Source organism: Paraburkholderia sp. UYCP14C, from assembly GCF_004197395.1.
Lineage (GTDB): Bacteria > Pseudomonadota > Gammaproteobacteria > Burkholderiales > Burkholderiaceae > Paraburkholderia.
In genome coordinates this window covers 1-45,875 of sequence record NZ_SELS01000060.1, presented here as the reverse complement: position 1 = coordinate 45,875, position 45,875 = coordinate 1, and the positions used below count along the sequence as shown (strand labels likewise).

The 45,875-nt window shown below is 63.8% G+C and carries 45 protein-coding genes and 4 pseudogenes; 18 read left to right on the top strand and 31 right to left on the bottom strand.

The annotated features are described in order from the left end of the window. Both EVC45_RS47125 and EVC45_RS48035 read right to left on the bottom strand, forming a co-directional pair. Nucleotides 1–509 (bottom strand): annotated as a pseudogene (locus EVC45_RS47125) (hemagglutinin); the annotation flags it as partial. Nucleotides 510–536: 27 nt separating this feature from the next. Beyond that, a pseudogene (locus tag EVC45_RS48035) lies at nucleotides 537–1,328 on the bottom strand (ESPR-type extended signal peptide-containing protein); the annotation flags it as partial. Nucleotides 1,329–2,139: 811 nt separating this feature from the next. Between EVC45_RS48035 and EVC45_RS48030 the strand changes: the two are divergent. From EVC45_RS48030 to EVC45_RS35655, 5 genes and pseudogenes are all read left to right on the top strand, one after another. After that, a complete protein-coding gene (locus tag EVC45_RS48030; protein WP_373683109.1) occupies nucleotides 2,140–2,499 on the top strand; it encodes a M23 family metallopeptidase in 360 nt (119 codons plus the stop codon). Next, nucleotides 2,447–3,071 (top strand): annotated as a pseudogene (locus EVC45_RS35670) (GNAT family N-acetyltransferase). The gene EVC45_RS48030 and the pseudogene EVC45_RS35670 overlap by 53 nt, the downstream one beginning before the upstream one ends. A gap of 40 nt (nucleotides 3,072–3,111) precedes the next feature. Next, complete coding sequence (locus EVC45_RS35665; protein ID WP_129962842.1) at nucleotides 3,112–3,567, top strand: MarR family winged helix-turn-helix transcriptional regulator; 456 nt, start codon at nucleotides 3,112–3,114, stop codon at nucleotides 3,565–3,567. Nucleotides 3,568–3,625: 58 nt separating this feature from the next. Beyond that, entirely contained in the window at nucleotides 3,626–4,894 is a 1,269-nt protein-coding gene (locus EVC45_RS35660; RefSeq protein WP_129962841.1) for a M20 family metallopeptidase, read from the top strand. After that, on the top strand, nucleotides 4,891–5,535 hold the full coding sequence (locus EVC45_RS35655; protein WP_129962840.1) for a trimeric intracellular cation channel family protein: 645 nt from the start codon (nucleotides 4,891–4,893) through the stop codon (nucleotides 5,533–5,535). The genes EVC45_RS35660 and EVC45_RS35655 overlap by 4 nt, the downstream gene beginning before the upstream one ends. Before the next feature lie 15 nt (nucleotides 5,536–5,550). On the opposite strand, the gene EVC45_RS35650 is transcribed toward EVC45_RS35655, so the two are convergent. From EVC45_RS35650 to EVC45_RS35585, 14 genes are all read right to left on the bottom strand, one after another. Next, nucleotides 5,551–6,870: a pilus assembly protein TadG-related protein gene (locus tag EVC45_RS35650; protein ID WP_168991594.1), complete on the bottom strand. Its 1,320-nt coding sequence runs from the start codon at nucleotides 6,868–6,870 to the stop codon at nucleotides 5,551–5,553. A 50-nt stretch (nucleotides 6,871–6,920) separates the two neighbouring features. Beyond that, a complete protein-coding gene (locus EVC45_RS35645; RefSeq protein ID WP_129962838.1) occupies nucleotides 6,921–7,415 on the bottom strand; it encodes a TadE/TadG family type IV pilus assembly protein in 495 nt (164 codons plus the stop codon). Beyond that, the gene (locus EVC45_RS35640; RefSeq protein ID WP_248295385.1) at nucleotides 7,412–7,864 is read right to left on the bottom strand and encodes a TadE/TadG family type IV pilus assembly protein; all 453 of its coding nucleotides are present in this window, start codon (nucleotides 7,862–7,864) and stop codon (nucleotides 7,412–7,414) included. Before EVC45_RS35640 ends, EVC45_RS35645 begins: the two co-directional genes overlap by 4 nt. A gap of 52 nt (nucleotides 7,865–7,916) precedes the next feature. Next, nucleotides 7,917–8,885, bottom strand: a complete 969-nt coding sequence (locus EVC45_RS35635; protein WP_129962836.1) for a type II secretion system F family protein — start codon at nucleotides 8,883–8,885, stop codon at nucleotides 7,917–7,919. A 28-nt stretch (nucleotides 8,886–8,913) separates the two neighbouring features. Further along, entirely contained in the window at nucleotides 8,914–9,891 is a 978-nt protein-coding gene (locus EVC45_RS35630) for a type II secretion system F family protein (RefSeq protein WP_129962835.1), read from the bottom strand. 52 nt (nucleotides 9,892–9,943) lie between these two features. Continuing rightward, nucleotides 9,944–11,305 carry a CpaF family protein gene (locus EVC45_RS35625; protein WP_129962834.1) on the bottom strand — a complete coding sequence of 454 codons (1,362 nt, stop codon included), beginning with the start codon at nucleotides 11,303–11,305 and terminating at the stop codon, nucleotides 9,944–9,946. Between the two features lie 36 nt (nucleotides 11,306–11,341). After that, nucleotides 11,342–12,553: an AAA family ATPase gene (locus tag EVC45_RS35620; protein WP_129962833.1), complete on the bottom strand. Its 1,212-nt coding sequence runs from the start codon at nucleotides 12,551–12,553 to the stop codon at nucleotides 11,342–11,344. 69 nt (nucleotides 12,554–12,622) lie between these two features. Next, nucleotides 12,623–12,937, bottom strand: coding sequence for a hypothetical protein (locus EVC45_RS35615; protein WP_129962832.1), 315 nt, complete (start codon nucleotides 12,935–12,937; stop codon nucleotides 12,623–12,625). A 21-nt stretch (nucleotides 12,938–12,958) separates the two neighbouring features. After that, entirely contained in the window at nucleotides 12,959–14,890 is a 1,932-nt protein-coding gene (locus tag EVC45_RS35610; RefSeq protein WP_129962831.1) for a type II and III secretion system protein family protein, read from the bottom strand. 113 nt (nucleotides 14,891–15,003) lie between these two features. Beyond that, complete coding sequence (cpaB, locus tag EVC45_RS35605) at nucleotides 15,004–15,828, bottom strand: Flp pilus assembly protein CpaB (RefSeq protein WP_129962830.1); 825 nt, start codon at nucleotides 15,826–15,828, stop codon at nucleotides 15,004–15,006. A gap of 36 nt (nucleotides 15,829–15,864) precedes the next feature. Further along, nucleotides 15,865–16,407, bottom strand: coding sequence for a prepilin peptidase (locus tag EVC45_RS35600; protein ID WP_129962829.1), 543 nt, complete (start codon nucleotides 16,405–16,407; stop codon nucleotides 15,865–15,867). Between the two features lie 30 nt (nucleotides 16,408–16,437). After that, complete coding sequence (locus EVC45_RS35595) at nucleotides 16,438–16,608, bottom strand: Flp family type IVb pilin (RefSeq protein ID WP_129962828.1); 171 nt, start codon at nucleotides 16,606–16,608, stop codon at nucleotides 16,438–16,440. Between the two features lie 68 nt (nucleotides 16,609–16,676). Then, nucleotides 16,677–16,847, bottom strand: coding sequence for a Flp family type IVb pilin (locus EVC45_RS35590; RefSeq protein WP_129962827.1), 171 nt, complete (start codon nucleotides 16,845–16,847; stop codon nucleotides 16,677–16,679). A 100-nt stretch (nucleotides 16,848–16,947) separates the two neighbouring features. Continuing rightward, nucleotides 16,948–17,160 carry a hypothetical protein gene (locus EVC45_RS35585; RefSeq protein ID WP_129962826.1) on the bottom strand — a complete coding sequence of 71 codons (213 nt, stop codon included), beginning with the start codon at nucleotides 17,158–17,160 and terminating at the stop codon, nucleotides 16,948–16,950. A gap of 675 nt (nucleotides 17,161–17,835) precedes the next feature. On the opposite strand from EVC45_RS35585, the gene EVC45_RS35580 reads away from it, so the two are divergent. The 3 genes from EVC45_RS35580 to EVC45_RS35570 are packed head-to-tail and all read left to right on the top strand — an operon-like array spanning nucleotide 17,836 to nucleotide 20,595. Continuing rightward, nucleotides 17,836–19,122, top strand: coding sequence for a glycosyltransferase family 87 protein (locus EVC45_RS35580; protein ID WP_129962825.1), 1,287 nt, complete (start codon nucleotides 17,836–17,838; stop codon nucleotides 19,120–19,122). A 13-nt stretch (nucleotides 19,123–19,135) separates the two neighbouring features. After that, nucleotides 19,136–20,197, top strand: a complete 1,062-nt coding sequence (locus EVC45_RS35575; protein ID WP_129962824.1) for a glycosyltransferase family 2 protein — start codon at nucleotides 19,136–19,138, stop codon at nucleotides 20,195–20,197. Between the two features lie 23 nt (nucleotides 20,198–20,220). After that, nucleotides 20,221–20,595: a GtrA family protein gene (locus EVC45_RS35570; protein ID WP_129962823.1), complete on the top strand. Its 375-nt coding sequence runs from the start codon at nucleotides 20,221–20,223 to the stop codon at nucleotides 20,593–20,595. 23 nt (nucleotides 20,596–20,618) lie between these two features. Here EVC45_RS35570 and EVC45_RS35565 read toward each other — a convergent pair whose 3' ends face one another. Beyond that, entirely contained in the window at nucleotides 20,619–21,854 is a 1,236-nt protein-coding gene (locus EVC45_RS35565; RefSeq protein WP_129962822.1) for a YbfB/YjiJ family MFS transporter, read from the bottom strand. Between the two features lie 312 nt (nucleotides 21,855–22,166). On the opposite strand from EVC45_RS35565, the gene EVC45_RS35560 reads away from it, so the two are divergent. The 3 genes from EVC45_RS35560 to EVC45_RS35550 all read left to right on the top strand — a co-directional run bounded on the left by EVC45_RS35560 (nucleotide 22,167) and on the right by EVC45_RS35550 (nucleotide 23,459). After that, the gene (locus EVC45_RS35560; RefSeq protein WP_129962821.1) at nucleotides 22,167–22,646 is read left to right on the top strand and encodes a hypothetical protein; all 480 of its coding nucleotides are present in this window, start codon (nucleotides 22,167–22,169) and stop codon (nucleotides 22,644–22,646) included. Nucleotides 22,647–22,927: 281 nt separating this feature from the next. Then, complete coding sequence (locus tag EVC45_RS35555; protein ID WP_129962820.1) at nucleotides 22,928–23,170, top strand: type II toxin-antitoxin system Phd/YefM family antitoxin; 243 nt, start codon at nucleotides 22,928–22,930, stop codon at nucleotides 23,168–23,170. After that, nucleotides 23,160–23,459 (top strand): type II toxin-antitoxin system RelE/ParE family toxin, encoded by a 300-nt coding sequence (locus EVC45_RS35550; RefSeq protein WP_129962819.1) that lies wholly within the window; start codon nucleotides 23,160–23,162, stop codon nucleotides 23,457–23,459. Before EVC45_RS35555 ends, EVC45_RS35550 begins: the two co-directional genes overlap by 11 nt. 72 nt (nucleotides 23,460–23,531) lie before the next feature. On the opposite strand, the gene EVC45_RS35545 is transcribed toward EVC45_RS35550, so the two are convergent. The 3 genes from EVC45_RS35545 to EVC45_RS35535 all read right to left on the bottom strand — a co-directional run bounded on the left by EVC45_RS35545 (nucleotide 23,532) and on the right by EVC45_RS35535 (nucleotide 26,410). After that, nucleotides 23,532–24,395 (bottom strand): MurR/RpiR family transcriptional regulator, encoded by an 864-nt coding sequence (locus tag EVC45_RS35545; RefSeq protein ID WP_129962818.1) that lies wholly within the window; start codon nucleotides 24,393–24,395, stop codon nucleotides 23,532–23,534. A gap of 94 nt (nucleotides 24,396–24,489) precedes the next feature. Beyond that, on the bottom strand, nucleotides 24,490–25,572 hold the full coding sequence (locus EVC45_RS35540) for an ABC transporter ATP-binding protein (protein WP_129962817.1): 1,083 nt from the start codon (nucleotides 25,570–25,572) through the stop codon (nucleotides 24,490–24,492). A 64-nt stretch (nucleotides 25,573–25,636) separates the two neighbouring features. Beyond that, complete coding sequence (locus EVC45_RS35535; protein ID WP_129962816.1) at nucleotides 25,637–26,410, bottom strand: SDR family oxidoreductase; 774 nt, start codon at nucleotides 26,408–26,410, stop codon at nucleotides 25,637–25,639. Between the two features lie 318 nt (nucleotides 26,411–26,728). Between EVC45_RS35535 and EVC45_RS35530 the strand changes: the two genes are divergently transcribed. The 3 genes from EVC45_RS35530 (at nucleotide 26,729) to EVC45_RS35520 (ending at nucleotide 29,874) form a co-directional block, all read left to right on the top strand. Then, the gene (locus EVC45_RS35530) at nucleotides 26,729–27,961 is read left to right on the top strand and encodes a sugar ABC transporter substrate-binding protein (RefSeq protein ID WP_129962815.1); all 1,233 of its coding nucleotides are present in this window, start codon (nucleotides 26,729–26,731) and stop codon (nucleotides 27,959–27,961) included. Nucleotides 27,962–28,135: 174 nt separating this feature from the next. Next, on the top strand, nucleotides 28,136–29,026 hold the full coding sequence (locus EVC45_RS35525; RefSeq protein ID WP_129962814.1) for a carbohydrate ABC transporter permease: 891 nt from the start codon (nucleotides 28,136–28,138) through the stop codon (nucleotides 29,024–29,026). Beyond that, entirely contained in the window at nucleotides 29,023–29,874 is an 852-nt protein-coding gene (locus tag EVC45_RS35520; RefSeq protein ID WP_129962813.1) for a carbohydrate ABC transporter permease, read from the top strand. The genes EVC45_RS35525 and EVC45_RS35520 overlap by 4 nt, the downstream gene beginning before the upstream one ends. A gap of 47 nt (nucleotides 29,875–29,921) precedes the next feature. On the opposite strand, the gene EVC45_RS35515 is transcribed toward EVC45_RS35520, so the two are convergent. Both EVC45_RS35515 and EVC45_RS35510 read right to left on the bottom strand, forming a co-directional pair. Next, complete coding sequence (locus tag EVC45_RS35515; protein WP_129962812.1) at nucleotides 29,922–30,215, bottom strand: DUF1330 domain-containing protein; 294 nt, start codon at nucleotides 30,213–30,215, stop codon at nucleotides 29,922–29,924. Nucleotides 30,216–30,311: 96 nt separating this feature from the next. Continuing rightward, nucleotides 30,312–31,409: a nitrilase-related carbon-nitrogen hydrolase gene (locus tag EVC45_RS35510; RefSeq protein ID WP_248295384.1), complete on the bottom strand. Its 1,098-nt coding sequence runs from the start codon at nucleotides 31,407–31,409 to the stop codon at nucleotides 30,312–30,314. 61 nt (nucleotides 31,410–31,470) lie between these two features. Between EVC45_RS35510 and EVC45_RS35505 the strand changes: the two genes are divergently transcribed. Together EVC45_RS35505 and EVC45_RS35500 are read left to right on the top strand one after the other, a co-directional pair. Beyond that, on the top strand, nucleotides 31,471–32,367 hold the full coding sequence (locus EVC45_RS35505) for a LysR substrate-binding domain-containing protein (protein ID WP_129962811.1): 897 nt from the start codon (nucleotides 31,471–31,473) through the stop codon (nucleotides 32,365–32,367). Between the two features lie 115 nt (nucleotides 32,368–32,482). Further along, nucleotides 32,483–33,634 (top strand): peptidyl-alpha-hydroxyglycine alpha-amidating lyase family protein, encoded by a 1,152-nt coding sequence (locus EVC45_RS35500; protein ID WP_129962810.1) that lies wholly within the window; start codon nucleotides 32,483–32,485, stop codon nucleotides 33,632–33,634. Nucleotides 33,635–33,700: 66 nt separating this feature from the next. Here the strand turns inward: EVC45_RS35500 and EVC45_RS35495 are convergent, their stop codons facing one another. From EVC45_RS35495 to EVC45_RS35455, 9 genes are all read right to left on the bottom strand, one after another. Further along, nucleotides 33,701–34,141: a hypothetical protein gene (locus EVC45_RS35495; protein ID WP_129962809.1), complete on the bottom strand. Its 441-nt coding sequence runs from the start codon at nucleotides 34,139–34,141 to the stop codon at nucleotides 33,701–33,703. A gap of 202 nt (nucleotides 34,142–34,343) precedes the next feature. Beyond that, entirely contained in the window at nucleotides 34,344–36,050 is a 1,707-nt protein-coding gene (locus EVC45_RS35490; protein ID WP_129962808.1) for a fibronectin type III domain-containing protein, read from the bottom strand. A gap of 234 nt (nucleotides 36,051–36,284) precedes the next feature. Next, entirely contained in the window at nucleotides 36,285–36,509 is a 225-nt protein-coding gene (locus EVC45_RS35485) for a hypothetical protein (protein ID WP_129962807.1), read from the bottom strand. A gap of 115 nt (nucleotides 36,510–36,624) precedes the next feature. Continuing rightward, on the bottom strand, nucleotides 36,625–37,047 hold the full coding sequence (locus EVC45_RS35480) for a hypothetical protein (RefSeq protein WP_129962843.1): 423 nt from the start codon (nucleotides 37,045–37,047) through the stop codon (nucleotides 36,625–36,627). Between the two features lie 53 nt (nucleotides 37,048–37,100). Continuing rightward, on the bottom strand, nucleotides 37,101–39,050 hold the full coding sequence (locus EVC45_RS35475; RefSeq protein ID WP_129962806.1) for a bifunctional diguanylate cyclase/phosphodiesterase: 1,950 nt from the start codon (nucleotides 39,048–39,050) through the stop codon (nucleotides 37,101–37,103). A 336-nt stretch (nucleotides 39,051–39,386) separates the two neighbouring features. Continuing rightward, on the bottom strand, nucleotides 39,387–40,328 hold the full coding sequence (locus EVC45_RS35470) for an ABC transporter substrate-binding protein (RefSeq protein ID WP_129962805.1): 942 nt from the start codon (nucleotides 40,326–40,328) through the stop codon (nucleotides 39,387–39,389). Nucleotides 40,329–40,447: 119 nt separating this feature from the next. Then, nucleotides 40,448–41,476, bottom strand: coding sequence for an ABC transporter permease (locus tag EVC45_RS35465; RefSeq protein ID WP_129962804.1), 1,029 nt, complete (start codon nucleotides 41,474–41,476; stop codon nucleotides 40,448–40,450). Between the two features lie 13 nt (nucleotides 41,477–41,489). Continuing rightward, complete coding sequence (locus EVC45_RS35460; protein WP_129962803.1) at nucleotides 41,490–43,007, bottom strand: sugar ABC transporter ATP-binding protein; 1,518 nt, start codon at nucleotides 43,005–43,007, stop codon at nucleotides 41,490–41,492. 79 nt (nucleotides 43,008–43,086) lie between these two features. Then, a complete protein-coding gene (locus EVC45_RS35455; protein WP_129962802.1) occupies nucleotides 43,087–43,848 on the bottom strand; it encodes a GntR family transcriptional regulator in 762 nt (253 codons plus the stop codon). A gap of 192 nt (nucleotides 43,849–44,040) precedes the next feature. Between EVC45_RS35455 and EVC45_RS35450 the strand changes: the two genes are divergently transcribed. Together EVC45_RS35450 and EVC45_RS47755 are read left to right on the top strand one after the other, a co-directional pair. Continuing rightward, entirely contained in the window at nucleotides 44,041–45,336 is a 1,296-nt protein-coding gene (locus EVC45_RS35450; protein ID WP_129962801.1) for an L-fuconate dehydratase, read from the top strand. A gap of 80 nt (nucleotides 45,337–45,416) precedes the next feature. After that, nucleotides 45,417–45,800, top strand: a pseudogene (locus EVC45_RS47755) (LysR family transcriptional regulator); the annotation flags it as partial. Nucleotides 45,801–45,875: the final 75 nt, after the last annotated feature.

The window sequence follows — 45,875 nt, the reverse complement described above, 5'->3', positions numbered from 1 at the left end:
CTCAGGTCGTTCGCGATGTTCTGCACCGAACCCTCGACGTTCGTCACCCGGTTGTCGATACCCGTGATGTTCGTCTCATTCTGCGTGATGCGTGTATCCATGCCACCGATAGCCGTCGTGTTCTGCGTCACACGGGTGTCCATGCCGCCGATATCCGTCGTGTTCTGCGTGATGCGGGTGTCCAGACCACCGATCGCCGACGTGTTCTGCGTCACACGGCCATCCAGACCCACGATGTTCGAGGCGTTCTGCGCCACACCCTGGTTCGTCGCATACAGCTGCGAGCCGTTCACCGCGTCCGTGCTCGTCGCGCTCAGGCGACCCGCGGCCACGTTCGTGATCGTGCGCTCGTTACCCTCGCTGCCCACGCTCACCGTGCTCGTCGGGTTTGCTCCGGCGAACGCGTACTCCGTCCCGCCGATCGTCGCGCCCGCCGTGCCCACTGCCGCGGCCGTCGTCGAGTCTGTGCCCAGTGCTACCGAATACGCCTCCGTTGCAGAGGCTCCCATACCCACTGCCACCGCGCCTTCCCCTGACGACAGAGCCTCAGTGCCAAGCGCCGTGGCGAGGTCCGCTGACGCAGCAGCGTTACTACCAACCGCAACGGTGAATCTCCCCGTCGCCTTAGCGACCGTACCAAGCCCCGTCGAGGCATACCCGAGCGCCCTGGAGCCCGATCCAAGCGCCGTGGCGTAATCGTCGCCGGAAACGGCATGATAACCAACGGCAGCCGACCCGATACCTGTGCCAGTAGCCATATGACCAAGGACAGCTGCATGGTTACCCGATGCGACCGTCTCTGCGCCGATTGCTGCACCATGAGCACCGCTTGCGCTGCTGGCAGCACCCATTGCAAGTGTATTGCTCCCTTGTGCCTCAGCGTTGTAGCCAAACGCACTGCTGTATACACCGGACGCCTTCGCCTGGACACCTACGGCCGTCGCCACGGTCGAGGCGACGCTGCCAAAGCCCAAAGCCGTGGCCCAGTCCCCAGTCGCGGTCGCATTCGCCCCGTACAACGTTACACCCCCGAGTTTGTTTCCATTGGCCCCACAACCCGCCACAGTCGACCAGCTTGAGTCACCGTCGACCATGGGCGCATATGCGTGGGCCGTGCCGTCAGGTCCAGGGCCAGCAAAACCACACGCCTGCCCGCCCACCGCGATAGTGCTCGCATGGCCGGCCTGTGCCGCCACGATGAACGCAGCCACCGCAACTAACTTGACCACCCTCGCCCGACTCGATTTACCTCGTGCGGGAGCAAGTTCGGAGGCCGCTACCCACGAACCAAGAGCTTCATTCCAGACGCTGGTATACGACTTGTTCATGATGTCACCTTTCCAAAGATAATGAAATTAGATTTACGCCGAGCACACATCCAAAAAATCTCAATGATTAATAAATTTCAGTTAAACGGCTGTTTTGCCACACCACATCCCATCAAATTTCTGCCGCCCACTTAATCATTGAATCTGATTTCATTCTATATTTTCGAGATAGGACAAAAATAGGACCGATCCGAATCGGATTTGAATTTGTCTATGCACATCATTTGAAAAAACAATTGAAATCGGAGCACCAAAATCCGCCCGGCCAGCTGCGCACAGGATTCCTCTGCGGAAACGCCGAAGACGCCGACGAAGAATTTCCGCGACTGGTGCTTTTCCGGTAACGCGCGATAGACACGCGGGCTTAGATGAGCCTGCGCGACCGCGGGTCGGCCGCAGGTCGGCGCAAGGGCCGAAAAGCTCGGCAGGTCCGGCATCGAAGCCAGCGTCGAACGGGCTCGAGTCGCCTGCGTCTCAGAATGGCAGGACCACGTTAGTGCTATTGCCCGGACTGCCCCGGCGAGCCAATCTCAAAAATTAAATTCTCCCGATATTGGCAACAGCCGCGCCCCATAGACTAAAGGCTCCTCCTGCCGGACGACATAGCGCGAACGATAATCCTTCGTCGATTTATTGGATTTTCTCTGCGTTTAAAGCGACCTCATTCAGGCCCATTTTTTCGACTGCGAGGTTTTAAAACGATGCGCTTGCGCTATTTACATCACGCCTGGTCCTGCGCTCAGGCCATTACCACGATGGCGGCTCATTCGGTGTATTGCCGATTTGAATCTTCAGCGGCTGCGGTGTTGCCATGCTGCTGTCCATTCAACGGGCGTGGGCTTGCCGCAAAGCCATTTTTCTTGCCTCTCGAATACGTTCGGCTCAGTTCGCCATTCGATTGCCGACCCTGTCCGGTCAACGGCGAACACCTGACGCACACAGTGGGGACTTTGCCGCATCGAAGGGGACACCTGTCGTCGTGGCCACCTCAGGAACCGTGCGGCTCATTGGCTTCAAATCTGGATACGGCAATATCGTCGTACTCACGCATGACGGGCGCCATGTGCGAACAATTCGCGGCATTGCCCCTCGATACTCCGTGGGCAGCATGGCGTCGAATGCTGAAAGCACTCCGCCTCCCGCTGGAAAGCCGGACAGCTCGTCGACTTGAGGCAGAAGGCAATCGTTGTCTTCATGAACCTTGGGCGAAGATACCGCCGGGAGCCGACGTGCTGATCGATTGCGTGGAAGGTGGAGCATCGGTGAGCTTCATGCTGCCGATCTCGCACAACACGGCGCTCGCGTTCTGGCGCAACCGTCGCTGAGGGCGTCGCGCGCGACGCGCGTGTATTGCTAATCGCAGAAGATCGCGACGGCAGCATCGTCGGCACCGTGCAGTTGATTACCGCGCAGCCCGAAAATCAGCCGCATCGCGCCGACGTCGCGAAGATGCTCGTGCACAGAAAAGTACGTCGGCGCGGCGTCGCGCACGCTCTGATGAGCGAGCTCGATCGCATCGCGCGGGAAGAGAAAAAATCGGTTCTCGTGCTCGACACCGTAACCGGTGGCGATACCGAGCGACTCTATCAGCGCGCCGGCTGGCAACGCGTCGGCAGCGTGCCGAATTACGCGCTGATGACCGACGGAGCGCTCTGCGGCACGACGTTCTATTGCAAACAGCTTGGATCGCGCAGGCAGTCCGCCCACCGCAAGTATTTGAAAATTTCAACTACTTGCCTATAATGCCTGCACTGCATTTGGCGCTCGACGGCGGAGCAAATCCTTGTACTCGGACTTCCTGACTTTCAGGCTCGATCTGACCAGCGCGTTGCTGACCAACCGCGCCAACGTGGTTTACCGCGAGCACTGGGATCTCGACGTGCGCGCGCTGCGCGTGCTGCGCCTCGTTTGCGCGGAGCCCGACATCACGCCCAAAACCGTTTCGCAGCGCGCGCTGATCGAAAAAACGCTGCTGTCCAAGGTTCTTTCCGAGCTTGAAACACGTGGCCTGATTTCGCGCAACATGCATGAGTCGGACCGCCGCAGCATTGCGTTGCGCGCCACCGCGCACGGCCTCGACGTCGCGCAGGCGTCCGAAGCGGTCGGCACCGAGCTCGAGGTCGAACTCGCGAAGGCGCTGAGCGCGAACGAACGCAAAACGCTCGAACGTCTGCTCGGCAAGCTTTCGCACAGCCTGCTCGAAAGCGAATCCGCCAACGCGCCACCTGCGCGATCCTGACACCCGGTCCGCATTGCGCCGCGTTCTTCCCGGCGTTCATGCCAACAAGGAGCCCTCCATGTCGAAGCTGATCCAAACGATGTCGAGCGCGATCGACGCGCTGCTGCCCGAACTCGAAGCGATCTACAAAGACCTGCATGCGCACCCCGAACTGTCGATGCAGGAAGTGCGCACCGCGGGCATCGTCGCGGATTACGTGGAAAAGCTCGGTTACGAGGTGACGCGCAACGTCGGCGTGACGGGCGTGGTCGCGCTGCTGCGCAACGGCGACGGCCCCACCGTGATGCTGCGCGCCGACATGGACGCGCTGCCGATGGCCGAAGCGACCGGCCTGCCCTACGCGAGCACCGTCAGAGCGAAAGACGAAGACGGCTTCGACGTCGGCGTCGCGCATTCATGCGGGCACGATATGCACGTCACGTGGCTGCTCGGCGTCGCGCGTCTGATGGCCGGGCATCGCGACGCATGGCGCGGCACGCTGATGGCCGTGTTCCAGCCCGGCGAGGAAGTCGGCCGCGGCGCGCGCAGCATGCTCGACGACGGCATGACCACGCGCTTTCCGAAGCCCGACGTGATTCTCGGCCAGCACGTGATGGTCGGCGCGGCGGGCACGGTCGGCTATCGCAGCGGCACGATCCTGTCGGCCGGCGACAGCATCAAGGTCAAGCTGTTCGGGCGCGGCGCGCACGGCTCGCAGCCGCAGACCTCGATCGATCCCGTGATCATGGCGGCCTCGACCACCTTGCGTCTGCAAACCATCGTATCGCGCGAAATCGCGCCGAGCGACAGCGCCGTGCTGACCATCGGCTCGCTGCAGGCCGGCACGAAAGAGAACATCATCCCCGACGACGCGACGCTGAAGCTCAACATGCGCACCTACGACGAAGACGTGCGCGAGTACATGCTAGGCGCGATCCGCCGCATCTGCTGCGCCGAATGCGTGGCGTCGAACGCGCCGCGCGAGCCTGAATTCACCACGCTATCGAGCTATCCGCTGACGATCAACGACGCCGCCACGACCGAGCGTGTGCGCAACGCGTTCGCGGCTCAGTTCGGCGAGCGCGCGTACGAATCACCGCCGGCCGCGGCAAGCGAAGACTTCAGCGTGTTCGGCCGCGAATGGAACGTGCCGTACTCGTTCTGGTTCGTCGGCGGCACCGACCCCGCGGTGTTCCGCCAGGCGCTCGCCGCGAAAAAACTCAACGAAATCCCGAGCAATCACTCGCCGAAGTTCGCACCCGTGCTCGACCCGACGCTGCGCACGGGTCTCGAAGCGATGCTGTGCGCGGCCGGCGTCTGGCTCGATCAACCCGAAACCACTCAGTGAATTCCCACGCCGTCTATACCATTCTCGATTTGATCGGCACCTTCGTATTCGCGATCAGCGGCGCGGTGGCCGCGCGTCAACGACGGCTCGATCTCTTCGGCATCGTCGTGATCGCCTTCATGGTCGCATGCGGCGGCGGCATCGTGCGCGACGTGTGCATCGGCGCGATCCCGCCGGCGGGGCTGTCGAACTGGCGCTATCTGGCGACCGCGCTCGGCGCATCGGCGGTGACGATTCTTGCGTATCCGCAGGTGCGCCGGCTGCGTCAGCCAGTGCTGTTCTTCGATGCGATCGGGCTCGGTCTGTTCGCGGTGTCGGGCGCGCAGAAGGCGCTCACGTATGGCCACAATGCCGAACTCGCGATTCTGCTCGGCGTCGTCAGCGCGGTGGGCGGCGGCGTGATGCGTGATGTCGTGCTCTCGCGCGTACCGGCAATTCTCGAGCGCGAGATCTATGCGTCGGCCGCGCTGTTCGGCGCGGCGGTGCAGGTCGGCTTCTCGTATGCGGGCTGGACCGACTGGTGGACGCCGTGGTTCGCGACGTTGGCTTGCGTGCTGGTGCGGCTCGCGTCGCTGCGCTTCGGCTGGCGGCTGCCGGTCTTTCAGGGCAGACGCACGGCCGAGACGCGCGACAATCCATAACGAGCCCTTCGCGCTTCAGCTCGCGGTTTGCGGAATCAGCCGCGGCTTGGTCAGGCTGTACGCGATCTGGCTGAACAACGCATTGAGGCTGTTCGTGCCGCCCGCCGCATTCGCACAGGTGTCCGAATAGAAATACGACGAACCGGAAGCGATCGACAGCATCGTATTGCACGCGGTGAGCTTGTCGTTACCGTCTCCGCAACTCGGCGCCGACGCGGCCTCACCGCCCAGATACGCGACGGTATAGATCAACGTGCCCGTGCTGGTCTTGATGTTCGACGCAGCAGTGATCGCGGCCTGGCACTCGCTGCCATACGTACTGCTGTACGTGCTGCCGAGTTGACTCGTCGACGACGTCGCGATGCCGTCGCTCAACAGAATGATCACGTTCTGGCCGGCCGGATGCTGTGTCGACGACAACGTGGTGAGTGACGATTGCGCGGCCGTAAGCGCCTGCGCGTAGAACGTGCCGAGACCGCCGGGCGCCGCCATGCCGCTGCAACTGCCGCCACCCAGCGCCTGCACGATGCCCGAGGTCGTGCTAACCGCGCCGTTGCTGCCGAGATAGCCGGTGTTCAACGACGAAACCTGGTAACTTGCGCCCGTCGCAGAATAGCTGCTTGCGATGGTCGCCGACTTACCCGAGCAGGAAAAGTTATACGTGGACGAGGTTTGCGGTGGAAAAGCCATCAGACCGACGTTGTCTCCCGCATTGGTCAAGCCGGTCAGCAGTTTCAACGCGCCCGCCTGAGCGCACGCCAGCCGCGTTAGCGCGACACCCTTCGAGTTCGTGCAGTTGCTGTCCGTCGTCGTGGCCATCGAGCGCGTGGTGTCGAGCACGATCATCACGTTGTAGAGCGCGGGTTCCGCGCCGCCACCCGCCCCGGCTCGCGAGGTCGCGGAAATGGTCTGCGAATTCTTGCCGAACACGCGCGCGAAATACAACGGCACGGTCGCCGTCTGCGTGACCTGGATGCCGTTGGCGCCGGAGGCCGCCTGCTTGTACGGCAACGTGACGCTCGACAACGTAAGGGGGGTGATCGTCGCGCTGGCGGGCACGACGGAGGCAGGCAGCTGGTTGTTGTATCCCGCCGTGAACGCCTTCGCATCGCTGGCTGCGGTGGTCCACGATTGCGTCCAAAGGTCGACCGCGCCCGACAGCGCCGCGGCATCGGTTGCGCTTTGCAGGCGCCGCTGGCTATAGGCCAGGTAACCGAAGTCGACGCCGAGTGCGACGAAGCCCAACAGCGCGACCATCGATAACGCCACCAGAACGGAAACGGCGCCGCGCTGGCGCCGACGCGAGCCACGCGAACTACGGTAGGTTGTTTTCATGTTTTCACGCTCTCTCAAACGGTTGCACCGCTTTTGTTCTTCTTGCGTCGTCATTGCACCCGCTCCACCGCGCTCGCATTGAGCGCGGTCGGCATCATCGCGTACAGACCCGACAGGCTGCCCTTGAACAGCGGCGCGAACGTGTAGGTGACGGTCACGGTCGCCGTGCCGACCGCGCTCGTGCCGCCGGCGCTGGTCAGATCGGTGGCGCAGCTCGAATCGCTACTGCACGTGGCGCCGTTCACCGACATCGCGACCGACAGGTTCGAGGTCTTCAACAGCGCGGCCGACGTGCTCACCTGACCTTGCGTGGACGAATACGGCGTGCTGGTGCCGCGTTGCGATGCGAAATAGCGCGCGCCCGCCGAAGCCGCATTGGCGACCATCACGTAGTTGCCAAGCAGCCAGCCGAACTGCGCGAGGCCGAGCAGGATCAACAGCAACAGCGGCGCGACCAGCGCAAACTCGACCGCGGCGACGCCCTTCTGTTGCTGCCGATTCGCTGAAGGTTTCGTTCTGCGCCTCGGACCAATGGCAGCGCTCATTGCACGACCTCCGACATGGTGGCGCTCAAACTGCCGGGCATGATGCTTTTGAGGTTGTCGAGCTTGCCGCCGAACAGAGGCGCGAACGTATAGCCGAGCTGCACCTTCGCCTGGGTGCCGGCGGCCGGCGCCTGCGTGCTCGAACCCAGCGCGGTGGCGCACGCGCTATCGCTCGTGCAGGAGGTGCCGCCGACACTCATCGAAATCGTCAGCGTGCCGTTCAGCGCACCGGTCTGCGAATGAATCGCGGCAGTCGCATCGGAGTACGGCGACGCATAACCGCGCTCCGCCGCGAGCTGATGCGCGCCGAGCGAGGCCGCATTGGTCAACACCAGGTAGTTGTTGATCAGCCAGCCGAACTGCACGATGCCGAAGATCAGCGCGAGCAGCAACGGCAGCACCAGCGCGAGTTCGACGGTTGCCGCGCCGCGTTGTTTTGTGCGTTTCACCGGCTCTCTCCGCTCGTTCCACATGTCGATTCGCTCGCAACGAAGTGTCCGGTCATGCGCCGCCCGCCATGCTCGGCAGCAGATCGCGATAGATGTGAATCATCGCGGGCCCCATCAGCACGACGAGCAGCGCCGGGAAAATGCAGAACATCAACGGAAACAGCAGCTTCAGCGCGATCTTCGCGGCGCGCTCCTCGGCGCGCATCCGACGGCGCGTACGCAGCGTATCGGACAGCACGCGCAGCGATGCGCCGATGCTGGTACCGAAGCGCTCGGCCTGGATCAGCATCGCGCTGAACGAGTCGATGTCTTCCACACCGGTGCGCAGCGAAAAATTGCGCAGTGCCTTTTCCTTCGAGAAGCCCGAGCGCATTTCGAGCAGCATCAGTTCGAGCTCGCTCGCGACCACCGCGCTGCGCAGGCGGATTTCCTCGCCGACTTTCATCAGCGACGAATCGAGACTCAGACCCGCTTCGACGCACACGGTCAGCAGATCGAGCGCATCGGGAAAGTCCTCGACGATGCTGCGCTTGCGCGCTGCGATGCGGCGCGACAGCACGACGTTCGGCAGGTAGTAGCCGAGCGCGGCCAGCACGACCAGCACGATCGTCCGTTCGAGCAGCGAGTTCGCGAACGACGAGCCATAGAGCATCAGCATCGCGATGAGCGGCAACGACAGCGCGAGCGCGGTCTTCGCGGCCAGATAGATCGGCCCGGCGTTGGCCGAGCGCCAGCCGGCGTTCATCAATTGCACGCGCAGCGCGAATTGCTCCCAGCCGTCCTTCGGCACCGACAGCTTCGAGATCGGCTGCGAGATCTCGACGAGCTTTTCGTACCACGGCGTCTGCGCGGCGGCGTCGAGTTGCTCCGGCGTCGGCACCGCATTCGCACCGCCCGCCTGCTCGATGCGGCGGCTCATGTCGCGCGGCGCGCTCAGATGCATCGCGCCGAACACGGCCGCGAAGACGATCGCGAATACGCCGGCAAGCAACAGAATCTGCGTGATGTTCAGTGTTTGCATGGTCGTTCTCCGATGACCTGTTCCCCGCTCAGACGCGAATCTTCACGATGTGCCGCATCCACAGAATGCCGAACAGCATGCCGGCGCACGCCACCCCGATCATCTTGACGCCCGCCGGGTCCTGCCACAGCACATTCAGGAACCCGGGGTTGATCAACATCATCGCGGCGCCGACGCCGAACGGCAGCAGGCCGAGCACCCACGCGGACATCTTGCCTTCGGCGGCGAGCACGCGAACCTTGTCGAACAGCTTGAAGCGGTCGCGAATCAGCGCGGTGATGCCGTCGAGCACTTCGGCGAGATTGCCGCCCGTCTCGCGCTGGATCACGACGGCGATCACGAAGTAGCGCAGATCGCGAATCGGCACCCGCGTCGCGAGATTGGTCAGCGCCTCGCTGATCGACACGCCGTAGTTGATCTCGTCGAACACGATGCGGAACTCGCCGCTCATCGGTTCGGAGAACTCGGTGGCGACCATATCGATCGCGCCGGTGAACGCATGGCCCGAGCGCAACGCGCGCGCGAGCATGTCGCAAACGTCCGGCAGCTGCCGTTCGAGTTGACGGATACGCCGATTGCGCCGCCGCTGCACATAGATGAGGGGCAACAGCGCGGACACCGCGGCGATGCCCACTGTGAACGGCCACGGCATCGCAAGGGTCGCGCCCGCGATCAGCACGAACGGCGGCAACACCGCGCAGGTTCCGACGAGCCGCCCGACCGACCACGACAGCCCCGACTGCTGCAGAAACAGATCGAGCGCATGGACGCGCGGAATGAGCAGCAGAAGTCGCGTGAGCGTCGCCGAGTCCGCCATCGTGCGCGACTTCAGAATCGACAGACGCTGTTTGCTCATCGGACCGCCGGCCGATACCGCGCGAATCCGCGAATCGACGCGGCGCGCGACCGGGCCGTGTCGGCTGTTCCAATACTCGTAAACGCCGCCTGTTGCGAGCACCACGGCCGCGAACAGCAGAATGATCGCCGCGTAGAAAATCGGGTTCATGCAAGTCTCCTGAAGCACCGTGCGAGCGGTCCGCTCGCGTTGCCCATACACGTCATGTCGTTTCGAAGCGCCGCGCCGGATCGTAGACCTGATCCGACGGCGCCACGCCGAATGCCTGCAAGCGCTCGGCGAATTTGGGCCGCACGCCGGTCGCGCAGAAATGGCCGCGCACGTTGCCCTTCGCATCGACGCCGGAGCGGCGGAACACGAAGATCTCCTGCATGTTGATCATGTCGCCTTCCATGCCGGTCAGCTCCGAGATGCTGATGATCTTGCGGCGACCGTCGGTCAGGCGTGCAGCCTGCACGATCACCGTAATCGCCGATGAAATCTGCTGGCGCATCGTGCGGGTCGGCAGCGACAGGCCGCCTAGCGTCATCATGTTTTCGAGGCGCGTGAGCGCGTCGCGCGGCGTGTTCGCGTGGATCGTCGACAGCGAACCTTCGTGGCCGGTGTTCATCGCGTTCAGCATGTCGAGCGCTTCGGCGCCGCGCACCTCGCCGAGGATGATGCGGTCGGGGCGCATCCGCAGCGCGTTGCGCACCAGCGTGCGCTGCGTGATCTCGCCGCGGCCCTCGATGTTCGGCGAGCGGGTTTCGAGGCGCAGCACGTGCTCCTGACGCAGTTGCAGCTCGGCCGCGTCCTCGATCGTGACGATGCGCTCGTCGCCCGGAATGAAACCCGACAGCAGGTTCAGCAGCGTGGTCTTGCCGCTGCCCGTGCCGCCCGACACCAGCATGTTCACCTTCGCGCGCGCGAGCGCGTCGAGCACTTCGGCCATCGGCGGCGTCATGCTCTGCAATTCGATCATGTCGGCGACCTGCAGCGGATTCGCGGAGAAACGGCGGATCGACAGCAACGGCCCGTCGATCGCGCAGGGCCGGATGATCGCGTTCACGCGCGAGCCGTCCGGCAGCCGCGCGTCGACCATCGGGCTCGATTCGTCGATATGGCGGCCGACGCCCGAAACGATCTTCTCGATGACCTTCATCAGATGCGCGTCGTCGTAGAAGGTCACGTCGGTCGGCTCCAGCCGGCCACGGCGCTCGACGTACGTATGACGATGCGTATTCACCAGAATGTCGGACACGCTCGGGTCGCGCAGCAGCACTTCGAGCGGACCGAAGCCGAACATTTCGTCGTGCACGTCGCCGACCAGCTGGCGGCGTTCGAGATCGTTGGCGGGCGCCTTCTGATCTTCGAGAATGCGGCCGATCAGCGTCGCGATCTCCTGGCGGACCTGCTCGGGCGGCAAGCGCGACAGCCGTTCCAGCTCGACGCGTTCGAGCACCGCCTGATGAATCTCGCGTTTCAGTTTCTGGTAGGCACCGCGCAACATGCCGGCGCTCGCCGGGTCCTGGCGTTCGCCCAGCGGCTGCACGCGTTGCGCGGAAATCTGCTCACGAAGCGACATGACGTTCCCCTGTTCTGATCGTGTGACGTTGGAGCGTTAAAGCGTTTCGAGTTTCGGCGCCGGCTGGCGGCCGAGCAGCCGCCCGAACAGCGACTCGCCCTTGGCGCGCGAACGCCCCGGTTTGGTCGCGCGTGCCGCGATGTTTTCGGCGAGCGCCTGCAGGCTGCGCGCAACGCCGCTGCCGCGCGCGGTCTTCGATACCGGCAACCCCTGGTTCATCGCCTCGGCCACCGTTTCGGCATCGTCCGGGATCACCTGATACGCGCTCATGCCGAGCACCGATTCGAGCGCCGCGCGCGGCCGCTCGCCGTGCCGCGTGTAGCGGTTCAGGATCAGCCGCATCTGCTCCTGCGCGTAGCCGAGCGAGCAGAGAATCTCCTGCAGCCGTCGGCCGGCGCGCACGTGCGGCATGCTCGGCTGCAGCACCAGATGAATCTGGTCGCTGCGATCCAACGCGAGCATCGACAGCCGGTTCAGCGTCTGGCCGAGATCGAACAGCACGAAGTCGTAGTGCGGCGCGGCGACGCCGAGCAGCCACTCGAGGCGGTCTTCCTTGATGTCGGCCGCCTTCACCGGGTCGCCCGCGCCGGCGAGGATATGGAAGCTGTCGCTCACGTGCACGAGGCTCGTGTCGAAGAACGCCGCATCCATACGTTCGATCTGCGCGCAGATTTGCGGTAACGTCGACGGCGGCGTCTGGTCTGAGACCAGAAACGCGGCATCGGCGAATTGCTGGTTCAGATCGATCAGCAGTACGCGCTTTTTCTGCGGCAGAGTCGCGATCGCATGCGCGACGTTCGCGGCGATGAAGCTGGTGCCCGCGCCGCCCTTGCACGAGACGAACGACAGAATCCGCGTGTCGCGCGTGCCGCCTTGCAGGCTCTGCGCCTGCGCGCGCTGCAACGCGTCGCTGAACTGGCGCGAATCGAGCGGCCAGTTCAGCACGTCGCGAAAGCCCGCGCGCATCGCAGCGATCAGCGTTTGCGGCGACGCGTCGGGAATCAGCAGGATGCAGGTGAGGCGCCCATGCTCGCGATGCAAACGCTCCACCACCGCGAGCTCCGCGTCCTTCAGCGACGCGGCGTCGACGATCAGCACGTCGAACGCATCGAGCGTGTCGCCGCGTTCGCCGAGCAGCGACGGCGTGCCCATCGCGCGCGTGATCCGGTAGTCGCCGGCTTCGCCGCTCAGATGCGCGATCTGCGCGAGCCGTGCGGCGTCTTCAGACAGAGCCAGGATGTTGATCATGATGTTCTCTACCGAGCTGTCGAATTAACGGGCGGGCGGCGCGTGCACCAAGGTGCGACGCGTCCGCCATCACTGAGTGCCGCCACTGCTGCCGATGCCGATCACGAACGGATTGAACGTCGTGACCGGAGCCTGGAACGACTTCTCGTACTGCTGCTGCGCGGCGACCGCGGCCTTGCCGTCGATGCCAGGCGTCGAGGGCGTGTGCTCGCCTGCATGCGGATCGATGATCTGCATCTGCGTCACCGTGCGCACCGCGTCGCCGACGTGAGCGTCCCAGATCGGCGAGCTCGACAGGCAGCCGCTCAACGAGCCGCTCAGCGTGGCGCACAGCGTCAGCAGCAACGCCGCGCGGCGCGTGATCAGAAGATGTTCGAGTTTCATGAGAGTCTCCTTCGCGGCGCGTTACTGGTTGGGCTGAGTGGCCTTGAGCGCCGGGTTGCCCGGGCTCGCGGCGTCGGCTTTGGCGAGCGCGGGTTCGGCGTTCGCTGGCGCTGGCGCTTGCGCTTGCTCCTGCGTTGCCGACGCTGCCGTTGCCGTCGTCTTGTCGGTTGGCGGCACCGAGGCCGACGGCGCGGGCCGGTCCGCCTGGGTGTCACGCGGCAGCAGCGTGGCAGGTGCGGCCGAGCCTTCGGTCGGCGCCGGCGTCGGAACCGGTGCGGGCACGGCGGGTTGCGTTTGCGGCTGCGCGGGCATCTGCGGTGCGTTCGGGTTCGCGGCGCCCGCTGCCTGCGCCGCGGGCCGGCGGCCTTCCATGTTGCCGGTCGCGTAGACGGTGGCTTCGGACACGCCCGTGAAGCTATCGGTCGGCAGCGGATAGTCGCCCGGCGGCAGCGGCTTCACCAGATGCACGGTGACGATGAAGATCAGCTCCGTGCGATCCTGCTGGAACGACGTGCTGCGAAACAGCGCACCGAGCACCGGCACTTCGCCGAGCGCAGGCAGAGCCTTCAGCGAACCGGTGATGTTGTTCTGGATCAGCCCGCCGATCGCGAAGCTCTCGCCGTCGTTCATCTGCACCGTCGTCGAGGCGCGCCGCGTCGTGATCAGCGGCAGGATCGAGGTGCTGCTCGTGCCGCTCGACGTCACGGTGACGCCGGTCGGCGACAGCTCCGACACTTCCGGCGCGACCTTCAGGTTGACGCGGCTGCCCGCCAGCACGGTCGGCGTAAATTTGAGGCCGACGCCGAACTCTTCTGCCTGCAGCGTGATCGTCGAGCCGCCCGTGCCGTTGCTTTGCGGCACCGGAATGAAGACCCGGCCGCCCGCGAGGAACGACGCTTCCTGGCCGCTCAGCGTGACGAGGTTCGGCTCGGCGAGAATCTTGCCGAGGCTGTCGCTCTTCTGTGCGTCGACGGCGATATTGAACGGCCTGTTGTTCGCCTTGCTCACCGCGATACCGCTGCTGACCCCGGCGAGCAGGCTGCTCACCAGCGCGCCGGTCCACGAGCCGAAGCCGCCCTGAATGTTGACCGCCGCGCCCAACTGATTGAGCAGCGTCTTCGACACCTCGGCGACCTTCACTTCGAGCATCACCTGCTGCGGCGAATCGACGGTCATCATGTTGATGACTTCGGATCCCTTGCTGGTACTCGTGCTCTGCTGCGAGATCGACCCGCCGTTACCGAAGCTCGCGGTGCTCGACTGGTCTTGCTGCGTCGGCTGCGCGCCCGCGTAAGCGCCGGCGATGTTCATTGCCTGCTGGGCGGCCTGCCCGCTCGACACGCGACCCGCGAGCACGAGGTTGCCGGCCGCGCTCGACACGCGAATGCCGCGCTCGTTCGGCAGCAGTTGCGCGAGTGTGTGTTGCAGCCCGTCGGCATCGACGCCGACGCTCACGTCGATGATCTGGCATGCGCCGCTGCGGCCCTGCACGATCATGTTGGTGGTGCCGACGCTCATGCCGACCACGTACAGCGTGCGCTGCGACACGAGCGTCGCCTGGGCGACCACCGGATTGCCGAGCGTGCGGTTGCGAGCGGGCTCGATGAGCGGAACCAGAGTCGACTTGCCGACGGCAACCGACACGGTCGACTCGTCGCGAATGTCACCGGTGCAGTTCGGTCCCGTCAACTGCGCGGGGGCAACCGTCCGGCCGCTCGCCGCGCCGCTCGGAATCGGCGTATTGCTGACCATCATCGGCACGGCGCCCCGGCCGACCGGCAGCGGCGCGGCCTGCGCGCCCCAGCCCGCCGGCATCTGCGCGGCAGCCATCATCTGCGCCGCGCTGTCGTGCGCGGCCGTCAAGCCGGCGCAGAGCGCGGCGGCGAGCACCGTGTTGCCGAGCACGCGGCACCGCTTGCCGCTGCCGGATGAGAACCGTTGTTGAGTTTTCATGTTGCTGCCCCCGTCGCTCGATAGGTGTGAACCGAGACGTCTTTTTGATTGCCTTCTGATTCAGATCGCGGCGCCTGAGCTGAACTTGCGCAAACCCGCGCGCCGCGACCGCGCTAGAAACATTCGACGCTGCCCGTCACGCCCGACAGCACGCCGACGCAATCGCGCTTGGGCGCCGGACGCGCCGCATAGTGCGTGCGCGCCGGATGCACCTCGGGCGCCGCCGGCGCCGACGCCGGCACGTCGAGCAAGGTCAGCTTGGTCGCGCCGCCGGTGCTCGGGGTCTTCTTGTCGACCTGGTTGCGCAGTACCAGCGACAGCGTGCCGACGCTGCGTGCGAGGTCGAGCTTCTCGGCCTGCTCGGGCGACACCTCGAGCGTCACCGCGTTGACCACTTTCGGCGCGGTGTCGTCGCGGCTCACCTGCTGCGCGACCGCCAGCACGAGGATCTTTTCGAGCACGATCTTCGAGATGCTTTGCGGCGTGTCGGTCTTGTTCGCCTGCTGCGTGTTGACGATCACGTCGACGTAGTTGCCCGGCAGCGCGAAGCCCGCGACGCCGACCACGTCATTCACGCGCACCGTGATCGCGCGATTGCCTTCACCGATCACCGCCGACAAGCCACCTTTGGTGCCTTGCGGCGCGAGCTTCGATTCGAGCACCGGCTCGCCGGGCGCGAGACTCGTCAGCACCACGCGCCCTTCGAGCGCCTTGCCGTCGGCGAACGCACCGGGCGGCACGCTCGAAGTCGGCCAGCTGACCATGTGAATCAGGTTCTGGTTCAGCGGCTGGCCGAGACCGATGTCCGACGACGCCACCGCAACCGACGTCACCGCGCCCGACGACGTCTGCAGCAGCCAGCGCGACGCGAAACTCACGGCCGCGAGACCCGCCAGCACGGCGATCGTCAGCATCACTAAAGCCCGACTGTTTTTCATGGCAACACTCCCGCATCGTTCAGTGGATACGTCCGGCTATAGCGCGGCCGCGAACAGCATTCCGAGGGTTCCGGCCGCGATTGCGACACCGTAGGGAATCGACCCAACCGATTCGGACTGTGCATCGATCAGGTTCGGCTGTCTGAGCGGCGCGATCACGAGGCCGCCGATCAGTTGCCGCAGATTCAGAAGCAATCTCGTGAATCTGCCGCGGAACAGCACGATCAGCAGAGACCAGAGCCCGCCGATCAGAAAAGTGGCGAGCGCGATCCGCCAGGTCAGCGCGGGGCCGACCCACGCGCCGATCATCATCAGCAGTTTCACGTCGCCGGCGGCCATACCGCCCATCAGATAGAACGGCACCAGCACCGCGAAGCCGCAAGCGGCGCCGATCAGACAGTCGAGCGCGCCCGCGAGCGGGCCGTGGATCGACATCTGCACGGCGAGCGCGGCGGCGAGTCCGAGTGCGATCATGCGATTCGGAATCCGCCGCGCCGTGATGTCCGTGCTCGCTGCCACGATCACCAGCACGATCACGCACAGCGGTACAGGATGTGGCGGTAGGGTTGGCAGCGTCATGATGACCTCGTGGTGGATGATGGCGCAGCGTCAAACCGACGATGCGAGGTTGTTGAATATCGACTGCAGGTTGGTGCCGAGCGTGGTCACGCCGCCGATAATCAGCAGCGCGATCAAGCCGGCGAGCAGACCGTATTCGATGGCCGTCACGCCGTGTTCGTCGTGAACGAAACGTGCTGCTCGGGCAATCAGATTCCTCATGGCAGACTCCTTTCTCGAGTAGGGAAGGCGACGGACGAATCGCTATGTTCGTCCGTCGGCACGAGCACTCAGACCGACGAAGCGAGGTTGTTGAAAATCTTCTGCAGGTTGGAGCCGAGCGCGGTGGCGCCGCTGATGATCAGCAACGAGATCAGGCCGGCGAGCAGACCATATTCGATGGCGGTCACGCCGTCTTCGTCACGAACGAAACGAGCTGCGGTAGCGATGATGTTCTTCATGATGAGACTCCTCTGGATGACTAACTAATAGAACCCGTTACCAGGATTGGCGTGGGCGGTGGTACTGCGGGCACTGCTGGGAACTGCGGAAAACTGCTGGCTAGTCTCGCCGGCCGGTCAGCGCCGCGCGGTGTTTGATCCGCACAGTCGCAACGCTGGGCGAGACGAGCTGAAGGAAACGGGGGAAGTGAACCGGCAGCTGCCGGGCGAGCCGCAGCATGGCGGGCGCGTGCCGCTGGCGCAGCATGGCCGCACGATGTGCGCCGCACATGGGCTTGTTGTCGCCGCGCAGTCGCATGATCTTGTTGTGCATACATCCCCCGAATTTCGTGATCTTTTTCTTGGCGCCAGCTCGAGGCCGGCATCCGCTAGTTTGTCGACGATGGCTTTCTCTCCCTCGCCATGGTGTGCTGCCTGTTGTGGTCCGCAGCATCGTGTCGTCGACTTCCGCGCACTCCCTATCGCAAGGACGGGGCCAGCTTTGCGAAAACAACGCAACGACGCGGGTTCGACTCGATCGCCCCCTGGTGCTCCGCCGGATTCGCGTCCGAAATGTCCGAATGCGCAACGTTTTGCGAAGCCCGCCGGGCACTTCGCGGATCGCGGAGAGGCCCACCGTGTAAGGCTCGGCACTTTTTGCCCAGGACTTTCCCTGGTTCGGTAAGAATGAAATTCCGCTGAGAAATCGCCTTTCCCGAAGGGCGCGGCGGTCCAAAGCGTCTCATCGGCGAGACCGCTTGGTGCGCTGGCGCACATAGAGCAGGCCGTTTGGCCCGTTATTTGGCGGAATCGGGCGTGCGCGGCGCGCGACCAGGAAAACGCGCCCTTGAAAGTCGAGTAATTTTCCGCCAACAATGAGCTGACCGGTTCCGCGCAACGACACAGCTTTCGATTCGATGTCGCGCGCGAACACTCAGAAGACCGAATCAATAAACAGATCGAACGGAGGGTCGACAGACCTGATCCGGATCACACGGGGGCGGGGATCATGTACGTACCACAACTACGCATGCGCAGCGACGACAGCGAGGTGCACAGCTGGCTCACGCCCGAGCGCATGGTGTTCTATTGCTGCGGAATATGCGTGCTGTACGTGGTGCTCTTGACGTTGTGGTTCTATGCGAGCCACGGTTTCACCGAACAGCACTTCAACCGTCCAGGTGCGGACTTCACGGTTTTCTGGTCGGCATCGTATGGGCTGCTGCATGATTCGGCCTTGCAGGTCTACGACCATGCCTCGTTCGACAGAATCCAACGGGCGCTATTCTCGAGCGTCAGCATCGACAGCGTGATGCCCTGGCTCTATCCGCCGACGTTCCTCGTGCTGATCTCGCCGCTCGCGCTGCTGCCGCCGCTCATCATGTACTTCGTGTTCGTCTGCGCCGGCGTCGCACTGTTCAGCGCGGGCACGCTGCGCATTTCGGGCCTCGCCGACAGCTTCCGGGGATCGCGCTTCGCATGGTTCGTCGTCGCGGCATCCCCGTGCGTGTTCGTGCCGGCCATCTTCGGCCAGAACTCGCTGCTGACGGCCGGCATCGCCGCGCTTACGCTGCATTGGCTGCGTCATCATCCAGTACGCGCAGGGCTGTGCCTCGGCCTGCTCGCAATCAAACCGCAAATGGCCGTGCTGTTTCCGCTCGTGCTGATCGCGGCGCGCGCGTGGCGCACGCTCGCCGCCGCCGCGTTCAGCGCGACGCTGTTCGGCGCGTTCAGCGTGTTCGTTTGCGGCGTGCAATCGGTGCGGCTCTTCTTCGTCAACACCGGCGTGGCGCGCGAGACGCTGCTCGAACATTGCCGCGGCTACTGGCTCGCGTCCCCGACCACGTTTGCGGTGCTGCGCGAGGGCGGCACGCCGATCGCCCTTGCCTTCACGGCGCAAGCTTGCATGGGGCTCCTCGCAGCGGCAGCCGCGTGGCACGTGTGGCGAAACACACGCGATGCGCGCTTGCGCGCGGCGAGTCTCGTGATTGCCACGCTGCTTACGAATCCGTATGTGTGGCATTACGAACTGGCGTGGCTCGGCATCGCGATTGCCTGCCTGACCGCGCTCGGCATCGATAAGGGCTGGCTGCGCGGCGAGCAGAGCGTGATCGCCCTCGCGTGGCTGCTGCCGGCCTACGAACTTTTCAACCGCAACACCGAGTTGCCGCAGATCGGCCCGATCGTTCTGCTGCTGATGCTGCTCATCGTCTTGCGCCGCGTGCGCATGGGCAGCGAGGGCCGCGACGAGCGTGCCGCCCTCGCCTATTCGTATGCCACTCAAATAATCCGATAAACGGGGAAGCGTCATGTCAACCCATACCAACACGCCATTGATCTCGCTCGTCGTGCCGTTCTACAACGAGCAGGACGCGGTGGAACGCTTCTTCGCGGCGGTCGTGCCGGTGCTCGAATCGATCGACGGCACGCGCTTCGAGATCGTCTGCATCAACGACGGCAGCAGCGACGCCACGCTCGATCGCCTGATCGCGCAGAGCGGTCGCGACCGGCGCATCCGTGTGATCGACCTGACGCGCAACTTCGGCAAGGAAGCGGCGCTCACCGCCGGCATCGACGAAGCATTCGGCGACGCGGTGATTCCGATCGACGCGGACCTGCAGGACCCGCCGAGCCTGATCCCGGTGATGGTCGAGCATTGGCGCGCGGGCGCGGAAGTGGTGGCGGCCAAACGCACGAACCGCCTGTGCGATACGTTCGCCAAACGCACGGCCGCGTCGCTCTACTATCGCGTGCACAACGCGCTGTCCGAAGTGAAGCTGCCGGAGAATGTCGGCGACTTCCGGCTGATCGATCGTCAGGTGGTCAACGCGCTGCGCAGCCTGCCGGAGCGTCGCCGCTTCATGAAAGGCCTGTTCGCGTGGGTCGGCTACCGCACCGTGATCGTCGAATACGAACGCGAGCCGCGCAGCGCGGGCCACTCGAAGTTCTCAGGCTGGCGGCTGTGGAATTTCGCGCTCGAAGGCATCACGAGCTTCAGCACGGTGCCGCTGCGCAGCTGGACCTATATCGGGCTGTCGATCGCGACGCTGTCGTTCCTGTATGGCGGGTTCATCATCGGCCGCACGCTGTGGTCGGGCAATCCGGTTCCCGGTTACGCGTCGACGATCTCGGTGATGCTGTTCATGGGCGGCATCGAGTTGATCGGCATCGGCGTGATCGGCGAATACGTCGGGCGCATTTACTACGAGTCGAAGGAGCGGCCCGTTTATCTGGTGCGGCGTCGCTATCAGGCGAAGAGCAAGGTCAGCATGCTGCCGGGCGTGCGTCAGGATGCGCGCGCGCCGCATGTGGCGCGCGTCGAGTTGACACGCAGGCGTGCCGCGCCGCGGGTTCGCGTCGTGGGTCAATGAGCCAGGCGCGACGGAGCGTCGAGATGATTCTGGTCGAACGGGTCAAGCTCGCGCGCTTTGGCGCGGCCGGCGTCATCGCGACCGGCCTGCATGTATGCATCGCGCTGACGCTGATTGCGGACGCCGGCATGTCGCCGGCGTGGGCCAACGCGATCGCGTTCAGCTGGGCGACGGCGGCCTCATATCTGTTGAACACGTTCTGGCGTTTTTCGGCGCTGCCCGTGGTGATGAACGCAGGTCGATTCACGCTCGTATCGCTGGGTGGCCTGACATTGACCGCGCTCGTATCGCGGCTGACGCAGCTTGCGGGCGGCTCGCCCGCGCTTGGCATCGCGCTCGTCGTGTGCGTGGTGCCGCCGCTCACGTCCGTCGCGCATCGATGCTGGACGTATCGGTGAATACGAAGCACGCGTAGCGCAACTTACGCCGCGCGCAACGCCCTCTGACACGCCGCGAGTGCCGCACCGCCCGCAAGCAGCAGCGCCGAATACACGAGCCCCCGCGCGAGCCCGGCGCCATCGGAGACCCAGCCGATCACGACCGGTCCGACGATCTGCCCGAACGCGAACACGATCGTGAAGGCGCTGATGCCCTTTGCCCAGTGGCTTGCGGGCAGATTGTGGCGCACGAACGCGGTCGTCGACGCAACCGCCGATAAAAACGTCGCGCCGAACAGCGTGCCCGAAACGAACGCGACCCACGGCTGCGTGAACAGCGCAGGCAGCAGCGTCGCGAGCGCCAGCAGCGCGTTGAGCACGGCGAGCGCCTGGCCGCCGCGCATGCGATCGAGCAGCGTCGACCAGATCCGCGCCGACACCACGGTCGCCGCACCCAGCAGCAGATAAAAACCGGTGACAACCGCCGCGCTCATGCCGGCGTTGCGCAGCAGCGCGACGATGAACGTCATGTAGCCGATATAGCCGACGCCGAACAGACCGTATCCCGCAAGCGCGGCCGCGAACTGCGGCCAGCGCGGCGCAGGGGTGGCGCCGGTTGCGTGCGTCGCGGCAGCCGCGCCCATGTGCGCACGCTCGATCCGGCGCGACGCACCGATCGCAGCCGCTGCGAACAGCGCGCAGGCCGCCGCCAGCGCGAACCACGCGAAGTGCCAGCCGTGGGCAGCGTTGAGGATCGTCACCGGCACCAGCACCGACGACGCGACGATCCCCCAGCCGGTACCGCCGTAATACAGACCGAGCACGAGCCCCGCGTCGCGCGGCCGCGCCGACGCGAGCCGCGCCGCGAGCACGCCGCCGCCGATGAAGACCGCCGCGCTGCTCGCGCCGGTGATCACGCGCAGTGTCAGTAGCGCATGCGTGTCGGCGGTAAGGCCGGTGCCGGCCATCAGCAGCGCGGTCGGCACGCAACCGCCCGCGAACAGCGCGCCCGCCGACCAGCGGCGCGCGAGGCGCGGAAACACCAGCGCGCCGAGCAGATAACCGAGCGCGTTGGCGGTGTTCATCGCACCGGCCTGCGCGAAGCTCCAGCCGAGGTCGAGTTTCATCGACGGCAACAGCAGCGCATACGCGAAGCGCGCGAAGCCGAGCGCGATCGCGCTGCCGAGCGATAGCGCGGCGGCGAGCCGCAGCGTCGGCAGGCGTTGTGCGGTGGTCGTGGTTGGCGCGTGCGATGCGGTGTCGGCGGAACGGGAGGACATGGGCGGACGGACGTGGACGGGAAACGCTGCGGGCCGGTTCTGGTTGGATGGTGAGTTGGACGCATGCGGCAGATTGCCATGATAGCTGGGAGCGACGTTTCGGTTTGACGGTTAGTTGCATTGAATCGGATGCGAAGAGCAATGCCAAGCGCTTTTCGAAGACCTATCAAATGAGAATGATTTGCATTAACGATCGTTTTGCTCCATGATTCACCGCATGGCAGATCACCCGACCTTCAATCCGACCCGCGACACGGCCGCCCCCCAAGTGACCGGCGCGACGTTCCGGACTGTCTCAAACGAGGAGCATCGATGAACTTCCGCTCTCAACACGACAGCCGCCCCGAACTGATCGACGACCTTCCGCTCGACGCCGCCGGCGCGCCCGATCACACGGTGCTCAGCGCCGTGCGCACGTGGCTGCGGCCGGCCTGCGAAAGCGCGCGCGGCAGTCTGCATTGGCGCGACATCCTGAGTCAGGCCGGCTTGCGTCAGGACGGCATCGAGCACTTCGATCTGCTGATGCGCTCGTTGATGCACGTGTCGTATCGGCCGCTCGACATGCGCTGTCGCTGCGCGACCGAGCTCGGCAAGGACGAGGCCGTGATGCTGCAATCGATCGCGCTGCTGCAGAAAACGCATAGCGGCGCCGCGTTGCGGATGCTCGGCGAATGGCTGCCCGCGCCGGCGGTCAGCGGCGTGCTGAAGCTGCTGCGCTGGTTCGCGATCAATCTGCTCGACGCCGGCGTCGAACTCGACGTGCAGGCGCGCCGCGTCACCTACATGCACTGAGGACGTGGGCATAGGGTCCCGTGAGCCGGACGACTCAAGTTCGACGCTCGGGGCTGGCGGCCAGGCAACCACCGAACCCGCGCTCGAGCCCGCACCCACCATTGTCCGGCCCTCATGACCAACAATCAGACCAGTACAGTGGTCATTTTAATGACCTATAATATGATTTGGTCTGAGGACCTGCCTAGCCCGCCTTCCCGTCCGCGGACCCTCTATGTGATGCGCCCGTGAACGGACATCGCGGAAAGACTTTCGGAAATTTCCGAACAGGAGTTGTTTGCATGCAAAAGATACTGGCCAGTGCATCGATTGGGATCAGCGAGCTCAAGGTGAACCCGAGCGCCGCAATTGAAGCCGCCGAAGGCCCGGTCGCCGTGCTTAACCGGAACTCCCCGGTCGCCTATCTCGTACCCGCTGCAGAGTGGGAACGGATCTGCGACGTGCTCGATGACGTTGAGCTCGCCGCAATTGCGAGGGAGCGTGCCGGCGAGAAGCCCATCAACGTAAACCTCGATGACCTATAGCCTTGCCTTCTTGCCGTCTGCCCTGAAAGAATGGGAAAAGCTCGACGCCACCGTGCGAGAGCGGTTCAAGAAAAAGCTGAAAGAGCGTCTGGAGAATCCTCGCGTACCATCTGCGGCGCTCTCGACGATGCCAGATACCTACAAGATAAAGCTTGCATCCCTCGGCTTTCGCCTCGTGTACCGCGTCGATAACGGTGCCGTCGTAGTAACGGTGATAACAATGGGTAAGCGCAACCGCGGGAAGGTGTACGCGATCGCACATCGCCGGCTCGATGAAGCCGAGCGGTAATAGTATTTGAGGGCGCTTCGGCGTCGAAACCGCGACGCATATCGATCACCGCTTCATACAGACATACGCGCTCTACCCGCCCGCCCCTTCCGGCTCATGCGGCACGAGCCGCGCCTTCGCATGCCGCATCTTCTCCAGCGTCTCCGGCCCAGCCTTCAGCGCGACGCCGATCGCGAGCGCGTCCATGATGCACAGATGCACGAGCCGCGACACGCCCGGCGTGTTCGGATCGATCGGGCTCGCCACGCGCAGCAGCAGCGGAATATCGACCAGCCATGCGAGCCGCGAGCCGACGTTGGTCAGCGCGATCGTCGTCGCGCCGCGCTCCTTCGCGATCTGGATGCTTTCGTTCACTTCGACGCTGCGCCCCGAATGCGAGATCGCGAACGCGACGTCCCCAGGCTCCATCAGGCCCGCGTAAAGACGCTGCAAATGACCATCGGTGAACGCGGCCGCCGCGATGTCGATGCGCAAAAACCGCAGCGCCGCATCCTGCGCGACCAGCCCGGAGCCCGAACCCACGCCGAAGAAAAACACCCGCCTCGCGCTCGAAAGCGCAGCGATCGCGCTTTCGACCACGGCAGGATCGAGCGCGCCGCGCGCATGCGTGATGCCGTCGATCGCCGCTTCGCCGACCTTGTCCATCAAGGTTTGCACGTCGTCGTCGCGGGCGACCGCAGTCGACGCATACGGCATTCCGCCCGCCACGCTCTGCGCGAGCTGCATCTTGAAGTCGCGCAGACCGTGCGCACCGATCGCGCGGCAAAAACGCGTGACGGAAGGCTCGGACACGTCGGCGCGCTGCGCGAGTTCGGTGATGCTCGCGCGCATCGCGAAGTCGACGTCGGCGAGCACCATGTCGGCGACCTTGCGCTCGGCGGGCCGCAGACTCGCGAGTGCGCTGCGGATATGGGGAATCAAGTTCGGTGCGGACACCCGGTGTTCCTTAGGGGCTGTTACATGTGGATCCGCGTCGCTCGCAGCTTCTTCGGCTTCAATCGGCCCGCTCAAAGTTCGAGCCGCGCGCGGTTCAGACCAGCCTGCGTCCACTCTCCGTATCGAACAGATGAATGTGTTCGGCCGGCAGACGCAGCGCAACACGCTGACCGGGCTCGATCTTCGCGCGCTCGCGCGTGGTCACGCACCACGTGGTGCCGCCAATTTTCCCGTACAAGTGCGTCTCGGCGCCAGTCGGCTCGATCACTTCGACGTCGAGCGCGGCATCCGGTATCTGCGTCGTGATCTCGATGTGCTCGGGCCGCACGCCGAGCGTGACCTTCGCGCCGACCACGGCCGACGCGGGCGTGGTTTCGAGCGCGACCTCGCTGCCGTCCGCGAGCCTCAACGCGAGGCCCGCGCCCTGCGTGCGATTGACGATCACGCCCTCGGCAAAATTCATCGACGGCGAGCCGAGGAAGCTCGCGACGAACAGATTCGCCGGCCGGTCGTAGAGTTCGAGCGGGCGGCCGATCTGCTCGATACGTCCCGCGTTCATCACGACGATGCGATCGGCCATCGTCATCGCTTCGATCTGATCGTGCGTGACGTAGATCACCGTGTTCTTCAAGCGCTGATGCAGCGCCTTGATTTCGGTGCGCATCTGCACGCGCAGCTTCGCGTCGAGATTCGACAGCGGCTCGTCGAACAGAAACAACGACGGCTCGCGCACCACCGCGCGGCCCATCGCGACGCGTTGCCGCTGACCGCCCGACAGTGCGCGCGGTAAGCGGTCCAGATAGCCACTGAGGTTCAGCATCTTCGCGGCCGCTTCGATGCGCGGCTTGAATTTCTCCGCGGGCTCCTTACGAATTCTCGGACCGAACGCGATGTTTTCATAAACCGACAGATGCGGATACAGCGCGTAGCTCTGGAACACCATCGAGATGTTGCGCTGCTGCGGCGCGAGCGCATTCGCGCGCGTGCCGCCGATCATCAGATCGCCGCCGCTGATTTCCTCGAGGCCGGCCACCATCCGCATCAGCGTGCTCTTGCCGCAGCCCGACGGACCGACCAGCACGACGAACTCGCCGTCGTCGATGTGGAGATCGATGCCGTGCACGACCTGGGTGTCGCCATAGCGTTTGAAGATGCCGCTCAGTTGCACTGCTGCCATGCTGTCCTCATTGTCTTGCTGCGTGTTGGATTGCGGGTGTCCTATGGCGCGCGCCGCGCGCGGCTCAGAACGACTCGAGCGTCAGCTCCTGCGCCATCAACCGGTTGCCCGCCATCAAGCCGCCGTCGACCGGCAACACGACGCCGGTGATCACGCGCGCTTGCGGCGACGCGAGAAACAGCACCGCGTCGGCGATGTCGTCGGGCGTCGCGAAGTCGCGCAACGGGTACCACTTCTTCAGTTCCTCGAACACCTGCGGGTTCTTGTCGACGCGCGCCTGCCACGCTTGGGTCTTCACGGTGCCCGGACACACGATGTTCGCGCGAATGCCGTAGCGGCCCAGCTCGATCGCGAGCGCCTTCGTATAGCTGATCAGGCCGGCCTTCGCGGCGCTATATGCCGGATGACCGAGCGCGGCAAGACCGTTCACCGAGCCGATCAGCACGACCGCGCCGCGCTGCCGTTCGATCATCGACGCGCGCACCGCCTCGACCGTGTGATACGTACCGTTCAGATTCAAATGGATGTCGCGCTGCCAGCTCGCGGCGTCGGTGCTCGCGAGCGACGCACCCAGCGCCGCGCCCGCGTTCGCGACCAGCACGTCGACCGGTCCGTGCTGCGCAACCGCCGCGGCCACCGCTTGCTGCACTGCGGCCGCGTCGCCGAGATCGACCGCGACCGGCGCAACCTTGTCTGCGCCGAGCCGCGCGCTCAACGATTGCAGCGCGGCCGCGTCGATGTCGAGCGCGAGCACGGTGTCGCCCGCCTCGACGAAGCGCTCGCATAACACGCTGCCGATACCGCCGCATGCGCCCGTTACCAATACGACACGATCCATGTGTTCCTCGCTCGATCGCCCGGCCGCTTCGGCCGTCTTGCCGGCGCCCTCCGCCACCCGCTTCGCGCGGCGCGCCTTGCTGTAAATTTCCTACATAGACAACTTGCGACGACTGCCGGTTTATCCCGAAGAGTGGGTTTTCAGATCGTCGCGCAGTGCAGAATACCCCATGCTTTACAGCATCTTATGCACAAAACAACCCGAGAAGAAATATCGCAGACCCTACGTGACAAGCTATTTTGCGTCATGTAGGATTTTTTCAAACAATTTACCCAAGGCGGCCGGCGACGGCAGCAAACCACCCCAGGAGAGAGAAAAATGTCGTTGCATGCCCGTGCTTCCCTCGCGCTAGGCAAAGTCGCCGTGGCGCTCGCGTTTGCAGGTATCGCCGTGTCGGCCCACGCCGACACGGTCCGCGTGACGGTCGCTCACTACAGCGACGCGACCGCGCCGTACTTCGAGAAAATGGCCCGCAACTTCGAGAAGGCCAACCCCGGCACGACCATCAAGATCGAAGACGTGAACTGGGACACGCTGCAACAGAAGCTGCAAACGGACATCTCCGGCGGCGCCAACGCGGACCTCGCGATCGTCGGCACGCGCTGGCTGCTCGACTTCGTGAAGGACGACGTCGCCGAGCCGCTCGACGGCTATATGGATGCGAACTTCAAGGCCCGCTTCATCGGTCCGTTCCTCGCTCCCGGCCAGATCAACGGCAAGACCTACGGCCTGCCGATCGCCGCTTCCGCGCGCGCGCTGTACTACAACAAGGACCTGCTCGCTAAGGTCGGCTACCCCGACGGCCCGAAGACCTGGAACGACGTGATCGATGCATCGAAGAAGCTGAAGGCGCAAGGCGTCGCCGGCTACGGTCTGCAAGGCAAGGAAATCGAAACCGACGTCTACTATTACTACGCGCTGTGGACGATGGGCGGCGACGTGGTCGGCAAGGACGGCAAGGCCGCGTTCAATTCGCCGGCAGGCGTGAAGGCCGCGACGATGTACAAGCAGATGATCGACCAGGGTCTCACGCAACCGGGCGTCACCGGCTATAGCCGCGAAGACGTGCAGAATCTGTTCAAGCAGGGCCGTGTCGCGATGGTGATCTCCGCGCCGTTCCTCGCGAAGCAGATCAAGAAGGAAGCGCCGAACCTGAAGTACGGCATCGATCCGGTGCCGATGGGCACGACGCACGCCACCTACGCGGTCACCGACTCGATCGTGATGTTCAAGAACTCGAAGGTGAAGAAGTCCGCATGGAAGTTCCTCGACTATCTGTTCACGAAGGAACCGCGCGTCGAGTTCACGACGACCGAAGGCTTCCTGCCGACCACCAAGGCGGAAGCGGCGGACCCGGCGTTCAACGATCCGGACGTCAAGGCGTTCATCGCGTTGCTGCCCACGGCTCACTTCGCGCCGACCGTGACCGGCTGGGAAGACACCGCGAAGGCCGTGACCGACGGGATGCAAGCAATCTACCTGAACAAGGCGCAACCGGCTGAAGCGTTGAATGCGGCTGCGACGCAGGCGAACAAGTCGCTCGGGCATTGATACGCGGCTTCTGGTAGTAGCGAGGCGAACCGGAAACGCGCGGCGCCGTTACGACGGCGTCGCGCTCTGCGCCGCGCCATCTGCGCAATCGAGCCGGCGCAGCACGATGCACTCTCCGGCCCATTCCGTCGCGCCCATCGTTTGAAGGTGGGCGCGTCTAACGATCGAGCACGCATGAGCCGTTCCGTTTCTCCGCGCGCGCAAGCGCCCTGGTTGCTGATTGCGCCGAGCCTCGTGCTCGCGCTGTTCATCATCAGCTATCCGATTTTCAACATCGTGTGGCAATCGCTGCATGAGGTATCGCGCTTCGGCGCGATACGCGACTTCACCGGCGCGCAGAATTTCATCAACGTGTTCCAGGACCCGGTGTTCGTCGCTTCGGTCCGCCGCACGATCATCTGGACCGTGTGCGTGGTGGGCGGCACGGTGCTGATCTCGGTACCTGTCGCGCTGATTCTGAATCAGGACTTTCACGGCCGCGGTGTGGCGCGCACGATCGTGATGCTGCCGTGGTCCGTCTCGCTGACGATGACCGCGGTCGTCTGGCGCTGGGCCTTCAACGACGACTACGGCATGGTCAACGTGACGCTGCAGCGGCTCGGCCTGATCGGCGGCCCGATTCACTGGCTCGCGACGCCCGAGTTCGCGTTTCCCGTCGAAATCGCGGTCGGCATTCTGGTGTCCGTGCCGTTCACGGTGACGATTCTTCTTGGCGGCCTGTCTTCCGTGCCGGGCGATATCTATGAAGCCGCGCGGATCGACGGCGCGAGCGCCTGGCAGCAGTTCCGTCAATTGACGATGCCGCTGCTGCGCCCGTTCATCAACATGGCGATCCTGCTGAACGTGATCTACGTGTTCAACTCGTTTCCGATCATCTGGGTGATGACGCAAGGCGGCCCCGACAACAGCACGCACATCCTCGTCACCTATCTGTACGAACTCGGCTTCCGGCTTGGACGCCCCGGCGAAGCGGCCGCGGTTTCGCTGATCATGCTCGTGATGCTGTTCGCGTTCTCGATCGCCTATCTGCGTCTGCAACGCGCGAAAGAAGGAGTGCCGTCATGAGTCTGAGCGCGAAAACGAAACGCTCGCTGTGGTGCTGGCTCGCGCTGACGCCGCTGGTGATCGTCATCCTGTTTCCGTTCGCGGTGATGTTCTTCACCGCGGTCAAGCCGGCCTCGGAGATCTTCGTCTATCCGGCGCGCTGGCTGCCGGTGCAGTGGCAGTGGCGAAATTTCATCGACATGTGGGACGCCGCCAACTTTGGCGTCGCGCTGCGCAACAGCACGATCATCAGTTTCCTGTCCACCGCGCTCGCACTTGCGGTCAGCCTGCCCGCGGCTTACGCGCTCGCGCGCTTCCCGTTTCGCGGACGCGGCCTGTACCGGCAGTTCCTGCTCGTCACGCAGATGCTGTCGCCGATCCTGCTGGTGGTCGGCCTGTTCCGGCTCGCGGCGATGATTCCGTGGGGCGACGGCAATCTGGTGGATTCGCGGATCGGCGTGATCGTGTCGTACGCGGCGTTCAATATCGCGTTCGCGGTGTGGATGCTGTCGTCGTACTTTCAGACCGTGCCGCAGGATCTCGAGGAGTCCGCGTGGCTCGAGGGCTGCAGCCGCACGCGTGCGGTGTTCAAGGTGTTTCTGCCGCTCGCGGTGCCGGCGATCGTCGTGACCGCGATCTTCACGTTCATCAATGCGTGGAACGAGTTCGCGGTCGTCTATACGCTGATCCGCTCGCCGGAGAACAAGACGCTGACCGTGCAGGTGACCGATATGGTGGCGGGCAAGTACGTGGTCGAATGGCATCTGGTGATGGCCGCGACCTTGTGCGCGACGTTGCCGGTCTCGATCGTGTTTGCGTGGTTGCAGCGTTATATGGTGAAGGGACTCGCGCTCGGCGCGGTGAAGTAAGCGGCTGCGCGGCGCATGCCGCGCAGTTTTCGCTTGCGGCTCGCGCGTCAGTCGGTGCCGCGCACGATGCGCATATCGCGCTCGACGCCATCGCCCAATGCGGCCAGCGCCTTCTTGTAGTCGTCGCTTTCGTAAGCGGCGACGGCTGCCTCGTAGGTCGGGAACTCGATCACGACCGTGCGTTCCTTGAGGCCCTGCTCGCGGGCTTCATCCGCCACACCGCGCACGAGAAACTTGCCGCCCGCCGCCGCCAGCGCGGCCGGGGCTAGCTGCGCGTACGCAGCCAGTTTCTGCGGATCGTTCGTCTTGCGGTACGACGTCACCCAATAACCTTTGCTCATTCGAATCTCCTTGTGTGATGGACCAACGCGGGACTAAAGCGGACCAAAGCAGTCGCGGTCTTACATAGTAGCAAAGCGGCTCGCGATGCCGTGCCGTCACCGCACATTCCATCCGGCTGTCAGCCGGTCACGCCCCACCACGGCGACGCTCAGCGGCACCGCGCCGCCGCGCGCCGCGACTTCGGTTCGCGGCATTGCCCGCGCTGCGCCAGCCGCCTGAGCCAGCGGACCGTAGAGTTCCGGGCGACGGCTTTCGAGCCACCGCCGGCCGACGCTGGCGCCGATCAACGCCGTGTCGAGTTCGGCGGATACGAATGCTCTTTCATCGCCAGCGTTGTCGGCGAGAACGCGGCCACAGGGGTCGACGATCAACGCGGCGTCCGTTTCGCCGATGTGCTCATTGCCGTTCACGTTACCGCCTTCCGTCGCTCCGCTGAATGCGACGAACATGCCGTTATCGGCCGCGCGTGCAGGCAGCCAGCGGCGCAGCGCGCCGATAGGGTCGCGCTCGACGCGTCGACTTGCGCCCGCACTCCGTAGCGTGGCCTCCGCTCGTGGCGAACGCTGCGGCGACAGCGGCTGGAACCCGCACGCGTTGTCATGACTCGTCAGATACCGCCGATGCGGTGCGACCAGCAGCGTCGCGCCCATCAGCGCGGTCATGCGCACATTCTCGATCAGATAGTTGTCGCCGCCGATCAGCACGCCGATGCGAACGCCCCACGCCGTGTCGAACACGGTGAAACGGTCACCGCATTCGACGCGGCGATGCTCGAACGCGTGCAGCTTGCGATGGCAATGACGCATGCCGCCCGGCAGGCAAATCACGTAGCTGTTGAAGATACGCCCATCCGGCGCCCGCTCGATCAGGCCGACGCCGGCGGCGACACCGGTCGCTTCGACCGCGTCGGCAACCGCGCTGACCGACGGTCCATCGACCCGCTCGGCCAGCGCTTCGAACTCACGCCGGCGCAGCTTCGCCAGACTCGCGCACTCGACCAGACACGCCTCGGGAAACACCGCGAGCCCGATCCCGTCGCGCGCGGCACATGCAAGCCGGTCCGCGATAAGCGAAACGCGACTGACCTGTGGCGAGATCCCGCCCCACGACAACTCCAGCGGAACGGCAGCAATACGCAGCATCGATGCGGACACGGCAAGTACCTCATGAACGGGCGAATCGGATAGCCTCATTGGACCCGCCATACATCGATAAGTAAAATGAATATTTCGATCAGTTCAATAGGCTAGCGGAATGGAACTCAAGTTATTGCGTGCTTTCGTGACCGTGGCCGAGCAGCGCCACTTCGGTCATGCAGCCGATCATCTGTGCGTAAGCCAACCCGCGCTGAGCAAGCAGATCGTTGCGCTGGAGTCGAGTCTCGGCGCGCGCCTGTTCGTGCGCGGCCGGCATGGCGCCGAACTCACCGCGTTCGGCGAAGCGTTTCTGGCTGACGCCATCGCGCTGCTCCGCGATGCCGACGAGGTTCTCGCGCGCGCACGCGAGGCGGGCAGCGGCAAACGCGGCGCATTGCGCATCGGTCTTGGGCTCTCTACCCTCGATTTCGCGCCACCGCTGATCGCCGAATTCCGGCGGCTCAATCCGAACGTTTCCGTCACGCTCAACGATCTGTCGTCGGCGGAGCAAAGCAAACGGCTGCTCGCGGGCAAGCTCGACGTCGGCTTTCTACGCTTGCCCGCCGAGGGCGGGCTCGCATCGTTCGCGGTGCTCGACGAACAGCTGGCGCTCGCGTTGCCGCAAAACGCGAGCGTGAAGCGCCTGCCGGCCAGTCTGGACCGGCTCAACGAGCCGGGATTCATTGCGCTCGCGCGGGGACGCGGGCCGGGTCTCGCCGCGCAGATCGATCGGTGGTGTGGCGCGCATGGTTTCGTGCCGCGCGTGATCCAGCAAGCCGACGACATCCAGACGGTGCTCGCGGCCGTCGCCGCTGGCGTGGGTGCGGCATTTCTGCCGTCGCGCGTGCAATCGCTGCTGCGCGATGCGACCGTCATTCCGCTACGCGACGTCGCGGCGCGCTGGCGCGTCGGACTCGCATGGGAGCCCGCGCGCGACGATCCGGTGACCGCGCGTTTCGTCGAGTTCGTGCGCGGCGCGACGAGATCGGCGGGACGCGCCACGACGAGCAGGTGATCGCGCATCACGGCAAGTGTCTCTTGCAGCATCGCAAAACGGTTTAGCCATTAAGCGTTTTGTGCACTAGGCTTGCCTTTGCACACTTCAAGCGATGAACCAAAGGAGACAACGAATGAGCGAGCGATACGAGTCGTTTTGTGCATGCTGTGGCGATCCCGACCACCGGGCCATGAGCCGCCGCACTTTCATGAGCCTGCTTGCGGGCAGTGCCGCCGGACTCGCGATGCCGGCCGCGTTCGCCGCAGATGCGCCCAATGTGCCCACGATTGCTTACGACTCGATTGCCAATCCCGTCCGTTTGCCGAACGACATTTACTTCGGCGAGTGCTCGGGCGTCGCGCTCAATTCGCGTGGCCATATCTTCGTGCTGTCTCGGGGCAACACGACCGGCCCAGCGTATGGCGCGGCCGCCGCGCAACTGCTCGAGTTCGCACCCGACGGACGCTTCGTGCGCGAGATCGGCCACAACCTGTATGCGTGGTCGTTTGCGCACACGGTGAAGGTGGACCGGCACGACAACATCTGGGTCACCGACAAGGGCTCGGACATGGTGATCAAGTTCACGCCGGAAGGACGCGTCGCGATGGTGTTCGGCCGCAAGCAGGAAGCGTCGGACGAAGAGACCGCGCCGCTCAAGCATCCGAATCCGCCGCTGCCGTCCGAGCCCGGTCGCTTTCGTCAGGTGACCGACGTTGCGTGGGACAAGGCGGGCAACACCTATATCAGCGACGGGTACATCAACTCGCGCGTAGCGAAGGTCGATCGCGACGGCAACTGGCTGAAGTCATGGGGCGATCGCGGCACGGGTCCGGGGCAGTTCCATACGCCGCATAGCATCGCGGTCGATGCGCACGACCACGTGTACGTGGCCGATCGCAGCAACCGGCGCATCCAGGTGTTCGATACCGAGGGCACGTTTCTGCGCCAGTTCACGATCGACGTGCCGGTGCCGCCGGATGCTCGTCCCGCGATCGGCAACATGCCAAGCGAAACGGAGATCGCAGCCGGCACGTTCGCGCCGGGATCACCGTGGGCGATCTGCATCTCGCCGGGACCGAATCAGGTGCTCTATGCCGCCGACGCGTTTCCTGGCCGCATCTACAAGATGACGCTGGACGGCAAAGTGCTCGGCGTACTCGGCAAAGCGGGCAAACAGCCGAAGCAGTTCGGCTGGATTCACGAGATGGCGTGCCCTTCGGAGAACGTATTATTCGTTGCCGAGTTGCTGAACTGGCGCATTCAGAAACTGGTTTTACGTGCGTGATGGTCGAGGGCCGCCGCGTTCGCTCGTGATTCGAACGCGGCCCGGTCCCGTCGATGCCAAGCCGTCTTAGTCGTAGCGATGATGCTTGTGATGGTGCTTGCCCGAATGGTAGCCGCGCGAGTAGTCGTCGGCGTACGAGTTCGAGCGCGAGATGTTGCCGCCGAGCGCCGAACCCGCGCCGCCGCCGAGTGCCGCGCCGACGAGCCCGCCCGTGCGGCCGCCCATCGCGTTGCCGGCCGCGGTGCCCGCGCCGCCACCGAGCGCGCCGCCGATGATCGCGCCGGTGCGCTCGCGACGATTCGACGTGACCGCGCCGCCCGCACCACCGCCCACCGCGCCGCCGATCACCGCACCGGTGCTGCCGCCCACCGCGCCGCCGACTGCCGCGCCGGCAACGCCACCAAGCGCGCCGCCGAGCATGTTGTTCATATCACCGGCGAGGGCCGGCAACGACGCCGCGGCGCTCAATGCAGCCACGGCAACCATCTGGATGATTTTCTTCGACATATCGGGTCTTTGTTTTAGTGAGACGGCGCCGAGTATAGCGGGGCTTTCGAAAGGCCTTTGTAACCACGACCGTCCGTGCCGGTAAGACGTGTAACAAAATGAATGGGGCGTTGTTTTTTGCGGTGAACCTAAAAAACAAGGGCCGCTCGTGATGAGCGGCCCTCGAAAACGGAATGCCGATTACCGATCTAAATCAATTCCTCTACCCGCGCCGCTTCTTCTTCAATTCGATCGTCTCGAACAGTTCATAGTCCGGTGTCGGCGTCTGATCCGCGCCCGGCGCATGGTAGTAGTTCATCGTGATCGTCGTGTCGCCGCCGGGCTTCCCTGGATCGTAGTCGAACACCGCGATGCCGTAGCCGGTGCCGGTGTCGCGTTGCGCGGACCAGATCGCGTCTTCGACCGCATCGGCGCTCGCGCGCACGAACGCGCCCGCGGTCGTCGACGGGACCGGGCGATTCGGCTTCGTGAAGATGCGCGCCTGCGGCTGGCCCGTGCCGGTATCGACGCCATACACGTCGAGCGGCGCGCTCGTGCCGCCGCCGCCGAGAATCAGGTGAATCGTGCCGTGGCTCGTATCGAACGTCGACGCGCCCGTCGATACCGCCGACATGATCGGCTTGGGCTGCAACGTATCGACCGGGCGCCCCGTCGCGATGTCGGTGCCCTTGTTGTGATTGCAACCGCGCACCGGGTAGCTGCGCTCGTAATCGTGATCGTGACCGCACAGCACGAGGTCCACACCATAGCGATCGAACAGCGGCAGCCACGCCTCGCGAATGCCCTTGTCGGAACCGTTGCCGGTCTTCGACGAACTGAGCGCGTCCTGATGCATCTGCACGACGATCCAGTCCACGTCGCTATCGTGCGACGCATGTTGCAGCACTCTTTCGAGCCAGCGCGTCTGCTCGCCATTGCTATAGCCGCGCACGTACAGCGACGTGCCCGCCGGAATCGGCGGATTGCCGGTACTCGCGACCGGCGTCAGCGCCGCGGGACCCGCGACGAAAGCGGCGGCATCCTGATACACGACGTCGTCCGCATCGAGCGAAACGAAGAGCACCGAGCCGACGCGAAAGCTGTACCAGCGGCCCGGAAAACGCGTGTGATTATCCGGCAGCACGTAGCGCGACAGGTACGACGCAAGGCCCTGCTCGCCATTGTTGAATTCGAGTTCGTGATTGCCGGGACACGGCATCCACGGCCGGTTCGACGCCGAGGTCTGCGCGTTGTTGCCGAAGTCGCGCCACACCTCGGGCTGCTGCATCGGATTCAGATTCGCATAGCAGAGGTCGCCGTTCAGCAGATGGAACAGCGGCTCAAAGCGCTCGACGGCCGCCACCGCGAAGCGGCTTTGCGGCGACGACAGCACCCAGTTGGTATTCGGCGTCGCGAGATCGCCGTAGCTGGTCCAGCGAAACGGCGCGCGGCCGCGCGGCGCGGTACGAAAACTTGCGGTGAAGGGTTGCGATGCGTTGCTGTCGTTGTCGGCCGTCACTTCGTACTGATAGCTCGTGTCGGCCTTCAGGTCGCGCACGCGCGCGTGATAGTTGAATACGACCTCGCCGTTGATGCCGTCGGTGTACGTGCTTTGCACCGCGTGCACCGCATGTTTCGCGTGGTCGCCGCTATTCGCGCCGCTCACGCGCACCTGCGGATTGACCGCAGGCGCGAGCGACGACCACGACACGGTCACTTCGCTCGTCGGATCGCTGCCCCAGGTCAGGTGAATCTGTTCGGGCGTGCCGTCGGGGGTGCCGCTATTCGCGGCGCGAGCGGTCGATGCGAGCACGCCCGCCGCCGTCGCGAGACCCGATACGCCGGCGAACTTCAGAAAGCCGCGACGTGAGACGATCGACGCGCCGTGCTCGTCGGCAGGCGTTGTCTTGACGATTTTTCTGTTCGACATGTCCGGTACGGTTGTTCAGGTGGAAAAGTGCCAGCGCAAAAACAACGCCCCGCGGGGCGAGCGCGGACGGAAAGTGACGGACGATCGTAGCCGGACGGCGATGACAGCCCGATGAAAACATCGGGCGAATAGCGGGAGGTGAGGGTTGAAATCGAAACGTCTATAAAAACAAATTGCCGGTGCTGCGCGTGATTCGATCCCGCGCATGCAACCGGCAATCGGCTTCAAGTCCGCTCAGGTTTGCGAACTCGTGTCGTCCGCGGCTTGAGCGTCGTTGGCTTCTTCCTTCTTTTCTTCTTCTTTGTTTTCCACCACCTCTTCCAGCTTGCCGGCGCCTTCGAAACCAGCGATAGCGGCCACGCCCTTGGTCAGCAGACCCGCTCCCGGATCGACTTTCTCCGCGGCTTCAACGGCGGCAACCGCACCGGCAATCTTGCCCACTTCATCCAGAAGTCCCATGTCGCACTCCCACAAAAATAAGTGAAATTGCATCGTCTCACGAACTTCGTGGCGTGTCGTCAAATGTTAAAGCGCTTGACCGTGAAGCTTTCGGAGTGAAATTTAAGCGGCTGCATCACGCGCGCGCGGGCGGCTGCGGATTGTTGTCGGGATTCGTGTCGTATCTCGACACGCGAACGATGCCGTTCGCGTCGACCAGCTTCGACAGGCCGGTCTCGAGCGCATCCGCGACCGCCTTGTCGTACACCTCGTCGCCATTCGCATAGAGCGTGAACGACTGCAGGTATTTCGCTTTCTTCTCCGGATTCTCGATGGTCTGCCGCGTCCATTGATAGAGCGGGTAGTTTTCGGTCCCCATCCTTTCCGCTTCGCGGACGTAGTCGGAGAATGCATCGAACTGGCATCTGAGCGTTGCGTGGTGCGCCTGCAAAATGGCACGAAGCGCGGGATGCGCGGCGCACGAAGGGTCCGCGCGCAGCGAGTCGGCGAGTTGCGCAGAAGCGGTGATTCGCAGCTGATATTGCAACGGAGACGACATCACGACCTCGCTCGCATCGGTAACGGGTTTCAAAGCAGACTTCAAAGCGGAGTTCAAAAGTCCGCGGGCGCGGCCTTGTCGGCGACCCGCGCTTCGAGCACCGCTTCGCACTGGTCGATTTCGTCGCTGCGCACCGGCTTGCCGAGCAGATAACCTTGAGCATGCGTGCAACCGCATACGCGCACGAAGTTGAGCTGCTCCTGGGTTTCGATGCCCTCGGCCGTGGTCGGCATGCCGATCTCGCGTGCAAGCGCGACGATGCCGCGCACGACGGCCGCCGATTCGCGCCCATGCACGGACTCGCGGACGAACGAGCTGTCGATCTTCAGTTTGTCGAACGAGAAGCGCACCAGCGTCGACATCGTCGAAAAGCCGGTGCCGAAGTCGTCGAGCGCGAGCCCGATGCCCAAGGCGCGCAACCTGGTGATATTGCGGCGGGTCACTTCGTCGTCGTTCAGCAGTGCCGTTTCCGTGACTTCGAGATTGAGCCGCGTCGGCGGCAGCCTCGTTTTTCGCAGGATTGCCGTCACCGTCGAGGCGAACGATTCCTCGCGCAGCTGCACCGGCGATACGTTGACCGCGACGACCACCTTGTCGCGCCACGTCGACGCCGCCATGCACGATTGCAGCAGCACCCATTCGCCCAACGCGAGGATCAGGCCGGTACGTTCGGCGGTTGGAATGAACGCGGACGGCGACAACTCGCCGCGCGTCGGATGGGCCCAGCGAATCAGCGCCTCGCGGCCCGCTACCGCGCCGGTATTCAGATCGACGATCGGCTGATACTCCATGCGCAAACCATTGAACGACTTCAGCGCGCCTTCCAGGTCGCTGCGCAGCAGGCTCAGGCTTTCGTCGGATACGTGCTTCTCGGCGTCGAAAATCGCAAATGCGCTTTTGCCGCTGCGCTTGACGCCATACAACGCGCGGTCGGCGCAGATCAGCAATTGCGGACCCGTTTTCGCATGCTCGGGGTAGAGCGCGATGCCGACGCTCGCGCCGATATGCACGAGCGCTTCGCTCAACGCGAACGGCCGCGCCAGCGTTCGGACGATGCGATCGGCCAGCACACGCACGTCGCGCAACTGCCCGGCGTCGTCTGAAATCGCCACGAACTCGTCGCCGGCCAGGCGGCCAACCTGGTCGCCGCTCGGCAACAGATCGCGCAAGCGGGTCGCCGCTTCCTGCAGAATCTGGTCGCCGGCGGCATGGCCGAGACTGTCGTTGATCGCCTTGAAGCCATCGAGGTCGATCAGCAGCACCGCGAACGCGTCGCCCGGCCGCTTCGAACTCTCGCCGGTGCGTTCGAGCAGCAGTTCGCTGATACGCGCGCGATTCGGCAAACCGGTCAGGCTGTCCTGGCGCGCGAGGCGATGGCTGTTTTCGCGTGCGAGCAGCAACGCGACGGTGTCGCGATTGCTACGCAGCGCGACCGTGAAAAAGCCGGCCGCGCAAAACGGCGCCTGAAATAGCAGCACGAGCTTGCCGTTGCCCGGCGACATCGCCGCGCCGACACTCAGAAAGCTGAGAATAAAAACGATCTGCAATAACGCCAGCCGCGGCGTGCTCGCATTGCGTCCGGCCAATCCGCCGATCACACCGACCGCGCAAACGTTTCCAAGCAGAAAAAGCGTGGAACTTCCGCTGATATTGCACAGAAATGTGCCGAAGCCGAATAGCGCGCTCCATAACAGACTCGCGAAAAGAAACGCGGAAGTTGGCGTGGGCAGCCCTTGCGCGGCGCGTGTGCGGCATAGCCAGATCAGCACGAGCCGGGCGATCAGCAGCGCGACGACCGCAATACCCCACGCGGCATACAGCGGAATCGGATAGAGATAATACGCAGTTGCGCAAACGCTGATTTCGCAAATCGACGCGAATATGATCGAAGCGGTTCGCGTAAACAGATTGGCAAGCAGAATCTGCCGGTTGTCCGGACTCAGGTTCTGGGCCGACGATACGACCCATTTGAAAAACGGAGACCTTGGTTCGGTAAAAGCCATGACCTGCGCATTCGACGGTTAGTGGGTCCGAATCGGCATGCGAATGGACGGCTCGTGCAACGATTACATAAACATAAAATATCAGATTAATGCGCGCAATGGCGTGAAATGACTATCGGCCGCGTGTTTAAGCTACCGCACCGAGGCTAATCCGCAGTCACTCGGCAGGGCACGAGCGTTCGGATTGCACGTTGTTGCGACGCAGCGGAGCGCTCGGTGTGCGATTCCGAAGTGGCTCAAGGACAATGAAAAAGAGGAAGAGCGCGGCTCTTCCTCTTCGATGATTTGCGGATTTGCGCGGCCTCGGCTACCCGAGTCGCGGTTCTCCAGCCTGGCTTAGTCGTACAGCACGGCTGCGATCTTCGGATCGCTCATGTTGGTCTTGTCGTACCAGTAGAACCCGGTGTCGACCTTCTTCGGCAGCTTCTCGCCATGCAGCGCCTTGACCGCCGAGTCGACCACGCATTTGCCGATACCGACCGGGTTCTGCGTAATCGCGCCGGCCATCAGGCCCGACATGATGTTCTCCTTCTGCTCCTTGCCGGAGTCGAAGCCGATCAGCACGAGCTTCTTGCCCGATTCCTTGACGCCGATCGCAGCGCCTTCCGCGGAACCTTCGTTCGCACCGAAGATGCCCTTCAGGTTCGGATTCGCCTGGATCATGGCCTTGGCGATTTCCGCGGACTTCAGGTGATCGCCGGCGCCGTATTGCACGGACACGATCTTGATGTTCGGATGCTTCGACTTCATTTGATTGACGAAGCCGTCGCGGCGATCGACACCGGTGCGGCTGGTCTGGTCGTGCACGATCACGGCGACTTCGCCGGAATTGCCGATCAGCTCGGCCATCTTGTCGGCGGCGAGCGCGGCGGCGGCGAGGTTGTCCGTCGCGCAGGTGGTCAACGGAATATCGCTGTCGACGCCCGAGTCGAATGCGATCACCGGAATTTTGTCGTTCTGCGCGCGCTTGAGCAACGGAATGGCTGCCTTGCTGTCGAGCGCCGCAATGCCGAGCGCCTGCGGTTTCTTCGCGAGCGCGGCCGACAGCATGTCGATCTGCTTGTCGACCATCGCTTCCGTTTCCGGTCCCTCGAACGTGATCCTGACGTTGTTCGCTTTCGCGGACTGCTCGGCGCCCGACTTGACGGCTTGCCAGAACTGATGCTGGAAGCCCTTCGAAATCAGCGGAATATACGGCTCGTCCGCATACGCGAGACTACTTCCGCCGACGAGCGCACCGACACCGACCACGATACCGATTAGTTTTCTCTTCAACATGGGGCCTCCTCCAATGGTTGGGCTATCAAGCCGCTATCGAGCTTTCGAGCGAGCCTTCACGTGCCCTGTCTCTCCTGCTCCTGCGTTCCCTGCTTATTTGCTGCTTCCTTGCTCCTTCGTCAACTTCTCCGGCTGCGCCGCAGGATGTCCGCATACACCGCCAGAATGATGATCAAACCCGTTACGACGATCTGCCACTCCTGCGCGACCGACATGATGCGCAGTCCGTTGGTCAGCACGCTCATGATGAAAGCGCCGATGATGGTGCCGAGTATCGTGCCCGCGCCGCCGCTCAACGACGTGCCGCCGATCACGACCGCCGCGATCGCATCGAGCTCGTAGCCCTGACCGAGCGCCGGCTGCGCCGAATTGAGCCGCGACGCGATCAGCAGACCCGCGATGCCGCAGATCGCACCGCCCACGCCATAAATCGCGATCTTCCAGCGATCCACGTTGACGCCTGAGAGCCGCACCGCTTCTTCATTGCTGCCGAGCGCGAACGTGTAGCGGCCGAGCGCGGTGCGATTGAGCGTAATGGAGCTGACGATCGCGAGAAAGAACAGGATCAGAACCGCGTTCGGAATCGGCACGCTCGGCAGGAAATAGCCGATCAGCGAGTCCTGAGAAATACGGTAGAAGTTCTCGGTATCGGTGAAATAGATCGGCTTGTCCGCCGACACGACGAGCGACAGCCCTTTGAGCAGCATCATCATGCCGAGCGTCGCGATGAATGGCGGGATCTTCATTTTCGCGGTCAGCGTGCCCGATACCGTGCCGCATACCGCACCCGTCGCGATTGCCGCGAGCACCCCCGTCCACATCGGCAGATGCCAGTAGGTCAGAAACACGCCGCAAATGACGGCGGTGAACGTCATCAACGTGCCGACCGACAGATCGATGCCGCCCGTAATGATCACGAACGTGGCGGCGATCGCCAGCACGCCGTTCACCGCGGTCGCCTGCAGAATGCCGAGGATGTTGTCCATCTGCATGAAGGCCGGCGACGCGAAACTGAAGAACACCAGCAGCAGGATGAGGCTCGCGAAGGCGAGCATTTTTTGCACCGCGGTCGGCGCGAAAATGCGCGCTTTCAGGCCTGAAATGCGCCTTTCGCTATCGAGCGCCGCCGTATCCGTTTGCAATGTCATGTCGTATACCTCTTCAGGCTTGTGCCGTTTTCAGGGTTTCGCGCTGCGTCGCGAGATGCATGATGCGCTCCTGGGTCGCTTCGCTGGCGGACAGCTCGCCGGTAATGCGGCCTTCGCACATCACGACGATGCGGTCGCTCATGCGCAGAACTTCGGGCAGCTCGGAGGAGATCATCACGATCGCCTTGCCTTGCGCCGCCAGCGAGCGCAGCAGCTTGTAGATTTCGCTCTTCGCGCCGACATCGATGCCGCGCGTCGGTTCGTCGAAGAACAGTACGTCGCAATCGCGCTCGAGCCACTTCGCAATCACGATCTTCTGCTGGTTGCCGCCCGACAGGAGCCGCACCTGCTGCGTCGCTGAAGGTGTGCGGATCGCCAGCAGCTTGATGAAGTGCTGCGCTCGTTTGCGAATCTGGCCGCGGCGCAGGAACATATTGAACGACAGGAACTTGCCGAGATCGGACATCACGATGTTCGATTCGACATCCATTCCCGTGGCCAGACCGAAGCGCTTGCGATCTTCCGACAGGTAGCCGATGCCGCGCTTGACCGCATCACTGGGCCTTTTGATCGGCGCCTTCACGCCTTTCACGAGAATCTCGCCCGATTCGACCGGATCGGCGCCGAACACCGCGCGCGCGACCTCGGTGCGGCCCGCGCCCATCAAGCCGGCGAAGCCGAGTATCTCGCCCTTGCGCAATTCGAAACTGACGTCGCGTACGAGCGGACCCGCAACCAGATTTCTCACTTCGAGCGCGAGCTCTCCTTTCACCGGCGCGCTCTCGACCGGCGTCACGTCGCCCAGCGTGCGGCCGACCATCATGCCGATGATCGTCTCGACGCTGGTGCCCTCGGTCGGCACGGTGGCCACGTACTCGCCGTCGCGCATCACGGTGACGCGATCGGTGATCTGCTTTAACTCGTCCATCTTGTGCGAGATGTAGACGACACCGACGCCGCGTTCTCTCAATTGACGGATGATCCGGAACAGCTCGGCGATCTCGGCATCGTTGAGTGCCGAGGTGGGTTCGTCCATGATCAGCACGCGCGAATCGAAAGACAGTGCTTTCGCGATCTCGACCATCTGCTGACTCGCGACGGTCAAGGTGCCGACCATCTTGCGCGGATCGAGTATCACGTGCATGCGCGCGAGGATCTCGCTCGCCTGCGCATTCAGTTTGTCTTCGTCGAGGAAGAGCCCCAGACCCTTGCGCGGCTCGCGGCCGATAAAGATGTTCTGCGCGATGCTCAGGTGATTCATCAGTTGCAGTTCCTGATGAATGATGCCGATGCCGACCGCTTGCGCGTCGCGCGGACCTTGAAAATCGACGGGCTTGCCGTCGAACAGGATTTCGCCGGAATCGCGCGTATAGACGCCGGCGAGAATCTTCATCAGCGTCGACTTGCCCGCGCCGTTCTCGCCCATCAGCGCATGGACCTCGCCGGCCATGAGTTCGAAACGGACGTCATGAAGCGCTCGTACGCCCGGAAAGCTCTTGCAAAGCTTGTTGACGGAAATGAGTGGGTTCATGTGCTGATCTGCCGACGGCTGCCTATATCACCAACGCTTTTACGGTGGAGCTTTTTACGGCTTGAACAACGGCTTTCATTCACGGCGCGAACAGGTCGGGCCGTTCTTTCGCGGACCGGTGCAATTCGGCGACGACCTGGTCGAGGTGATCGTGCATCGCTTTCGCGGCCGCATCGCCGTCGCCGGCGCACAGGGCCTTGAAGATGCTCTCGTGTTCTTCCAGCGTATGCACCAGCCTTTCCGGACTTGCGAGCAATTGCCTCGCGCGGTCCAGCGCATTGCGCGACACCGCGACGATTTCCTTCACGCGCGGCAGCTTCACCGCGTCGAGCAGGATTTCATGGAAAGCCAGATCGAGCGCATGAAACGCTAGACGTTCGTCACTTCGAGCCAGACTGCGCTGCTCGTCGAGATTGCTTGCCAAAGCGTCGAGCGTGGCCCGGTCGTGCATCAGCGCCACGCCACGTACCGTCTCGACTTCCAGTGCGCTGCGGATGAACAGATGCTGGCGGATGTCGTCGAGCGCAATCGGCTTGACGCGCGTGCCGCGCTGCGGCAATACCTCGACGAGACCCGCATGCGCAAGCCTTGCCAACGCGGACGACACCGGAAAGCGCGACACCCCCATCCGTTCGCACACGGCCATCTTGTCGATCATCATGCCGGGTTCCAACGCCAGCGTAACGATCGCTTCCCGCAATGCCGCCTCAACCGCGTCGGTCAAACTACCGCGCTCGCCACCGCGAATTTTTTGCAGTGCGACATAAGGATTGCCGGCAGCATTCTCCAGTTCGGCTGAGGAGTTCACGGAGGCCTTGATTTCGAGAAGACATGCTAGCATGCTAGAAAGTGAATGCCGTGTTGTCAACGAGTACAAATGCCTGGGAATACCTAGGGATGCCTGGTATCTGGGAACCAAGGGCTTACCCGTACACGCGGCAGGAACGCGCACATAGAGACCGTGCGCATGTAGCCGATCCCGTCTGCGTCCGCAGACGACAAGCCGATAGCCATAGCCCCGGAGGGTGCGCAGATGACTACGATCACAAGGCTGTCCGTTCGGGACATCCGGTTTCCTACTTCACGTTCACTGGACGGCTCCGACGCGATGAATGCCGCGCCGGACTACTCCGCCACCTATGTCACGCTCGAAACCGACACGCCGAATCTAACCGGCCACGGCCTCACGTTTACGATCGGCCGCGGCAATGAAATCTGCGTGACTGCCGTGAATGCACTCACGCCGTTGATCGTCGGCAAGAAGCTCGAAGATATCGCCGCGAATATGGGCGCTTTCTGGCGCGCCTTTACTTCGGATAGCCAACTACGCTGGATCGGTCCGGACAAAGGCGCGATTCATCTTGCCACCGCGGCGGTCGTCAATGCGGTGTGGGACCTGTGGGCAAAATCCGTCGGCAAGCCGGTGTGGAAGCTGCTGGTCGACATGAGTCCGGAAGAACTCGTGCGCTGCCTCGACTTTCGCTATGTGACCGATGCGATCACGCCGCACGAAGCACTCGCGATGCTGCACCGGCACGCGAGGACCAAAGGCGAGCGTGAAAAGGAAATGCTCGCACACGGCTATCCGGCCTATACGACATCCGCGGGCTGGCTCGGTTACGACGACGACAAGATCCGCCGTCTCGCGCGCGAAGGTGTCGCGCAGGGATGGACGCATTTCAAGCAGAAGGTCGGCGGCGATCTGGAAGAAGACGTGCGGCGCGCGCGCATTCTGCGCGAAGAGATCGGCGAGAACCTGAAGCTGATGATGGACGCGAACCAGGTATGGGACGTCGATGAAGCGATCTCGAACATGCGCCGCCTCGCCGAGTTCGATCCGTGGTGGATCGAGGAGCCGACGAGTCCCGACGACATCCTCGGTCATGCGGCGATTCGCCGGCGGCTTGGCTCGATCGGCGTCGCAACCGGCGAGCATTGCCACAATCGCGTGATGTTCAAGCAACTGCTGCAGGCGCAAGCGATCGACTTCTGCCAGATCGACAGTTGCCGGCTCGGCGGGCTCAACGAAGTGATCATCGTATTGTTGATGGCCGCGAAGTTCGGTGTGCCGGTGTGCCCGCATGCGGGCGGTGTCGGCTTGTGCGAGTACGTGCAGCATATTTCGCTGTTCGACTATATCTGCGTGTCGGCGTCGCTCGAGAATCGCGTGCTCGAATATGTCGATCATCTGCACGAGCATTTCGTGGATCCCGTGGTGATTCGCAACGGGCACTATATGCCGCCGCAAGGGGCCGGGTACAGCATCGAAATGCTGGAAGGAACGCTGGACAGGTACTGGTATCCGGAGGGAGAAGCGTGGCAGGAATGAAGCTGGACGGTCAGGGTTCTATTTGCGGCGCTTCAGGCGTATAACGGCAGACTTCGCTCACGCCGTTATCGCCCGATTCGATGCGCACCGCCCGCCCCTTACCCCCTCTCCTTGCGCTGCGCGCTTTCGAAGCTGCCGCGCGGCACTTCAGTTTCAGCCGCGCGGCGCAAGAGTTGTTCGTCACGCAAAGCGCGGTCAGCCACCAGATCCAGAAACTCGAAGCCGATCTGGGCATCGCGCTCTTCGAACGCCAAACTCGCGCCATCGAACTCACCGCGAAAGGCCGCGCGTACTATGCGAAAGTCCACGCGGCCTTTGAACTGCTGCGGCTCGGCACCAGCGAAGTCCGCGCATTCTCCACTGAACGCAAGACGTTGAACGTCGGCCTGCTGTCATCATTCGCGAGTCGCTGGCTAGCGTCGCGCCTGCATACTTTCCCGCTCGCGCATCCCGAAGTCGACCTGTATCGGCTCCGGTTGTCTGGACAAGCTTTTGCAGCTCAGGCGGCCAGCTTCATCAGCCTTTCCTGACGGGCTTCG

Excerpts from the sequence above, each read along its gene's own strand:
- EVC45_RS48030 (WP_373683109.1), top strand. The coding sequence starts at position 2,140 with ATGCTGCTGTCCATTCAACGGGCGTGGGCTTGCCGCAAAGCCATTTTT.
- EVC45_RS35660 (WP_129962841.1), top strand. The coding sequence starts at position 3,626 with ATGTCGAAGCTGATCCAAACGATGTCGAGCGCGATCGACGCGCTGCTG.
- EVC45_RS35650 (WP_168991594.1), bottom strand. The coding sequence starts at position 6,870 with ATGAAAACAACCTACCGTAGTTCGCGTGGCTCGCGTCGGCGCCAGCGC.
- EVC45_RS35645 (WP_129962838.1), bottom strand. The coding sequence starts at position 7,415 with ATGAGCGCTGCCATTGGTCCGAGGCGCAGAACGAAACCTTCAGCGAAT.
- EVC45_RS35635 (WP_129962836.1), bottom strand. The coding sequence starts at position 8,885 with ATGCAAACACTGAACATCACGCAGATTCTGTTGCTTGCCGGCGTATTC.
- EVC45_RS35630 (WP_129962835.1), bottom strand. The coding sequence starts at position 9,891 with ATGAACCCGATTTTCTACGCGGCGATCATTCTGCTGTTCGCGGCCGTG.
- EVC45_RS35625 (WP_129962834.1), bottom strand. The coding sequence starts at position 11,305 with ATGTCGCTTCGTGAGCAGATTTCCGCGCAACGCGTGCAGCCGCTGGGC.
- EVC45_RS35620 (WP_129962833.1), bottom strand. The coding sequence starts at position 12,553 with ATGATCAACATCCTGGCTCTGTCTGAAGACGCCGCACGGCTCGCGCAG.
- EVC45_RS35615 (WP_129962832.1), bottom strand. The coding sequence starts at position 12,937 with ATGAAACTCGAACATCTTCTGATCACGCGCCGCGCGGCGTTGCTGCTG.
- EVC45_RS35610 (WP_129962831.1), bottom strand. The coding sequence starts at position 14,890 with ATGAAAACTCAACAACGGTTCTCATCCGGCAGCGGCAAGCGGTGCCGC.
- cpaB (WP_129962830.1), bottom strand. The coding sequence starts at position 15,828 with ATGAAAAACAGTCGGGCTTTAGTGATGCTGACGATCGCCGTGCTGGCG.
- EVC45_RS35600 (WP_129962829.1), bottom strand. The coding sequence starts at position 16,407 with ATGACGCTGCCAACCCTACCGCCACATCCTGTACCGCTGTGCGTGATC.
- EVC45_RS35595 (WP_129962828.1), bottom strand. The coding sequence starts at position 16,608 with ATGAGGAATCTGATTGCCCGAGCAGCACGTTTCGTTCACGACGAACAC.
- EVC45_RS35590 (WP_129962827.1), bottom strand. The coding sequence starts at position 16,847 with ATGAAGAACATCATCGCTACCGCAGCTCGTTTCGTTCGTGACGAAGAC.
- EVC45_RS35585 (WP_129962826.1), bottom strand. The coding sequence starts at position 17,160 with ATGCACAACAAGATCATGCGACTGCGCGGCGACAACAAGCCCATGTGC.
- EVC45_RS35580 (WP_129962825.1), top strand. The coding sequence starts at position 17,836 with ATGTACGTACCACAACTACGCATGCGCAGCGACGACAGCGAGGTGCAC.
- EVC45_RS35575 (WP_129962824.1), top strand. The coding sequence starts at position 19,136 with ATGTCAACCCATACCAACACGCCATTGATCTCGCTCGTCGTGCCGTTC.
- EVC45_RS35570 (WP_129962823.1), top strand. The coding sequence starts at position 20,221 with ATGATTCTGGTCGAACGGGTCAAGCTCGCGCGCTTTGGCGCGGCCGGC.
- EVC45_RS35565 (WP_129962822.1), bottom strand. The coding sequence starts at position 21,854 with ATGTCCTCCCGTTCCGCCGACACCGCATCGCACGCGCCAACCACGACC.
- EVC45_RS35560 (WP_129962821.1), top strand. The coding sequence starts at position 22,167 with ATGAACTTCCGCTCTCAACACGACAGCCGCCCCGAACTGATCGACGAC.
- EVC45_RS35555 (WP_129962820.1), top strand. The coding sequence starts at position 22,928 with ATGCAAAAGATACTGGCCAGTGCATCGATTGGGATCAGCGAGCTCAAG.
- EVC45_RS35550 (WP_129962819.1), top strand. The coding sequence starts at position 23,160 with ATGACCTATAGCCTTGCCTTCTTGCCGTCTGCCCTGAAAGAATGGGAA.
- EVC45_RS35540 (WP_129962817.1), bottom strand. The coding sequence starts at position 25,572 with ATGGCAGCAGTGCAACTGAGCGGCATCTTCAAACGCTATGGCGACACC.
- EVC45_RS35535 (WP_129962816.1), bottom strand. The coding sequence starts at position 26,410 with ATGGATCGTGTCGTATTGGTAACGGGCGCATGCGGCGGTATCGGCAGC.
- EVC45_RS35530 (WP_129962815.1), top strand. The coding sequence starts at position 26,729 with ATGTCGTTGCATGCCCGTGCTTCCCTCGCGCTAGGCAAAGTCGCCGTG.
- EVC45_RS35525 (WP_129962814.1), top strand. The coding sequence starts at position 28,136 with ATGAGCCGTTCCGTTTCTCCGCGCGCGCAAGCGCCCTGGTTGCTGATT.
- EVC45_RS35520 (WP_129962813.1), top strand. The coding sequence starts at position 29,023 with ATGAGTCTGAGCGCGAAAACGAAACGCTCGCTGTGGTGCTGGCTCGCG.
- EVC45_RS35515 (WP_129962812.1), bottom strand. The coding sequence starts at position 30,215 with ATGAGCAAAGGTTATTGGGTGACGTCGTACCGCAAGACGAACGATCCG.
- EVC45_RS35510 (WP_248295384.1), bottom strand. The coding sequence starts at position 31,409 with ATGAGGCTATCCGATTCGCCCGTTCATGAGGTACTTGCCGTGTCCGCA.
- EVC45_RS35505 (WP_129962811.1), top strand. The coding sequence starts at position 31,471 with ATGGAACTCAAGTTATTGCGTGCTTTCGTGACCGTGGCCGAGCAGCGC.
- EVC45_RS35500 (WP_129962810.1), top strand. The coding sequence starts at position 32,483 with ATGAGCGAGCGATACGAGTCGTTTTGTGCATGCTGTGGCGATCCCGAC.
- EVC45_RS35495 (WP_129962809.1), bottom strand. The coding sequence starts at position 34,141 with ATGTCGAAGAAAATCATCCAGATGGTTGCCGTGGCTGCATTGAGCGCC.
- EVC45_RS35490 (WP_129962808.1), bottom strand. The coding sequence starts at position 36,050 with ATGTCGAACAGAAAAATCGTCAAGACAACGCCTGCCGACGAGCACGGC.
- EVC45_RS35485 (WP_129962807.1), bottom strand. The coding sequence starts at position 36,509 with ATGGGACTTCTGGATGAAGTGGGCAAGATTGCCGGTGCGGTTGCCGCC.
- EVC45_RS35480 (WP_129962843.1), bottom strand. The coding sequence starts at position 37,047 with ATGTCGTCTCCGTTGCAATATCAGCTGCGAATCACCGCTTCTGCGCAA.
- EVC45_RS35475 (WP_129962806.1), bottom strand. The coding sequence starts at position 39,050 with ATGGCTTTTACCGAACCAAGGTCTCCGTTTTTCAAATGGGTCGTATCG.
- EVC45_RS35470 (WP_129962805.1), bottom strand. The coding sequence starts at position 40,328 with ATGTTGAAGAGAAAACTAATCGGTATCGTGGTCGGTGTCGGTGCGCTC.
- EVC45_RS35465 (WP_129962804.1), bottom strand. The coding sequence starts at position 41,476 with ATGACATTGCAAACGGATACGGCGGCGCTCGATAGCGAAAGGCGCATT.
- EVC45_RS35460 (WP_129962803.1), bottom strand. The coding sequence starts at position 43,007 with ATGAACCCACTCATTTCCGTCAACAAGCTTTGCAAGAGCTTTCCGGGC.
- EVC45_RS35455 (WP_129962802.1), bottom strand. The coding sequence starts at position 43,848 with ATGCTAGCATGTCTTCTCGAAATCAAGGCCTCCGTGAACTCCTCAGCC.
- EVC45_RS35450 (WP_129962801.1), top strand. The coding sequence starts at position 44,041 with ATGACTACGATCACAAGGCTGTCCGTTCGGGACATCCGGTTTCCTACT.